The organism is Haloferula sp. A504 (genome assembly GCF_044385805.1).
Taxonomy (GTDB): Bacteria; Verrucomicrobiota; Verrucomicrobiia; order Verrucomicrobiales; family Akkermansiaceae; genus Haloferula.
Window position 1 is genome coordinate 1 of record NZ_JBISBU010000044.1, and the last position, 46859, is coordinate 46859.

Genomic DNA, 46859 nt, shown 5'->3' on the forward strand with positions numbered 1-46859 from the left:
ATTGCGCCATGCCAAAAACTACCCGCCAAGGCCTCATCCAAAAAGCTCCGCGTTTCCCGACAGCCTCTCAAGCTCGCGGTCCGTACGGGGCGGACCCCAAAAAAGCCCGGTCCCGCGTATTGCGAAACCGGGCTTTGGAATGGATTCGACGACCGGTCAGGCGGTCTCCACACCGGTCGGTGCGGTTTCCTCGTCGTCTTCGGCCCCGGGCTCTTCGATGATCGGCTCGGGCTCTTCAACCGTGAACTCGATCTCGCTCTCGCGGTGGCGGTCGAAGCCGGTGCCGGCCGGGATCAGGTGACCCATGATCACGTTCTCCTTGAAGCCGCTGAGGTAGTCGATCTTGCCGAGCGTGGCCGCCTCGGTGAGCACCCGGGTGGTGTCCTGGAAGGACGCCGCCGAGATGAACGAGTCGGTTTCCAGCGAGGCCTTGGTGATGCCGAGCAGCACGGGCTCGGCCTCCGCCGGCTTGCCGCCGTTGGCGATGATCTCGTCGTTCACCTGGTTGAAGGTCGTGCGATCGACCTGATCACCCCAGAGGAACTGGTCGGCGTCGCCCGGGTCGGTGACCTTCACCTTGCGGAGCATCTGGCGGATGATGATCTCGATGTGCTTGTCGTTGATTTCAACGCCCTGCACGCGATAGACCGACTGGACCTCGTTGACGAGGTGCTCCTGGAGTTCCTGCGCGCCGCAGGCCTCGAGCAGGTCTTCCGGCGAGACCGGCCCCTCGGTGATCTGGTCGCCCCGCTTCACGAGGTCGCCCTCGGTCACGATGATGTGGCGACCCATCGGCACCAGGTGGTCGACGTGCTCGCCGCTTTCCGGATCGGTCGCGATGACCTTCTTCTTGCCGCGGACGGTGCCGCCGAAGGAAATCTCGCCGTCGATCTTGGCGATCACACAGGCATCCTTGGGCTTGCGGGCTTCGAAAAGCTCCGCCACCCGCGGCAGACCGCCGGTGATGTCCTTGGTGCGGGCCACCTTGCGCGGCGTCTTCGCCAGCTGCGTGCCGGCGCCGACCTCGGTGTTCTCGGTCACCGACAGGTGCGCACCCACCGGGATCGAATAGCTGGCGCACACGTCGCCCGACTTCGGATCGGAAATGACCACCTGCGGGTGGAGATCCTCCTTGTGCTCGGTGACCACCATGCCTTTCTTGCCGGTTTCCTTGTCGGTCTCCGACTGGACGGTGATGCCCGAGATCATGTCGCGGAATTCCACCTTGCCGGCCTTCTCGGTGATGATCGGCACGTTGTAGGGATCCCAGGTCGCGACCGTGGCGCCCTTCTTGACGTCGTCACCATCCTTGATCTCGATCTCGGATCCGATGACGATGTTGTGGCTTTCGAGCTCGAGACCGTCCTTGTCGCGGATCGACAGCGAGCCGTTCTTGTTGAGCACAACCCACTTGCCGTCGACCGACTCGACCACGCGGAGGTCCTTGTAAACGACCCGGCCGGAGTGACGCGCCTTGATGATGGGCTGTTTGAAGGCCGAGGTCGCGACACCGCCGACGTGGAAGGTCCGCATCGTCAGCTGGGTGCCGGGCTCACCGATCGACTGCGCGGCGATGATGCCGACCGCTTCGCCGATCTTCACCTCGTTGCCGGTGGCCAGGTTGAGGCCGTAGCACTTGGCGCAGCAGCCGCGCTCCGACTCGCAGGTGAGCACCGAGCGGATCTTCAGCTTCTCATAGCCGATCCGCTCGATCGCGGCCGCCTTGACCTCATCGATGAGATCGTCGGTCTTGACGATGACCTCTCCGGAAACCGGATCCTTGACCGTCTCGCAGGAAACGCGGCCGTAGATGCGGGTCGCCAGCGAGGCGGCTTCCTCGTCGCCGTCGTAGATCGGCTGCACCAGGATGCCATTGACCGTTTCGCAGTCGTGCTGCGTCACGATCACGTCCTGCGCCACGTCGACCAGCTTGCGGGTCATGTAACCCGAGTCCGCCGTCTTGAGCGCGGTGTCGGCCAGACCCTTCCGGGCGCCGTGCGTGGAGATGAAGTATTCGAGCACCGAAAGACCTTCGCGGAAGTTCGAGGTGATCGGACGTTCGATGATCTCGCCGGAGGGCTTGGCCATCAGACCCCGCATGCCCGAAAGCTGCTTGATCTGCGACTTGTTGCCCCGGGCGCCGGAGTCAACCATCATGAACAGCGGGCTGATGCCCTTGCCGTCGTTGTGCTCGAGCTTGCGGTAGAGCGCCGAGGCGATGGTGTCGGTGGCCTGCGTCCAGATGTCGACGACCTTCTGGTAGCGCTCGCCGTCGGTGATGACGCCGTTGCGATACTGCTTGGTGACCTTCTCGACCTGGGTGTAGGCATCGGCGATGACCTTCGGCTTCTCTTCCGGGATGACCATGTCGATGATCCCGATCGAAGTGCCGGACCGGCTGGCCTCGCGGAAACCAAGGCCCTTGAGTTCGTCGAGGGTCTCGACGGTTCCGGCCTGACCCGCAACCTGGTAGCAACGCCAGATGACGTCCCCCATCTGCTTCTTGCCGACCGTCATGTTGATGAAACCGAGACCTTCCGGCCAGATCTCGTTGAAACGGACACGGCCGGGCGTGGTCTCGATGATCTTGCTCTCCTTGTCGCCGAACACGGTGTCCTTGCCGTAGTCCGGATTGCGGAGGCGGATCCACTTGTGGTAGCCGAGCTTGCTCTTGCCGTCCTTGCCACGGGATGCGATCCCGTACTCGACCTCCGAGGAGTTCTCGAACAGCGGCAGGTGGTCCCCGCTCTCCTTCTCCTTCTGGGTCCGCAGCGGCGCCCAGGTCAGGTAGTAGGAGCCCAGGATGATGTCCTGCGACGGCGTGGTGATCGGACGACCGGATGCCGGCGAGAAGATGTTGTTCGGCGCAAGCATCAGCTGGCGCGCCTCCATCTGGGCCTCGACCGAGAGCGGCACGTGGACGGCCATCTGGTCCCCGTCGAAGTCCGCGTTGTAGGCGGTGCAGACGAGCGGGTGGACGCGGATCGCCGAACCCTCGATCAGCTTCGGCTCGAAGGCCTGGATCGAGAGGCGGTGCAGCGTGGGCGCGCGGTTGAGCATCACCGGGTGGCCCTTGGTCACCTCGGCGAGGATGTCCCAGACCTCGGTGGTCTTGCGGTCGATCATCTTCTTCGCCGAGCGGACCGTGTGGCAGTAGCCGAGCTCCTTGAGGCGGCGGATGATGAAGGGCTCGAACAGGGTCAGCGCCATCTTCTTGGGAAGACCGCACTGGTTGAGCTTGAGGTCGGGGCCGATGACGATCACCGAGCGGCCCGAGTAATCGACACGCTTGCCGAGCAGGTTCTGGCGGAAGCGGCCTCCCTTGCCCTTGAGCATGTCGGAGAGCGACTTCAGCGGGCGGTTGCCGGCACCGGTCACGGCGCGGCCGTGACGGCCGTTGTCGAAGAGCGCATCGACCGCCTCCTGAAGCATCCGCTTTTCATTTCGGATGATCACCTCCGGCGTCTTGAGCTGGAGCAGGTTCTTGAGGCGGTTGTTGCGGTTGATGACGCGGCGGTACAGGTCGTTGAGGTCGGAGGTCGCGAAACGACCTCCTTCAAGAGGCACCAGCGGGCGCAGGTCCGGCGGGATCACCGGCAGCACCGTCATGATCATCCACTCGGGGCGGGACTTCGATCCGGCAAATCCCTGGGTGATCTTGAGTCGCTTCGAAAGCTTCTTCTTGTTCTGCTTCGAGCGGGTCGCTTCAAGCTCCTCCTCGAGCTGCTTCTGCAACTCGACCAGGTCGACCTGGCCGAGAAGATCCTGCAGCGCCTCGGCACCCATGCCGGCGCGGAAGCTCTCCTCGCCGTAGGTGTCCTCGGCCTCGCGAAGCTCGGATTCGGTGAGGAGCTGGCCGCGTTCAAGCGGCGTGTTGGCCGGCTCGGTGACGATGTAGTCCTCGTAGTAGATCACGCGCTCAAGCTGCCGGGCGCTGATGTCGAGCACCAGGCCGATGCGAGAGGGCATGCACTTGTAGAACCAGATGTGCGAAACCGGCACGGCCAGTTCGATGTGGCCCATGCGCTCGCGACGCACGCGGCTCAGGGTCACCTCCACGCCGCAACGGTCGCAGACGACACCCTTGTGCTTGATGCGCTTGTACTTGCCGCAGGCGCACTCCCAGTCGCGGGTGGGTCCGAAGATCCGCTCGCAGAACAGGCCGCCCTTCTCGGGCTTGAAGGTCCGGTAGTTGATGGTCTCGGGGTTCTTGACCTCGCCCTTGGACCAGGACCGGATGACATCCGGGGACGCCACGGTGATGGACACCTGATCGAAGGTGTCGGGACGCTCGTCGACTCCGAAGAGCTCGCGGAGATTGGTATCAACGCTCATGATGGATAATTCTCGTAAGTTGGGTCGGGGTTGCGGGCGATTAGAGGGTCAGGTCGTCGAGATCGAAGTCGTCGCCATCCTTCGGAACGGCACCGAGTTCGGAACCGAGCTTGCCGGGACGGACGTCGAGTCCGAGGGATTGCATTTCCTTGATGAGGACGTTGAAGGATTCGGGCGTGCCGGCCTCCAGGTTGTTGTCCCCCTTGACGATGGCTTCGTAGATCCGGGTGCGGCCCTGGACGTCGTCCGACTTGACCGTGAGGAGCTCCTGCAGGGTGTAGGCGGCGCCGTAGGCCTCGAGGGCCCAGACCTCCATCTCCCCGAAGCGCTGGCCGCCATACTGCGCCTTGCCACCGAGCGGCTGCTGGGTGACGAGCGAGTAGGGACCGACGGCCCGGGCGTGGATCTTGTCGGCCACCAGGTGACCAAGCTTCAGCATGTAGATGTACCCGACGACGACCGGCTGGTGGAAGGCCTCGCCGGTGCGTCCGTCGTAGAGGGTCGACTTGCCGCCGATCGATCCGTCCTTGTTGTCGCCGATCCAGGTGTAGCCGGCGGTCTCCTCGTCGGTCTTCTTCCGGGCACGCGCCTTCTGGCTGCCGTCGCCGATGACGTTCACGCCGTCGACCTTCTTGGCCTCGGACATGTATTCCCAGATCTTGCTCTCCGGGATGCCGTCGAAGATCGGGGTGGCCACCTTGAAGCCGAGCGCCTTGGCGGCGACCCCGAGGTGCGTCTCAAGCACCTGGCCGACGTTCATCCGGCTCGGCACACCGAGCGGGTTGAGGCAGATGTCGACCGGAGTGCCGTCGTCGAGGAAGGGCATGTCCTCCTCGGGAACGATGGTCGCGACCACGCCCTTGTTGCCGTGGCGACCGGCCATCTTGTCACCCACCGAAAGCTTGCGCTTGGCGGCGACGAAAACCTTCACCTCCTTGATCACGCCCGGGTCGACCTCGTCGCCGGACTCGAGCTGGTCGAGCTTGCGCTCGCGCTCGGTGTCGAGCTCGTTGAAGCGGCCCTCGAAGGAGCCGACGATCTCGAGGATCTTGTTGCGGATCGGCGAGGGGTCGATCTCGATGTGGTCGTGGACGCTGGCCAGCTTGCGCAGCAGCGTCTTGGTGATCTTGCGGTTGGCCGGGATGATGATCTCGCCGGTCTGGGCGTTGACCACGTCGAGCGGGATCTTCTCGCCGAGCAGGATGTCCGAGAGCTTCTCGGTCAGGTCGTCGGTCAGCTTGTCCGACTTCTTCTTGTGCTCGTCGTTGATCTTCTTGAGCTGCTTCTTGAGCTCGGCCGGATCGATCTTCTCCGCCTTCTTGCGGGGCATGCCGCTCTGCGACACGCGGATTTCCTGGACGATGCCGGTGCAGCCCGAGGGCACGCGCAGCGAGGTGTCCTTCACGTCGGCGGCCTTTTCACCGAAGATGGCGCGCAGCAGCCGCTCCTCAGGGGCGAGTTCGGTCTCCGACTTCGGAGTGATCTTCCCGATCAAGATGTCGCCGGGCTTCACCTCGGCACCGATGCGGACGATCCCGTCGTGGTCGAGGTTCTTGAGGGCCTCCTCGCCGACGTTGGGGATGTCGCGGGTGATTTCCTCGGGGCCGAGCTTGGTGTCGCGGGCGGCGACCTCGAACTCGGAGATGTGGATGGAGGTGTAGATGTCCTCCTTTACCACCTTTTCGGAAATGACGATGGCGTCCTCGAAGTTGTAGCCGTTCCACGGCATGAAGGCGACCAGCACGTTGCGGCCGAGGGCGAGCTCGCCCTGCTCGGTGTTGGGGCCGTCGGCGAGCACGTCGCCCTTCTTGATCTTCTGGCCCCTGGCAACGATCGGCTTCTGGTTGATGCAGGTGCCGGCGTTGGAGCGCATGAACTTGCGCAGCGGGTAGGCGAAGATTCCCTTCTTGACGTTGGTCTTCACCGACTCGGGATCGGAAAGGAACTTCTCGTCGGCAACCGGCAGGCTGCCATCCTCGGTGGTGATGACGATCTCCGCGGTGGCGGCGGCGACGATGCCGTCGGCCTCGGCCACGACCACGGCGCGCGAGTCGCGAGCCGTCTTGCCCTCGAGGCCGGTGCCGACCAGCGGCGACTCGGACACGAGAAGCGGCACCCCCTGGCGCTGCATGTTCGAGCCCATCAGCGCGCGGTTGGCGTCGTCGTGCTCGAGGAAGGGAATCAGGCCGGCGGCCACGGAAACCAGCTGCTTCGGCGAGACGTCCATGTAGTCGACCTCGGTCGGGTCGACCTCGATGAACTCGCCGCCGGCTTCACGCGCGGTGACCTTCTCGTTGAGGAACTTGCCGGTCTTGTCGATCGGGTTGTTGGCCTGGGCGATGAGGAACTTCTCCTCCTGGTCGGCGGTGAGATACTCGATCTCGTTGCTGCACTTGCCCTTCTTGACGCGCCGGTAGGGCGTCTCGATGAAGCCGAACTCGTTGATGCGCGCGTAGGTGCACATCGAGTTGATCAGGCCGATGTTCGGACCTTCCGGGGTCTCGATCGGGCAGATCCGGCCGTAGTGGGACGGGTGGACGTCGCGCACCTCGAAGCCCGCGCGGTCGCGGTTCAGACCACCCGGCCCGAGGGCCGAGAGGCGGCGCTTGTGGGTCAGTTCGGCCAGAGGGTTGGTCTGGTCCATGAACTGAGAGAGCTGGGAGCGACCGAAGAAGTCGCGGACGACGGCCGAGAGGGCCTTCGGGTTGATGAGCTTCTGCGGCGTCATGCCCTCGATGTTCACATCGAAGAGGGTCATCCGCTCCTTCACCAGGCGCTCGGTGCGGGCGAGACCCACGCGGCACTGGTTGGCGAGGAGTTCACCCACGGCGCGCACGCGGCGGGAACCGAGGTGGTCGATGTCGTCGATCACGCCCTCGCCCTTCTTGAGGCGGAGGAGATACTTGGTTGCGGCGAGGAAGTCCTCGGAGACCATGATGCGCTCGTCGGAATCGACGCCGATCTCGAGCTTGCTGTTGATCTTGTAGCGGCCGACGCGGGTGAGGTCGTACTTCTTCGGGTCGAAGAACAGGCGCTTGAGGAGCGCGCGGGCATTCGAAGCCGTCGGCGGATCCCCGGGACGCAGCTTGCGGTAAATGTCCTTGAGGGCGCTGTCCTCGTCGTGGGCCGGGTCCTTGCGGAGCGACTTCAGAAGGATTTCGTCCTCGCGACCGTCGATCACCTCGATCTGCTTCTGGCCGAGGGCCAGGAGCTGCTTGATGATGGCGACGGTGAGAGGCTCATAGGCGCGGGCGACGATCACCTCGCCGTCGAGGATGTCCTCGAAGGGGACCAGGTGACCCAGCTCCTGCTCGTCCATCTCGTCCTTCAGCTTCAGCTTCTGGACGTTGTAGAAGTTGGTGGCGATATCGCGGTCGGTCGGGTAGCCGAGGGCGCGGAGGAAGGTGGTCGCCAGGAACTTGCGGCGGCGACGGCGGCGGTCGAGGTAGACGTAGAGCAGGTCGTTGGTGTCGAACTGCACTTCAAGCCACGAGCCGCGGTCGGGAATGATGCGGAAGCTGTGGAGGGTCTTGCCGTTGAGGTGCTGGGAGGTCTCGAAACAGATGCCCGGCGAGCGGTGCAGCTGCGAGACGATCACGCGCTCGGCACCGTTGATGATGAAGGTGCCGCGGCGGGTCATCATCGGCAGCTCGCCCATGTAGACGCGCTCCTTCTTGACGCCGGTCTCGTCCTTGAGCTTGAAGGTCACGTAGAGGGCGGCCGAGAAACTCTCGCCCTGGCGGAGGGCTTCGAGCGAAGTGATCTTCGGCTCCTCGATGTCGTAGGCAACGAAGTCGAGCTCGATGGCTTCGTCGTAGCTCTTGATCGGGAAGACCTCGCGGAAGACGGCCTGAAGACCGGTGTCGGTACGGTCACCTGCGGCGACTTCTTTCTGAAGGAAATCCTCATAGGATCGGCTTTGAACCTCGATGAGGTTCGGAGCATCGATCACTTCCTCGATTTTCCCGAATTGGAGACGTTGGGCCATGATGTGGTGGTGGTGCGGAGTGCGGTTTGAGCCCGGACCGAATCAACGGCCGGGCGGTTAGAATTTCAGGGAGTGGAGCGGGCTTCCGGAATCGGCGGAAACGTTCGTCGGTGCCGAACGCTTCCGCCGGTGCCGGATGGGCCCCGGAGGCGCCCCTCGGGGCATCTCCGGAACCACGAATCCGTGCGGTCTTACTTGAGTTCGACCTTGGCGCCGGCCTCTTCGAGCTTCTTCTTGGCCTCTTCGGCAGCGTCCTTGGCGGCGCCTTCGACGAGGGTGGAAGGAGCTGCTTCGACCAACTTCTTGGCGTCGGCGAGACCCAGACCGGGAACCACTTCGCGCACGGCCTTGATGACGGCAATCTTGTTGCCGCCAGCTTCAGCCAGCACGACGTCGAAGTCGGTCTTCTCTTCAGCGGCTTCGGCAGGACCGGCCGCAGGGCCGGCCGCGACAGCAGCCACCGGAGCAGCGGCGGAAACGCCCCACTCCTCTTCCAGTTTTTTCACGAGTTCGGCAGCTTCCAGAACGGTAAGCTTTCCGAGTTCTTCAGCAATTGCAGCAATATCAGCCATTGTTTTTCTCCTGTTCGGTATCGTCGCGGCGGGAAGCCTCCCACCATTTCATCCCGTGGCCACGGGACGACGAGGAACCATTGTGTGTTCGGGCGCCACCCGGAGAGGCGGCACCGTCCGTTCAGATTGTTCAGTCTTCCGATTTGAATTTCGCCTGGATGACCCGGGCGAGAGACGAAGCGGGTTCGTTGAGGGTGCGCACCAGCTGGGAAGCGGGGGCGTTGATTGTGGAAAGCAGGGTCGCCAGCAGCACCTCGCGGGCCGGAAGCTCGGCAATCGCCTTGACCTGCTCTTCGTCGAGGATGTCCCCGTCGAGGATGCCGAGCTTGATCGCCGGCTTCTTGAACTCCTTCTCGAAGGACTTGAGGACCTTGGCGGCGGCGGCCACGTCGGCCTCGCCGGTGACGAAGGCGGTCTGGCCGACCAGCGATTCGCCGGGATCGGGCAGGCCGGCCTCGGTCAGGGCCTTCTTCATGTAGGTGTTCTTGGCGACGTGGCACTCGGCACCGGTGGCGGCGAGGCGGGTGCGGAGTTCGGAGAACTCCGGCACGGTCATGCCGGTGTATTCCACCACCAGCACGAAGGGCGAGGAGTTCACCCGTTCGAGCAGCTCGTCGATGATGATCTTCTTGTCGGGATTCATGGCGGCAGTGGATTAGATGGTGGCGAAAACGTTGGATTCGATCGGCACGCCCGGGCTCATGGCCGCGGTCACCGTGACGCTGCGGATGAAGTTGCCCTTGGCCGCGGGCGGCTTGGCCTTGATCACGCTGTCGATGAATGCCTGGGCATTCTCAACGAGCGCCTTGTCCTCGAACGACGCGCGGCCGACAGCCCCGGCGATGTTGCCGTTCTTGTCGAGCTTGTAGTCGATCCGGCCGGCCTTGACTTCCTTGACCGCCTTGGCGGTGTCGTCGGTCACGGTGCCGGTCTTGGGGTTCGGCATCAGGCCGCGGGGTCCGAGGACCCGGGCGATCTTGCGGACCTCGGTCATCGCCTCGGGAGTGGCGATGGCGACGTCGAAATCGGTGAAGCCCTCCTGAACCTTCTTGATCAGTTCCTCGAAGCCGACGTGCTCGGCGCCGGCCTGCGTGGCCGCATCGGCGGCGGCGCCTGCGGCGAAGACGGCGACGCGGACGTTCTTGCCGGTGCCGTGGGGCAGGGAAACCGAACCGCGGACCATCTGGTCGCTCTTGCGCGGGTCCACGCCGAGGTGGAAGGAAACGGTGACGGTCGGGTCGAACTTCGGTGCCGGGAATTTCTTCACGGCAGCGACAGCCTCATCCAGACCGTAGGTCTTGCCGCCCTCCACGAGGGCGGCGGCTTTCTGGTATCGTTTGCTGCGTTGTTTGGCCATTTCTGGTTGGGGTTGCAGTGCGAACGGATTCCGGGCGGAACCCTCCTGCGGTTTTCGGGGGATCCGGCGGAGCCGGACCGCGAAAGTCTTACATGCCTTCGATTTCGAGGCCCATCTGGCGCGCCGTGCCGGCAAGAATGCGGGCGGCGGCCTCCGGATCGCTGGTGTTGAGGTCGTCCATCTTGATCTCGACGACTTCCATCAGCTTGGCCTTGGAAATCTTGCCGACCGACTTTTTGTTCGGTTCACCGGAACCCGAAGCGATGCCGGCCGCCTTCTTGAGAAGGTTCGCCGCCGGCGGCTTCTTGGTGATGAAGGTGAAGCTCTTGTCCTTGAAGACGGTGATGATGCACGGCAGCACTTCGCCCTGCTGGGCCTGGGTGGCGGCGTTGAACTCCTTGCAGAAGCCCATGATGTTCACACCGGCCTGACCGAGGGCGGGGCCGACGGGAGGGGACGGATTGGCGCCTCCAGCCGGAATCTGGAGCTTGATGACGTTGGTGATTTCCTTGGCCATGGATGTGTTTGGTAAATGCTGAAATACTGAAACTCTGAAATGCTGAAACCGGGGGTCAGTCGCGTTCGACCTGCCAGTACTCGAGTTCGACCGGTGTCGCGCGACCGAAGATGGTGACGGAGACACGGAGCTTGCCCTTCTCCGGGTCGATCTCCTCGACCACGCCGGTCTGGCTCTGGAAGGGGCCGTCGGCCACCTTGACGGTGTCGCCGACCTCGAAGCTGATGGCCGGGCGGGCGCTTTCCTCGCGCTCGGCGATCTGGGAAAGCATGGCGTCCACCTCGCGCTGGCGCATCGGAATCGGCCGGTCCTTGGTGCCGGCGAAGCCGATCACACCTTCCATCTCCTTGATGAAATACCAGGTCTCCTCGACGAGCTGGTTGTCCTCCGTGAGGAGGTTCATGTTGACGATGATGTAGCCGGGGAAGAATTTCTTCTTCGTCTCGGTCTTCTTGCCGCCCCGGATTTCCGAAACCATTTCCATCGGCACGAGCACCTCGAAGATGCGGTCACCGAGTTCCTCGGCTTCGGCCTGGCGCTTGATGCGATCGCGCACCTTCTGCTCCTGACCGGAGAGAACGTGGACGACGTACCACTGTTTTTCGGGTGGCGGAATGACGGGCATGACAAAGAAGGAAGCTCAGCGGCCGATGCCGCCGAGGCTGGTGAGGAAGAAGACGACCTGAGCGTGCACGATGTCCCACAGCGCGACGAAGCCCGCAAGCAGGACCGTGGCGATCAGCACGACGACGGTGGAATCGACAAGCTCCTTGAACTTGCGGAACCCCTTGATCTTGGGGTCCGACTCCCAGGGCCAGTTGGCCTTGCGGAGCTCACCTTTGACCTCGCCGATGAAGCGGGAGACTTTCGCGAACATGGATACTTGAATACTGGTGGGGAGAGACGGTCGGAGGGAATGGCACGGCAGGAGGGACTCGAACCCGCAACCCTCGGTTTTGGAGACCGATGCTCTACCAATTGAGCTACTGCCGTATTTTTTCCCGGTTGAGGCGATGGCGGGGCACCCCGGGAGAATCCCAGAGTGCCCCGAGAATTGGGCCGCTTGCCGGAGGACCGGCAAGATGACGTCCCGAAGCTGGATCAGTCAAGGATATCGGCAACCCGGCCGGCACCCACGGTGCGGCCACCTTCACGGATGGCGAAGCGCATGGCCTTCTCCATCGCGATCGGGGTGATCAGCTCGACCTCAAGCGTGACGTTGTCACCGGGCATGACCATCTCGACGCCGTCGGGCAGCTTGATGGAACCGGTCACGTCCGTCGTGCGGAAGTAGAACTGGGGGCGATAGTTCGAGAAGAACGGCGTGTGACGGCCGCCCTCGTCCTTCGACAGGACGTAGATCTCGCACTGGAACTTCTTGTGGGGAGTGACGGAACCCGGCTTGGCGATCACCTGGCCACGCTCGACATCGGTCTTCTTGAGACCACGGATGAGCAGGCCGACGTTGTCACCCGCGCGTCCCTCGTCGAGGAGCTTGCGGAACATTTCGATGTCGGTGACGGTCGTCTTCTGGGTGTCGCGGATGCCGATGATCTCGACTTCCTCCATCTTCTTGACGATGCCGCGCTCGACCCGGCCGGTGCAGACGGTGCCGCGGCCCTCGATCGAGAACACGTCCTCGACGGGCATCAGGAAGGGCTGGTCGATCGGGCGCTCGGGCTCGGGGATGTAGGAGTCCACCGCTTCCATCAGCTTGAGGATGTTGGCCTTCTGGTCGGCGTCGCCTTCGAGGGCCTTGAGGGCGGAACCCTTGACGATCGGAATCTCGTCGCCGGGGAATTCGTAGGTGGAGAGGAGGTCGCGGACTTCCATCTCGACGAGCTCGAGGAGTTCCTCGTCGTCGACCTGATCGGTCTTGTTCATGAACACCACAAGCGCCGGGACACCCACCTGACGGGCGAGCAGGATGTGCTCACGGGTCTGGGGCATCGGACCATCCGCCGCGGAAACCACGAGGATCGCTCCGTCCATCTGGGCGGCACCGGTGATCATGTTCTTCACGTAGTCGGCGTGCCCGGGGCAGTCGACGTGGGCGTAGTGGCGGTTCTCGGTCTCATATTCCACGTGGGCGGTGGAAATCGTGATGCCGCGTTCCTTCTCCTCGGGGGCACCATCAATTTCGTCGTAGGCCTTGGCGATCGCGCCGCCGGTCTCTGCGAGGGTACTGGTGATTGCTGCGGTGAGAGTGGTCTTGCCGTGGTCGACGTGACCGATGGTCCCGACGTTGACGTGGGGCTTGTTGCGCTCGAATGCTTCTTTGGCCATGGTGGTGGTTTGCTTTGGACTGCTGATCTTTACTTGTACCGCTGGAGCTTGTGGTGGGAATTGAACCCACGACCTCACCCTTACCAAGGGTGTGCTCTACCCCTGAGCTACACAAGCTTGTCGGCTTTGATGCGAAACCCGGCAGACCCATCATCACCCCGTGTCGCAAGATCTGGCGACAACGGAATTCCGAGTTAGGCCCCCCGGGAAAAGCGGGCGGACTCTTACTGAAGCCGACCACCCTGTCAAAAAAAATATGGGCCTTGTGCACTTTTGCTCGGAATCCCTGATTTTTGGGGCTTTCCGGACTTTCCGGACCTGCGGGAACGCCCTCTCCGGAGCCGTTATCAGGAACCCTCTTCCGCCGCTTCGATCCGGCGCGAAAAACGCTCGATCGAAAGGCACCGCCCGCTGGCCGGATCGAGGTCGCCGATCACCCCGCAGAGGCGGACGGCTCCCTTGGCGACGGGGAAGCGGGTCGGCATGCCGGTCCGGAAACGCCAGACGACGGAATCCACCGCCCGGCCGAGCACCGAATGCTCCGGACCGCACATGCCCGCATCGGTCAGCGCCCCGGTCCCGCCGGGAAGGATCCGCTCGTCGGCGGTCTGCACATGGGTGTGGGTTCCGGCGATCAGGGACGCCGAGCCGTCGAGGGCATGGGCCATGGCGATCTTTTCGCTGGTCGTTTCGGCGTGGAAATCGACGAAAATCATCCGCACGCCCCGCTCCTGGAGCCTGCCGATCTCCGCTTCGACCAGCAGGAAAGGGTTTTCCAGCGGCGGCTGGATGAAGGTCCGGCCCTGGGCATGGATCACCGCGACCTCGCCTTTCGGCGTCTCGAGGACCACGGATCCGGCACCGGGTGTGCCTTCCGGGTAGTTGATCGGCCGCAGCAGACGCGGCTCGGTCGGGAAGTAATCGACGATCTCCTGCTGGTCCCAGACGTGGTCGCCGGTGGTGATCACCGCCGCGCCGGCGCGCAGCAGGTCGATGGCGATCTTCGGCGTGATCCCCCGCCCGCCCGCGGCATTCTCGCCATTGACCACGATGAAATCCAGCGACAGCTCCTTGCGCAGCGCGGGCAGTTGTTCGATAACCGCCCGGCGCCCGGGTTCACCGACCACATCTCCGAGAAAAAGAATTCGCAAGGGTTCCATGCCGCTTCGCTAGGTCATCGGAGCCCCGAGCGCCCCTCCCGCCAAGCAAATTCCCGATGAAGGCCGCACGATCCATCATTCCCCTCGCGCTGGTGGCCGCCATCGCGGGCGGCCTGACGTGGTGGTATGTGCAGAAAACGGACTCTCCGCCGGCATCCGGCCCCGGCATCCCGATCGACCAGCCGCTCGGCGACCACCCCGCCCTGTCGAGCCTCGCCTCCCCGCCCGATTGGAGCGAACTCGATCCCTGGCAATCCACCATTTCCCGCGAGAACTTCGTCGACCAACTCGAATCGGTCTTCACCGTCACCTCGTCGTGGCGCGACTGGTTCCACATCGGGGAAAAGGACGTGCTGATCGAAACCGGCGTCGATGACGAGCGCTACCGTCTGCGCTTCGCGGAGAAATCCCTGACCCAAACTCCCTCCCGAAGCTGGCGCACCGCCTCGGAGTTGGACCCGGCCACCGCCGAACGCCCCCTCGAGGACGTCCACATCGCCATCGACCCCGGCCACATCGGTGGCCGCTGGGCGAAAATCGAGGAACGCTGGTTTCAGGTCGGCGAGGACCCTCCGGTTCAGGAAGGAGACATGACCCTGCTCGTGGCGAAGCTGCTCCGGCCCCGCCTCGAGGCCCTCGGCGCCGACGTCTCCCTCGTCCGGGACCAGCTCGAACCAGTCACCGACTACCGGCCCGAATCGCTGATGGACGCCGCCCGGGAGATCCAGCCGGACTCGCCCCAGCAGCTCGCCGAGCGCCTCTTCTACCGCACGGCGGAAATCCGGGCCCGGGCGGAAAAGGTCAACGACGAACTCAAGCCCGACCTCGTCCTCTGCCTCCACTTCAACGCCGAAGGCTGGGGCAACCCCGAGGATCCGACGCTGGTCGACCGCCACCATTTCCACCTGCTCGTCAACGGCGCCTACACCGACGGGGAAATCGCCCTCGCCGATCAACGCCATCACGCCGTCCGCAAGATCGTCGAGGGCATCCACGACGAGGAAGTCGCGCTCGCCGGCGCCATTGCCAGCCGTTTCGCGAACGACACCCGCCTGCCGCCCTACCTCTACGAGATCAACTCGAAACGCGCGCTCAACATCGACAGCAACCCCTACATCTGGGCCCGCAACCTGCTCGCCAACCGACTCTACCAATGCCCGGTGGTCTTTCTCGAGCCCTACGTGATGAACTCGACCCTCGACTATCCACGCATCCAGGCGGGCGACTACAAGGGAACCCGAAAGGTCGCGGGCAAGGACCAGCCGTCGATCTTCCGCGAGTATGCCGACTCGGTCGCGGCGGGACTCGCCGAGTACTACCGGGCGGCGCGGCCCATCGAGTAGGAGAGACCATGCTCCGATTCAAGCCGGCCGGCCTGGCCGCGGTCGCGGGCGGTGGAAAAGGACTTTGTCGCCCGGCCGCATGGCATACCCTCAACGAGATCCCGCCACAAAACCACTGATCCCCGATCCCTTGGCACCCGGCACTCCATCCCACCTTCTGCTCTGCGGCCACGGTTACGTCGGCCAGGCCACCACCCGCGATTTCCTCGCCGCCGGCTGGCAAGTCACCGCCATCAACCGGGGCAGTGGCTGCGGCGGCTCGCCGCAGGCGGTGGAAGCGGCGGCCCGCCGCTCAAACCTCTCCTCACTCACCGCCGACCTCTCCTCCCGGGAAGACATCCACCGGCTCGCCGCCGCCATTCCCGCGCCCGACTTCATCGTTCACTGCGCGTCCTCCGGCCGCGGCGGGGCCGAGGCCTACCGCCACGTCTATCTCGACGGCTGCCGCCACCTGCTTGAAGCCTTCCCCGGCGTTCCGTTGCTCTTCACCTCCTCCACCTCGGTCTATGGCCAGACCGACGGCCGCGTGGTCACCGAGGAAAGTCCCGCCCAGCCCGACCGCGAGACCGGCCACCTCCTGCGCGAGACCGAGGACCTCGTCCTGTCGCATGACGGAATCGTCTTCCGCCTCGCCGGCATCTACGGCCCGCACCGTAGTGTGATCCTGAAGAAGTTCCTCGCCGGCGAATCGACCCTCGAGGAGGACGGTCGGCGCTTCCTCAACCAGATCCACCGCGACGACGCCGCCAGCGCCATCCTGCACGCGGCGACCACTTCCCTGCCCGGCGGACTCTACAACGTCGCCGACTCCCACCCGCGCAGCCAGCTCGACACCTTCACGGCCTTGGCGGAACTCTTCGATCGCCCGCTGCCCCCGAGCGTCCCCCGCGACCTCAACCGCAAACGCGGCTGGACCCACAAGCAGGTCTCCAACGCCAAACTCCGGGCCGCAGGCTGGGAACCCCGGCACCCGGATTTCCTGAAGGCGGCGGAAAGCGTCGCCGCGAGCCTCGGCTAGCCACGTTTATTCATCCGGACCCGTTTTCTCGGATCGGAGAAACACGCACCCCACGGCGATTCCAACCGCCAGAACAATGCACAGGGGCCGCGGCCATCCACCGTCGTAGCTGACCTTCATCCCAGATTCAGCAGCTTCCTTGGCCCATTCATCGAACTCCCGACGCTCCATGACCTGGGTCCACCACAAAAGGGCCGCGATCGAAACGGAGGCGAGCGCAGTATAAATTCTAACCAAGCGCTCGATCATGCCTTTGGTATCGGGTTCATTGCTTTTTCATCTCCTCCGTGATCCGCTTGAGTGCCTTGTGAAGCGGCGACTCCGCCTTGAGGTTGGTGATCTTCACGTCGACCAAGTAGCCGTCATCGGCCTCGGCGACCTTGTAAACGCACTCGAGGACCGCCTCGAGCAGTTCCTCGGTCTGGTGTTCCTGCTCGACCTCGCCGTAGTCCAATTCGATCCGGTACTTCCGCCCGGAATCGAAGAACGGATTCACCTTGATCCCGGCGACGCTCGCCAGGTTGATGTTGCCCTGTTCATTGAATGAAACCGAGGGCGGCACGTATGGCAGTCCGATGGCATGGAAAGCCGTATCCGGAAGCGCCTTGCCGATGATGAACGGCACCTCCACCACCGCTATCTCGCCCTGCAGCGTGTCGAGCGGCTGGGGCACCAGGGTCAGACCATCTTCCGTGGCATGGGCGGTCACGGCTAGGGCGACAGCGGCAAGCAGATTGGAAACCACACAGATTTTCATCGGTCGACAACCTAGTCGAACGACCAGGAATCGGAAAGACCGAACCAAGCCCCCTCAGTCCCGCCGTGGCTCACCCAAAGAACAGGACCAACACGCTGAAAAGAATCACCGGCAGCCCGCCGACAACCGCGAAAGTCATGAGCATCGCGGCCACCGCTGAAGTCGTGGGCTTGTTAAAGAGCCGGTCACCACAATCCTCGCACTGATCAAACACAGCCCCGAAGCCATACAGGAAGATCCGGACCACCCATCCGTAGAGCAGCATCCGGCTCATCGACATCTTGGGAAAACGCCGATCGACGTGAGAAATCCGCCGACCACCACAGACCCGGCAGCCGTCGATACGGCCATCCAGGGATGACGGTGCGGCCTTCGGTGTCTCGTAGGGGTTCATTCGGCAAGCCTTACCTATTCCCGCGCCGCCAGCCACTCCCGGGCCTCCCGCCGCCAGCGGCTCTGGCGGTGCATCCAGCGATCGGTGTGCGGATGGACCACCTTGCCCTCGGGGATCTCGAAGATTTCGGCGACCGGAGGCTTGAGGAAGGTGAAGTCGGCCATTTCGAGATGTTCTCGAAGAAAGTCGTTGCCGATGCCGGTCACCAGCACCGGGCGGCCCTTGATGCGCGCCAATCGCTTCAATGCCGATTCCCGGTCGTCCTCCGGATAGCCCCACAGCCTCTCCCCATCGAAATGGTCATGCGCGATCAGCCCTTTCCAGAATCCCGCGATCTCATCATCCGCGAGACCGATGTAGCTGGTCGCGATCGCCCCCCGCGAGAACCCGCAGAGCCAGACCTGCTTCGGGTCGCCGCCGAACTCCCGGCAGATCCTCGGGAGGTTCACCTTGCCGTAGTCGATCGTCGCCTGACGGTCACCCCACCACTGCAGCGCATTACGTTTCCCGCCCTTCTCGATGTAGGGCATCGATACCCAGATGAAGCCCTTCCCGCCGGTCAGGCCGTAGCCAAGGTTGGCGTCCTTCACCTCGCCGGTCGATCCGCTCGCCGGATGGCGGTTGCCGGTGTATTCGACCATCACCGGATATGTCCCGCCCGGCTTCCAGTCGATCGGAAGGTAGAGTGCGTGGTAAACCCCGGTTCCCTCGTATTCGGGGGCCTGTTGACGCACCCGACATCCGGCGGCAGGTGTTCCGCCGGTCATTTCGGGCGTCACGAGGTCCGGTTCCCCCGGGATTGCATCGCCTTCGGAAGCCCCGGCCAAGTGGGCGACCAGGAGTGCTGCGATGGCGAGCGTTGTGATTCTCCGGCCCATCCCGACCGCATCCTAGATGCCGGGATGATCTTCGGGCGGACCCGGAGGCATGACGGTCGATTCGTTCTCCCCTCGAGCGGCCGAGCCACAGCAGTCTCCCTTGAGCACCAGCCAAATGCCGGCGGCCACGGCCCCGAGCAAAAGCACACCCCCGAGCGAAACACCCGCAGGATGTTCGCGGGCGATTTTTCCCGCCCGCTCAACCCCTTCCCGGGCATAGTCGCGACTGTTGCGGAGCGCATCGGGAAGCGTGTGCCGGCCCGCATGGGTGACGAGGTGCTTCACGTCGTGTTGCAGGCTCGAAATGTCGTCGCGCACCCGCGAAAGCAGGTCGGCGGCCCGTTTGTCATCGATAATCTTGTCCATGGTCTTTCCCTTTCCCTTCCACTCAACGCCAGCACCGGCGAGGTTTCAAGCGAGGTCCGCGGATCAACGTCTCTTTTCCTCGACCGCACCACCCCCCGGCATTCGCAGCGGAAACACCGGGTTCTCGATCATCTGTTCGCCAAGGATCTGCTCCGCCTTGCGGATCCATTCGGGCTGTTCCTCCGCAAGGTCCTTCGTCTCCCCCCGATCGGCCACCACATCGTAAAGTTGCCACTCCCCGGGCTTCTTCCGACTGAGCCCCAGGCGGATGGCCTTCATGTTTCCCATCATCACCGCACACTGCCCGCCGTAACCGGCGAAGGTCCAGACCATCGGCTTGCGCGCCGGGGGCGTCTTCCCGCCCGTGATCACCGGCCATAGCGATTCGCCGTCGAGGTCATCGGGCGCATCAAGACCCGCCGCCTCACACAGCGTCGGAAACCAATCGGCGAAGTAGCCCGGCGCATCGCTCACCGCACCGGCCTTCACCTCGCCCGGATAGCGGACGATCATCGGCACCCGCAGCCCTCCCTCGTAGACGCTACCCTTGTAGCTCCGCAGGTCGAGCGTGCTGTCGAAAAAAGTGGCATCCACCCCGCCGATGTGGAAATGCGTGCCCTTGGCCCCTTCGTGGGTGGTTCCGTTGTCCGAGGTGAAGACGACGATGGTTTCGTCCGCCACACCCGCCTTCTCCAGCGCCGCCATGACCCGGCCGACGTAGCGGTCGAGGTCGTGGATCATCGCCGCATAGCCTGCCCGCGGACGCGGATGGGGAAGATAGCCACACTGGCCGCGATAGACCTCGTCATCCCAATCTTCCGGGAACCGCTCGACCGCCTCCACCGGCGGGTGCATCGCGACATGCGGCTCGATGAAGGGCAGATAGAGAAAAAACGGCCGGTCCTTGTGATCGGCGATCCACTTCTCCGCCTCCTCGATCATGAGATACGGAGCATACCGCTCGCCCTGGTAGTCCTCGAGCTTCACCTCGCCCTCGGGCTTCTTGAGGTGTCCGGGCACCGGCTTCTTGTTGATCTCCACCCGCTCCCGGTTGCGCCACAGGTAGCGCGGAAAGAAACTATGGGCGACCGCCTGGCAGTTGTAGCCGAAGAACAGGTCGAAGCCCTGGTCGTTCGGATCCCCGGTGCTGCCGACCGGACCCAGGCCCCATTTGCCCATCGCGGCGGTGGCGTAGCCGGCATCGCGGAAGACCTCGGCGATCGTCAGGGCACCCGCCGAAATCGGGTGCTGACCTTCCTTGAATTCGGGAAATGCGACCTTTGCCTGACGATTCCCACGAATTTCGGCACGACCCAGGTGCTTGCCGGTCAGCAGCACGCAGCGCGACGGCGCACAGACCGGAGCTCCGCTGTAGTGCCTCGTGAAGCGGGTCCCCTCGACCGCCAGCCGATCGATGTTCGGCGTCGGGATCTTTTCCTGCCCGTAGCAGCCGAGCTCGCCGTAGCCGAGGTCGTCGGCCAGAATAAAGACCACGTTGGGACGCTCAGCCGCCGGGGCAAATTCGAAAAACGCGGCACAAATCAGCAAAATGGCTGTCCTCATGACGCTGAATCAATAGGCGGCTTGAACCGGACCCGTCCATCATCGATATTTCGAGGGCACCGACGTTCGTGAGGTAACCTTCCGCCATCAACCCGCGTATCCCTGATACAAGCACCTCTCTCCCACCCATGAAACGCACTCCGATCCTGATCGCCGCCGTCCTCGTCCTCGTCGCGGGGGTCATCGCCATCGCCATGACCCAACGTGGCGGTGAAGCCGGAAAGAACGCTTCCGGAAGCACTCCGCCCCCGCGCGACGGCTCGAGTGCCGGGACACAAGGGGGCTTCCAGCCGAACGGCGCCGCCAAGGCCGCACCCCGCACCGAGCGGAAAAGCGATGATCGCGAACTGGTCGAAGAATATGGCGACGCCCGCACCAAGCTCGCCCGCAACGTCTCCGAAAATGTGGTCGGCCTGCTCGACGACGTGATCGGGATGGGCGAGATGGTGGCCAGCGGTTCAGGCCCGGACTGGGGCCGCGGCGACTGGCAGATGCGGCGGATCCTCCGGGGCACCGAGATCGAGCTCACGGACGCGCAGAAGGAGCAGGCCGAGGCCCTCTTGGCCGACCACCGGCAGCGGGAACTCCAGCGGACCAAGGATGCCGTCACGCAACTCCGCGAGGACCCGGTGCCGCTGATGCGGATGCTGCTGGCCGGCGACGCCCGCTCCCGCGAGGAACTCAGCGAGGCCGACTACGCCGCGCTCCAGCAGGCCAATGCCGACGCCCTCGGCGACATCATCAACCCGCTCGACCGCAACAATTTCCGCGGCGGCAGCCCGATGGAGGACGAGGCGTTCCGCTCCGGCTTCCAGGCCATTCTCGATCCGGAACAGGCCACCGCCTTTCAGCAGGCGCAGGCGTCCCGCGAGGAAGAGGGCGGGAACGACGACCCGCCAAGCCGCACCGACATCACCCAGATGCCGGTGATGTCCCTCGAATCCGCCGACGAGGCGATCCGCTCGACCCGCCAGATGACCACCGGCTTCAAGCAGGTCATGGAAGGCATGGGCAACCTCGGCCCGATCCTCGAGCAGCAACGCCGCGCCCGCGAGGGCGAGGAGTAGGCAGGGTCGGGGCTCAGGACCGACCGGCAAGCCATGCCAGTGGACGGGCGGAACGCTCGCCCCCACCTCAGAACTCCCCGCGGAAGACGCAGCTCGAAATCGGCGTCTCGTAGATCTCGATCTCGGCAAGGCCGGGAAGGTCCCCCTCGAGCTTGCGCCAAAACCATGCGGCCAGACGCTCGATCGTCGGGCTTTCGAGGCCCTCGATGTCATTCAAGTACGCGTGGTCGAGCCGATCGAGATGCGGCTTCATCGCATCCGAGATCCGCTTGTGATCGTAAACCCAGCCGATCGACTCATCGACCTCTCCCTCGACCGTGATCTTCAGCCGGAAGGTATGGCCGTGCATCTGCCGGCACTTGTGGTCCTCCGGCAGGGTCGGCAGTGTGTGGGCCGCCTCGAAGGTGAACTCCTTGCTCAGTCTCGCGCGCATCGCGTCGACACGCTGACAGCCACCCCGGCCCATCGCAAGCCCCGCGGTCGCTCGGTGCTTGCCCACCGCCACGCCCACCCATAAAAGCGGGGCCCATGCCGAAGCCGCGAGCCACCCTGCTGATACCCAGCTACAACACGGGGAGCATCCTGCGGCGGACGGTCGAGGACGCCCTCGCCACCGGCCTGCCGGTGCGGGTGGTGATCGATGGGTCGACCGATGGCTCGGAAGCCGGGCTCGAATCCCTCACCGGCGACCTCGTTGTCCATCGCCTGCCCGAAAACCAGGGCAAGGGCGCCGCCGTCCTCCACGGCTTGCGTGAAGCCCTCGCCGAAGGCTTCAGCCACGCGCTCTGCATGGATGCCGACGGCCAGCACCCCACGGCTTCCGTGCCCGGCTACGTCGAGATCATGAATCAACATCCCGAAGCCGCGGTTTTCGGGTGCCCGGTCTTCGATGCATCCGCCCCGGCCCTCCGGGTCGAAGGACGCAAGGTGTCCAACTTCTGGGCCAACCTCGAAACGCTCGGCTGGGGCATCGACGACTCGCTCTTCGGCATGCGGCTCTATCCGATCGCCGCTCTCATCGAAGCCCTCGAACAAACCCACTTCGCCCGTCGCTTCGACTTCGATCCGGAGGTCGCCGTCCGCCTCGCCTGGAAAGGGGTGCCCATCGTCAACCTACCGACACCGGTCCGCTACCTCAGCGAGGACGAGGGCGGCGTGTCGCAGTTCCGCTACCTGCGCGACAACACCTTGCTGACCTGGATGCACATCCGGCTGTTTTTCGGCTTCGTCGCCCGCCTGCCGCATCTCGCGACCCGCGGAGAGAACCCCCTTCTTCATCTCAGCCCACCGCAGCCATGAATGCGATCCACACCCACATCAAGCGCACCTCGGACGGCTTCTACATCAAGTCGAAGCTCAAGTCCGACCCGCTCTACGCGGCGGTGCTGGGCGAACTCGAAGGCTCCGACCTGCCACTGCTTGATCTCGGCTGCGGCCTCGGCCTGCTTGCGTTCTACCTGCGCGAACACGGCGTGCAGGTCCCGATCCACTCCTTCGACTACGACGAGCGCAAGATCCAGGAGGCCACCCGGCTTGCGGCAGAGCGCGGCCTCGAGGGGCTCAGCTTCGCCTTCCACGACGCGCGGGAGGGGCTGCCGGAACACTCCGGCAACGTCACCATCCTCGACATTCTCCAGTTCTTCACCCCCGAGGAACTCCACACGCTGCTCACCCAGGCGGCGGAAAGCGTGGCTCCGGGCGGCAAGCTGGTCATCCGCTCGTGCATCCGCAACGACTCATGGCGCTTCAAGGCCACCGTCGCCGGGGACCTGCTCGCGAAGGCGACCTTCTGGATGAAGGCGGCACCCACCCATTACCCGACAGCGGAGGACTTCCACCGCTCGCTCGACCCCCACGGCGAGGTGACCATCTCACCCCTGTGGGGCGGCACTCCCTTCAACAACCACCTGATCGTCCTCGAGAAGCCCTGAGGCTTTCAGCCGCTCGAGAACCTTCGCCAGAAGCTCCACGGACACCGGCGTGCCCTGGTGCATCAGGAGCACGTCGCCGTCCTCCAAATCATCGGTGAGCCGCGAGGTCATCTTTTCGACATCGGTCTCCACCGTGTCGAAAGCCCGCCGCGTCCATGCCACGACCTCCAGGCCGAGTTCGGACGTGACCGGATGGGTGAAGAAATTGCGGTGTCCCACCGGTGCCCGGAACCACCGCGGCGCCGAACCCGCCACCTCCTCGATCGCCCTCTGGCAGTCACTGATCTCGCGACGGGTCCTCATTGGGCCCGCGCACCACATGCTCGCCTGCGGATGGGTCATCGTGTGGTTCCCCAACTCGTGCCCGCGGGCCACGATCTCCCGCGCCAACTCCGGGAACTCTCGTACTTTCTCGCCAATCACGAAGAACACCGCCTTCGCTCCGAAGCGGTCGAGTTGCTCGAGAAATTCGCGTGTGTCCTCGGCATCGGGTCCATCGTCGATCGTCAGCAGCACCCCCCTGCCCCGCACCCGGGTGGCCATCGGCCCGAAAAGCCGCGACTCCGGCCGGAACGTCCCCGATGCCCAGAGTCCGGCGACACCGGCACCGTAGAGCAATCCCCAGTACCAGCCGTGCCGCCACCAGATCCACGCCATGACGAGGTGGACCCCCACCGCCAGGGCCGTCCGGAGCACGAGTCCGGCGGTGCCCGCGACCGCCATGGCGGACTTCCACGCCCATCCCAGCAGCCCCACGACCTGGAGGCCCAGAAAACCCAGCCAGACCCAGCCCGCCGAACGCGTGAGCCAGCCATCGGAATCGATCGCCCACGCCGACCATACCCCCAACACCAGCGCCCAGCACCAGAAGGCACCGCGGGGCGAACGCCGCCCGAACCCGAAGGACAGCACCTGGAGGCCGACGAAAAGCGCCGGCAACAGCCCGAGGCCCGCCAGCCAGGGACCACCGATCCGCCACAAGCCATCGAAAAGCATCGCGGCGAGCACGGCCGGCACGAGAATGGCCAGCACGACCCACTCGACCCGGTGCAGCGCGGCAACCTCCGCGACCCGCACGGCGTCGCCTGCCGGCTCCTTCAGCCGGCCGCCGCAGACGCGGAACCATGGCGTCACCGCCCGGTTGTCACGCTCCTTCACCGTCTCGCGACTCATTGCGTGCCCCCTTTCTCCCGGCGAAAGACCGGCTCGAAGACCGACCACTGCGGCCAATGGGGCCGGACGACTTTGAGAATCGCTTCCGCCCAGACCTTCACCGCCGGATCCTCGCCGGGGCCTCGTTTCCTGGGGGGCAGTTCCAGCGGGGAAAAGACCTGCACCCGGTAGCGCCGCCAGCCGTCGCGCAGAATGAACAGCGGGAAAACCTCGGCCTTCGAGATCCGCGCCAGGACCAGCGGCCCCCGCGGCAGTTTCATCATCAACCCGTCCCCGACATCGACCTCCATCGCCGAGACCTCGAAGATCACCCGGTCGCCCTGCACCGCGACGACCTTGCCCTCGCCGAGCAGGCGCGCCAACTCCACCCCGAGCATCCCGTCGTCCATGTTGTAGAGCGACCGGAACTGCGGATTTTGCCGCTCCTTCTCCCTCAACTCGGCCTCGCGGATCCGCTGCAACTCGGGGTCGCGCTCGGGAGCTCGGACGGCATAAACCGTGCGACCGAATCTCGAGGAGAACAACGGCGCCGCCATGTCGTAGTTGCCCATGTGGGCGGTGAGGATCAGGCATCCTTTCCCGGAGCTTGAGAGCTTCTCGAAGGAGTCGAGGCCCTCGATCACCCAGTCCACGTCGCCGGTCTTCGTTTCACAACGTAGCGCGTCGACGTAGGTCGCCGCGAAATTCCAGAACACCCGATAGGCACCGAAGGAGACCCGCAGCCGCGACCATCCGGGAAAGAGCGCCCGGAGGTTGCCAAAAACGGCGCGGCGCTGCTCGCCGGCGATGACGAAGATGATCGCCGTCCACATCGCCAGCAGCACCGGCTCGACAAACCACGGAGCGCTCTCCAGCCCGCGCATCAGAAAGCGCGTCGGGACGTCGCCATAGACCCCGAAGCGCTGCTTCCAGCCCGCCTTCTGCTGCTCCTCCAGGGCCACCGGGCAAAGCGTGTTTCAATTGATCAGCTCCAGCACCCTGGCATCCAGGGTCGCGAAGGCATCGTCACCCATCACGCGCCCGTCCTCCGGATCCCAGCCGTCCGGCGGCTCCGGAAGGTCGATCCAACTACGGCATCCGCCGTATTTTTTCTCATAGGGAAACACCCACGGCACCGGCAACCGCCTCACCAGCACGAGGGCGACATGAATGCTGCCGGAGGCCATCCCCTTGCCCTCCCAATCGAATCGCTGGCGCACGGTTTCCTCGGTCCAGATGTGATAGGGCTCGAGAGCCGCCACCTTGTCCCAGTCGGTCAACGTCTTCGCCCAGATCGCCTGGCAGTGATGGGTGATCGTCACGTCCTCGCCCGGCTCCCACTCGGGCTGGGGATCGATCCTCCCCTCGCGCACGAACTGGTCCTGGTTGTGGAAGCGGGTCGGAAACAGGAAAAAGGACTCGGCCCCGAAGGAGAACCCCTCGCGGCCCTCGTGGATGCCCCCCTTCCTCAAAATGATCGCCTGCCGTCCGCTCGCCAGCGCGTCGCACACCACCTGCCACTCCTTGAATCCCTTCATCGCGGAGGAAGCCTAGGGCGATCGCGCCGCCGCATCAATCCCTCCGAGTCCGACCTTTCCGCGCTTGGCACCCGGGCCGGCAATCCCTAGACACACGGCCCCGTGACCGACGTCACCACCCAGTTCGTGAACTTCAAGGAGGACGGCCCCTTCAGGCTCCGTTCCGGAGGAGAACTGCCCGAGGTCACCATCGCCTACGAAACCTGGGGCAAGCTCAACGCCGATGCCTCCAACGCGGTGCTCGTCCTCCACGCCCTGTCCGGAAGCCATCACGCCGCCGGCCACAACCCGGAGATTCCGGGTGTCGGAGATCTGTGGCAGCCGGAGCTTCACGAGGGTTGGTGGGGCAACACCATCGGCCCCGGCAGGGCGCTCGACACGGACAAGCAGTTCGTCATCTGCGCCAACTACCTCGGCGGCTGCTACGGCTCGACCGGACCCGGCTCGACCGACCCACGCACCGGCAAGCCCTACGGCGGATCCTTCCCTCACGTCACCGCCGCGGACCAGGTCGACTTCCTCGTCCGCCTGCTCGACCACCTCGGGATCGATGCCCTCCACGCGGTCGTCGGCCCCTCGGTCGGGGGGCTGGTCGCGCTCAGTCTCGCGACCATGCACCCGGAGCGCGTCCGTCACGTCATCTCGATCGCCTCCGGCTTCAAGACCACCGTCCTCAACCGCCTGATCCTCTTCGAGCAGATCCTCGCGATCGAGAACGACCCGTTCTTCAACGGCGGCGACTACTACGACAACGGACGCCCGGCCTACGGTCTGGCGCTGGCGCGGATGATCTCGCACAAGACCTTCGTCCACATCGACGCCTTCGAGCGCCGCGCCCGCCGCGAGGTGGTGCCGGAAAAGGAAATGCTCGCCTGGTACGACGTGCGCGACCAGTTCCAGAGCTACATGCTGGCCCAGGGAAAGAAGTTCGTGAAGCGCTTCGACCCCAACACCTACCTGCGGATCATCGACATGTGGTCGCACTTCGATGCGGCCGCGGAAGGCGGGGCGGCAAGCCCGGGCGACCTGCTCGAACGCTGCCGCGCCGTCGACCAGAAATGGCTCGTGTTCTCGATCGACTCGGATTTCTGCTTTTATCCGGAAGAGCAGGCCGAACTGGTGGGCCACCTGCACGAAGCCGGGGTCGACGCCACCCACATCACGGTCCACTCGGACAAGGGCCACGATTCCTTCCTCCTCGAACCGCACCTCTACGCCCCCCACATCCAGTGGGTCCTGAGCCGATGATCCAAAAGGAGCGCCGATGATGAAACCGGCATTCCGGCCGGTCCGTCCATGCTTCCTCGACACCGCCCCCGGGATTGAGTTAGTCTGCCGGAATGCGATCTGCATTCCTCCTTCTGGGCCTGGCACTTGTCGCTCCACTCGAGGCCGCCAAGCACCGCGGATTGTGGTTCTGGCGGGAGTCCGGAAGCGGCAGCCCGTGGGGGAGTGATGCCATCGTCGGCAACCACACGCTCGAGAACCAGACCATCGCCTTTTTCAGCGCCCGGTCGATCCGGCGGATCTACGGCAGCTACAGCAACCGGCCCGTTTCCGAGCCTGCGACCATCGCCGCCTGGAACGCCAAGCTCCAGGCCGCCGGCATCCAGTCGCAATTCCTCATGTCGGAGAATTCCTGGATCTTTCCGGCGAATCACTCCTCCTTCCTCGGCAAGGTCCAGCAGCGGGTCATCGACTTCAACAACGCCCCGGGACGCACCGAGGCGGAGAAGTTCGACGCCCTGCACCTCGACATCGAACCCCAGGCGCTGGGCGAGTGGGGCTCGCTGACCGACGCCCAACAGCGGGACTACCTGCTGCTTCTCAAGGACACCTACACGGTCGTCCGCCAGTTGTTCGTCGACAACGGCATGCCGGATTTCCCCATCCATGCCGACCTGCCGGTGTGGTTCGACAGCCATCCCGGCGGCTCCATCGGCTGGACCGACGCCGCCGAGCGCGACCAGTGGTTCGACGACATCTCGGACTCGCTGACCGGCATCTCGCTGATGCCTTTCGACCGGGACACCTTTTCCAACATCGACAGCGGGGTGGGCTGGGAGCTGGCCAACGTGCCCAATGTTCGGGTCGGCCTCGAAGCCGACATCCCGGGCACCTGGCCCGACGTCCCGGCGTTTCACGACATGATGGAACAGCTCGAGAGTGCCTACGGCCCGAGCCACGCGGTCGACATCCAGGACTACCAACTCTGGCGCGATGCCCTGGCCGCGCAGCCGATCATCGCCGTGGCGGCGGCTCTCGAAACCGTCTCCCCCGTGGGCGGAAACATCAACTTCCCCGGACAGACCGGCTGGAACTACGTGATCCACCACAGCACCAACCTCTGCGACTGGCGCGAGATCGCTCGGGAACGGGCGGTGGAGAACGGCCCCATGACTTGCCCGGTCGAGTACGCCGGCCCACGGGGGTTCTGGAAGGTTTCGCGCTTTGAGGACCTGCCGGAACCGCCCTAGATTGCGGGCCGATGGACAGTCCCCTCGCAATCATCCTCCTCACCCTGTTGGCGGGTGCCACCATCCCGCTCGGCGGATTGCTGGCCTCGGTGGAGCGGATTCAACCGCGCTGGCTCGAGGAGGACTTCCGCCATTTCATCATCGCCTTCGGCGGCGGTGCCCTGCTCGCCGCCATCGCCCTGGTGCTGGTCCCCGAGGGCTCCGCAGCCCTCCCCGTGTGGCAGATCGTCCTGTGGTTTGCTCTTGGAAGCCTTGCCTTCATGGGTCTCGACATCCTGCTCGCCCGCCACAACAGCCCGGCCTCCCAACTCACCGCGATGCTCTCCGACTTCGTCCCCGAAGCCCTGGCTCTCGGAGCTGCCGCGGCCGGCGGAGGTCAGGCAGGCCTGGTCCTCGCCCTCCTGATCGCGCTTCAGAATCTTCCCGAAGGTTTCAACGCCTTCCGCGAGATCCGCAGCGCCGGTGCTCCGACCTCCAAGTTGCTCACCACCTTCTCGCTGCTGGCCCTGCTCGGCCCCGCTTGCGGCCTTGCCGGCTATCATTTCCTCGCCGGTCACGACGAGGTGATCGGAGCGATCATGCTCTTCGCCGCGGGCGGGATTCTCTACCTGATCTTCCAGGACATCGCCCCCCAGGCAAAAGTCGAGCGCCACTGGACACCCCCGCTCGGAGCGGTCGCCGGCTTCCTGCTCGGACTGATCGGTCAACTGTTGCTCGGCTGATCCGGCAGGTGCCACACGGCGGAAGCCTCGCCCATCCGCCACGGCGGACCGCTCGTCACGCGTCCGCAGCGCAACCAGCCATCCTGCCACTCGACCCACCAGGCCGGATGAGGATTCAGATGGGCTCCGGTGTTGATGACCTCGCACCTGTCCTCCCGCCGCACTCCCGGCCAATGGAAATGCCCGGCGACAATGATCTCCGCCTCGGGGAAATAGCGCCGGGCAAAACCCGCGGTCGCTTTGAAATGACTAAACCACACGCTGAGAATCTCCCATGCCCGACGCGGCGGATTCACCGCATCCAGGACCCGTCGCAGCAACGAGCGTCCCTTGGGGTAGGATGCCGCCTTCAGGGCTCTGGCAATCGCCCGCGCCAACTGCAGGCGCTCCCCCGCATCCTCGGAGGCTTGATGATGCTCCTCCCACAGCCGCCGCACCTCCGCCTCGCGCTCAAAGGCCTCGCGACTCCATGGCGACCCGGCCCACAAGACCGCGTCGCCGTGGGTCACGACGATGCGACCGTCCGCCAATTCAATCCAACCCTTGCCCGGCCAGCCGGGATCATGGTTGCCGGAAAGGAAAACCGTTTCGACCCCCTCCTCCCCGCAAAGCGCCCTGAGATCGGCGAGCAGACGCTCCGCCCGGGGTCGTTGGCCGGTCGCCAACTCCTGCCAGGTGTCGCCATTGAAGACCACCGTGCCGGCCCCGGCGATCAGCGGGCGCAGCCCCTCGACCTCCTCAACCCGCGACGCGGCATGTCCGAGATGCAGGTCGGAAAGGATGCGAACCGGCTCCTTCATTGCCGTTGTCGCACCGCCTCGTAGAGGCAGACTCCGGCCGAAACCGAGACGTTGAGACACTCCACGCGCCCGGCCATCGGCAGCCGCGCGAGGAAGTCACAATTCTCCTCGGTCAGTCTCCTCATGCCCTTTTCCTCGGCCCCGAGCACCAGAGCCAGCGGCCCCTTCAGGTCGAGTTCGTAGAGCGACTTGTCCGCCCGGTCCGAGGTGCCGACAAACCAAACACCGGCCTGCTTCAGCCGCTCCATCGTCCGGGAAAGATTCGTCACCTGCACGAAGGGCACGTGATCCGCCGCGCCGACCGAGATCCGCCGCACCGTCTCGGTGATCCCCACCTGCTTGTCCTTCGGAGCCACCACCGCATGCACCCCTGCCCCGTCAGCCGTGCGCAGGATGGCCCCGAGATTATGCGGGTCCTGCACGCAGTCCAGGATCAGGAGGAAAGGAACCTCCACGCCGTCGAGAATCGCCATCAGGTCGTCCTCGCTCCGCGAAGCCACCGCGATCTCCGCCTTCACATGGCGGTTCTCCCGCGCCTCGCGCCCCTGTCGCTTGCCCTTCACCCCTGCAGCATGGAAATCCCGATGCCCCGCCGGCAAGCGCGAAGGTGGAACGGACCGCGAGCTTCAGCTCGCAGCGGGTTTGCGGCGCATGCGAGCCGAAGCTCGCGGTCCATCCCGCCACCAACCTGTAACCCTACCCCGCAAGAGTGTTACCCATGTTCTGAGCCAAAAGTGTTACTTATGTTCTGACCGCGCCGCCCCCATTGGCACTTGGAACTTTCCACTTGGAACTTCAGCCTGCGTTCGATGCCCGACCCTGCCTTCGCTCCGTTCACCGCCCAGCACGGCGTCGCGGTGGCGGTCGGCTTCGGCCTCATCGCCCTGTGCCTCGTCCTCGGCCGGCGCGGCGGTCGCACCGAACTCGTTGTCCGGGCCATCCTCGCCTTCCTCTGCCTTTCCGCCTCCGCCTTCGGCGCCTGGGCGTGGTCCCGCGTCGGCCGCGAGATCAGCGTCGACAACTATCTCCCGCTCCACCTCTGCGACCTCGCCGCCTTCCTCGGCGGCTTCGCCCTGATCACCCGCAAGCCCATCCTCTGCCTGCTGACCTACTTCTGGGGACTGGCCGGCACCCTCCAGGGCATCGCCACGCCCGCGATCGACATCGGCTGGCCCCACCCGGCCTTCCTGGCCTTCTTCACGGCTCACTTCGCCGTCATCGCCGCCGCCCTCTATCTCCCGGTCGTGATGGGCTGGCGTGCCGAGCGCCCGTGGTGGAAAAGCCCGCTCAAGGCCTTCGCCTGGCTGAATGCCTACGTCGTCGTCGCCATCGCCGCCAACGCGCTGCTCGACAGCAACTTCGGTTTCCTCGCCGGCAAGCCGCTGAACCCCAGCCTGCTCGACCACCTCGGCCCGCACCCGTTCTACATCCTGTGGCTCGAAGCCCTCGCCCTCGCCTTTTTCGCGCTTTTGACCCTTCCGGTCATGAAGCGCCGCAAGTCCATCGAACGTACACGAGAATGAACTCGATCAGGCCCTGGCGGCTACTCACGACATCCTTCGCCAGTCTGCTTGTATGGTCTCAGTGGGCATGCAAAGACCGAGCAACCGACAACGCTCATCAGTCCAACCCAACAGAGCAGCGGCTGAGCGTTGCTGAAAAGGAGGCTTACCAAAAGATGTTCGGCTCGATCGTGGTCCCTCATTTTCCGCGTCTTGATGCACCCGAGGCTCCCTCGCCATCTCTCTACGTCATCAGCGACAAGCAAGGAAAGCTCGCCGCCATTCGACGTCTTTCCGACGAAAGCCGGAGTTGGGAGTTTGAGGAACTCGATCGGACGAGTCTCAAGCTCCTCACCGAGGCGGACAAGAGCCTCTCAGTGATTATCGCAGCCGACAAAGGCCTCCCGAGAGACCGGTTTTTCGCGTTGTTGGATGAGGTTTTCGAAAGCAGCGGGCAAGACACTGTTTGGATTCAAGTATGGGGCGTTCACCCCTACGCTCTTCAGATTCCGATCCAGAGAGAACATGCACCCGCCGATGGCCCCCTGATGGACTGCAACAACCTTCAGGACATCGTCGACTACTTGGCGAACTTACCGACCGCAAGAGAGGATTAAGGCTCGTGCCTTCTTCACGCTGCTCAACCTGCCGGTGCGGCGCCAGAAGACCTCGGATCCGATGACCTGAAGATATCGGATTTACCGCCAAGAACGCCAAGCTCGACCGTTGGAGTCTTCAGATCCCCCAACTTTGCGGCCTTGGCGTCTTGGCGGTTCTATCTGCTGTCATCTGTAATCGTAAGTCGACTCTCAGAAACCGTATCAAAGCCACGCGGACACGCTCATCCACACGCCGAGGCCCACCAGCAGCCAGCCGCTGAGCGGCAGCAGCCAGCGGTCGGCGGACTTGAGATGCTCGATGCCCTTCCCCGCGGCCCGGCGCGCGAAGGCGAGCAGCACGACGAAGACGACCACCGGTGCAGCCGAGCCGAAGCCGAACACGCCGGGCAGCAGCCAGATCGATTCATTCCTCACCGCGAGCGGCAGCAGGCTGCCGAAAAACAGCGCGGCGGAGACCGGGCAGAAGGCGAGCGCGAAAAGAAATCCGAGCCCTGCGGCACCGGCCGGTCCGGCCTGGGCGAGGCGGCGGGTCAAGGGCCCGTCGCGCATGCCGATGCCCGGCAACCCGGGGATCAGCCCAAGCAGGATCATGCCGGTGAGGATCAGAAGGGGTCCCATCAACTGGCCGAGGTGACGCTGCAGGAAACCCGAAACCGCCGGGGCGGAGAGCAGGCCGCCGGTGATGATCGCGCCGACCAAAGTGTAGGCCACCATGCGCCCGAGCGAATACAACAGCCCGGCGGCCAGCGTGCGCAGCGGCGACCGGCTGTCGCGCGCCATGTAGCTGATGGCCGCGACATTGGTCGCCAGCGGGCACGGGCTCACCGCCGTGAGAAGCCCGAGCCACAGGGCCCCGCCCGAGACCAGCAGCATGGATTCCTCGGCGGTCACGGCGTCTCGAGCATGGCCGCCACGCGGGTGGCGATGAACTCACGGTATTCCGGCTCGTCGCCGATGAGGTCCCAGACCTCATCGAGCTTCTTCCAGTCGGTCTCCGCGCCGTCCTTCCAACGACTCAGGACGATGGTGGAACTCACCAGCCCGTAGCGCTCCGCCAGCTCGCGATGCTCCGGCTGCTCGTAGTTGACGTTTTCCCAATGCAGGCGGCCGTCGGCGAGCTCGGCGGCGAAGCGGTTGCCGATTTCCTCGCGGGCCAGGTCGCTGATGCGGATGCAGGTGCGGCAGCGCTTGTCGCCGTGCAGGGCGAGAACCGTGAGCCCATCGGGACGGCTGGTGCCGACAACGGCGGGTTCGTCCCTGCCGAATTCCTCCCATGCCCAGCGCCCGATCCCGGCGGCGACGATCGCGAAGAGGACGATCCGGATGACGAGCCTGCCCTTCATGACGCCTCCTTTCCGATCAAGTTCTGCAGATCCGCCACCGACGGCACCTTGCCGGAAACCTTCACCTCGCCATCGATAACGAGCGCCGGGGTGATCATCACGCCGTAGTCAGCGAACTTGAGGAAGTCGGTCACCTTCTCGATCTCGTAGTCGATGCCGCAGGCGTCGGCGGCGGTTCGGGTGGCTTCGGCGAGTTGATTGCACTTGGTGCAGCCGGCTCCGAGGATGGTCAGTTTCTTCATGTCTGTTAGGTTGGTGGTTTCAGGAAGGAAGCAGCTGGCCGAGCAGCAGTCCGGCGAGGGTGCTGAAGATGACGACGAGCGCGACGTAGGTGAGCGTCTTGCGGGTGCCGATGACGGTGCGGATGACGAGCATGTTCGGCAGGCTGAGCGCGGGACCGGCGAGCAGCAGGGCCAGTGCCGGGCCATTGCCCATGCCGGAACCCTGAAGGCCCTCGACGATCGGGATCTCGGTGAGGGTGGCGAAATACATGAGCGCCCCGGCAAAGGAGGCGGCGAAGGTCGCCAGCGGCCCGTTGCCGCCGAGCGCGGACTCGATCCACTCCGAGGGGATCCAACCTTCGTGACCGGGCCGGCCCAGCAGCAGACCGGCGACAAACACCCCGCCGAGCAGCAGGGGCATGACCTGCTTGGTGAAGCTCCACGTCTGCCGCCACCATTCGCCGGCCTCGCCCGGGGCCCCGGCGGTGAGCCAGACCAGCCCGCCCAGCCCGATCGAGAAGGACAGCAGCGGCTGCTCCGGCCGGACCGCCCAGCCCGCGGCGACCGCCAGCCCGACCAGCACGAGTCGTCCGCGGCGGACCCCGAACCACCCGGCGAGCATCAGCGCCAGCCCGGCTGCCGAGACCGCCACGATCCACCATTTCCAACGGAACACCGTCGCGAAGAAGGCCTGCTCGGAATCGCCCCAGTTGGCGAAGACCAGAATCGAAACCATTGCCGCGAAAAACAGCGCGTTCTGCCACAGCGGTCGGCTCGGCTCGGCGTCGGGCAGCTGCATCGATGCCTGGTCCCGCTCGCGCTCGCTGCGGCGGAAGATCCACGCCATCAGCAGACCGATCACGATCGCGAAGACGACCGCCCCGATGCCGCGGGCCAGCCCCATTTCCACGCCCAGCACCTTGGCGCTCATCACGATCGCCAGCGCGCTGATCGCCGGACCGGAGTAAAGAAAGGCGGTCGCCGGTCCGAGTCCGGCGCCCATCCGGTGGATGCCGGCGAAAAGCGGTAGTACGGTGCACGAGCAGACCGCCAGGATGGTGCCCGCGACCGACGCCACGCCGTAGGCGGCGACGCGGTTCGCCCCGGCACCGAGGTATTTCATCACCGAACCCTGGCTGACGAACGCGGCGATGGCCCCGGCGATGAAAAAGGCCGGCAGCAGGCACAGCACCACGTGCTCCCGCGCATACCAGCGGGTCAGTTCCAGGGCCTCGCCGAGTCCGGCATGGAAACGCGGCGACTCCAGCGGCATCCACCAGATCGCCAAAAACGCTCCCGCCAGGACCGCAGCCCGGCACCATTCGCTGCGGCGTTCGGAGAGGGTTGTCATCGGGAGTTTTCAGCCATGAGCGTATCGCTCTTCATCGCAGTCACTGCTTGCCGCCCGCGCCGGGCCGCAGCAGGGCGAAGTCCGCCACCCGCGCGCCGGTGTTGCGGGCGGTGGTCAGGCCGAGTTCATCGCCGTCGATCCGGTCGTCGGCGCTCACCAGGGTGCCGCCCATGAAGGCGGGCGGGCGACCGCCGACGGGCACCATGCCGAAGCACATCATCGCGGTGTGGATCTCGTCGATGACCCGCTCCTGGCCGCCGTTGCGGAAGCCACCGGTGGCGATCGCCCCGACCGGTTTGCCATCGAGCAGCATCCGCGGCTCGCGCAGCGGCGCACAGCGTTCGATGAAGGCCTTGCACAGCGAACTGAAGCCACGGAAGTAGGAAGGCGAGCCGACGATCAAACCGGCCACCGCGGGGTCCTGCAGCTTCGGCAGGATCGCGACGAAGTCGTCCTCGGGCGGCTTGGGCGACCATCCGGCGATCGACAATCCACCGAGATCGATGAGCTCGGTCTCGATGCGGGGGTCAACGCCCTTGGCGGCGTCCAAGGCCTCCTGCACGGCGGCCGCCGTGGTCATTCCCTGGCGCGGGCTGCATGAGATTCCGATGATCTTCAGGGACTTGCCAGGGGTGGGCGCTGCGAATGCCGCAGGAGCGGCAACCACCGTCGCGGATCCGGCGGCGGCGAGGAAATGACGGCGATTGAATGACTTTTTCATCACGGTGTCCGGGTTGGAATGGCGACCGGGCGGACTTGCTCGATCCAGATCAGGAATCCTGTGTTAATCGAAGATTGGCGTAATGGCGAAATAATGTGTGTGGCGGTGTCTGGCGTGAGACTTGGTTCCGGAAATCAGGTGGCGCAGGCCTCGCAGAGGGTGACGCGTTCCTCGCCGGCATCGACCTTGTTGATGCAGTCGGCAAAGCTCAGAACGCAGGGGAATGCGAGATGGTAGAAGATCTGCTGGCCCCGGCGCTCGTCTTCGATCACTCCCGCATGGCGGAGGACCGAAAGGTGACGCGAGGTGGTGGAGTTCGAGCAACCAGCCACCGCGGCAAGTTCACAGGCGCAGACCGGCCCCTCCTTCAGGGCGTGAACGATCGCCATGCGACCGGCATGGCCGAGGGCCTTGAAGACTTCGGCCTGGCGCGAGAGGGATCGCCGGGACGGGAGGGAGCTTTGCTTCATGGCTCGGACTGGATGGAGTGGAGTGTCGGGGTGGAGTGTCGGTGCCGGGCAGACGAGATAATTATTCGTCTTTTAGCGAAATAAGCAAATCATTTTTTCGCCGACCGAAATCGCTCAAGCCGAGCAGCTTACTCGATTGTCCCTGACCGCCCGAAAGCCTCCGTCGGCAATTCATATTTGACAAAAACGCCAAGCTTGGTCATTTCGCCAAGTAATGAGTGTGCTGAACACCGACCGCCGCGTCGCCGTCATCAAGGCCCTTGCCCATCCGGCGCGGCTCCGGATCGCCGAGGCCCTCGCCTCGGGCGAACGCTGCGTGACCGAACTGCAGGCGCTGGTCGGCGGCGACCTTTCCACCGTCTCCAAGCACCTCACCCTGATGCGCGAGGCCGGCTGGGTCGCCTGCGAGAAGCACGGCCAGCACGTCCACTACCGCCTCGCCTGCGACTGCCTCGCCACATTCCTCCACTGCATCGATTCCCTCGCGGGCGACGATTCCAACTGCTGCTGAACCATGACCGTTTCCGAATTCCTCCACCTCCTCCGGGATCATCCCGATCACCGCATCGTCTTCCGCCTCTCGGACGGGTCCGAGGTGCCGCCGCACTTCCACGTCACCGAAGTCGGCCATGCGGCCAAGTCCTTCATCGACTGCGGCGGCAAGCGTCACACCACCGAGTCGTGCCTCCTGCAGCTCTGGATCGCCGACGACACCGATCACCGCCTGCTCGCGTCGAAGTTGCTCTCGATCTTCGACCGCGCCGACGGCCTGCTGCCATCGACCGCGCTTCCGGTGGAAATCGAACACGAGGCCCCGGTGCTGACGCAGCTTCCGATCACCCGCTGCGACGTGACCGACGCAGAACTGCACTTCCACACCGAGTTCAAACACACCGACTGCCTCGCCAAGGACATCTGCCTGCCAGACTTCTCACTGCCCGCCCTCCCCGGCCAGCAAGCCTGCAATCCCGCCAGCGGCTGCTGTTGAACCCAATCCGCAATCCCAAATCCGAAATCTGAGATGATCTTGGTTCTCTGCACTGGAAACTCCTGCCGCTCGCACATGGCCGAGGGCATCCTGCAAAAGGCGCTCGGACCCGGTTTCGAGGTCGCCTCGGCCGGCTCCAACCCCGCCGGCTACGTCCACCCGCTCGCCATCAAGGCGCTCGGCGAAATCGGCATCGACATCTCCAGCCACAGCTCCAAGCACCTCGACACCTTCCTCGACCGGGATGTGGAGACCGTGATCACGGTCTGTGGCAATGCCGACCAGGCCTGCCCGACCTTTCCCGGACAGGCCAACCGTCACCACTATCCCTTTGACGATCCGGCCCACGCCGAGGGCGACGAAGAGCAACAAATGGCCGTCTTCCGCCGCGTGCGCGATGAAATCCTGGCGGTCTTCACCGCCTACGCCGACGGCCGACTCGACCAGCGCTGACTCCCATGTCGGAACACGTCGCCTCCCGCATGTCCTTTCTCGACCGTTACCTGACGGTCTGGATCTTCGCCGCCATGGCCATCGGCATTCTCGTCGGCCGTTTCCTCATCAGCGACCCCGAGGCCTTCTTCGCGCCCTTCACGGTCGGCACCACCAACATCCCGCTGGCGATCGGCCTGATCGTCATGATGTATCCGCCGCTGGCCAAGGTGCGCTACGGCGAGTTGCCGCGCGTTTTTGCCAACCCGCGCATCCTCGGCCTGTCGCTGGTCCAGAACTGGATCATCGGTCCGGTGCTGATGTGGGTGCTGGCGATCCTCCTCCTGCGCGACCAACCGGACTACATGGTCGGGCTCATCCTCGTCGGTCTTGCCCGCTGCATCGCCATGGTGCTGGTGTGGAACGATCTCGCGAAAGGTTCATCCGAATACGCGGCCGGGCTGGTGGCCCTCAACAGCATCGCCCAGATCCTCTTCTACGGCGCCTACGCGTGGCTGTTCATCACCGTGCTGCCGCCCCTGGTCGGGCTCGAAGGAGTGGTAGTCGAGATCGCCATGAGCGACATCTTCACCTCGGTGATGATCTACCTCGGCATCCCGTTCTTCGCCGGCATGCTCAGCCGCTTCTGGCTGACCCGCTGGAAGGGCGTTGAATGGTATGAAGAGAAATTCATTCCCCGCATCTCGCCGCTGACCCTGATCGCCCTGCTGTTCACCATCGTGGTGATGTTCACCTACAAGGGCGACGCCATCGTCGAGCTTCCCCTCGACGTCCTGCGCATCGCCATCCCGCTGGTGATCTACTTCGCGGTCATGTTCCTGGTGAGCTTCGCCATGGCCGCCAAAATGGGTGCCGACTACCCGCGCACCGCCAGCGTCGCCTTCACCTCGGCGGGCAACAACTTCGAGTTGGCCATCGCCGTGGCCATCGCGGTCTTCGGCATCGACTCCGGCATCGCCTTCGCCGCCGTCGTCGGCCCCCTGATCGAGGTCCCGGCCCTAATCGCGCTGGTCCACGTGTCCTTCGCGTTGAAACGACGTTTCCATGGCGGGGCCTGAAAGTCCTCAAACCCCCTCCTCCACTAACGCCAGCACCCGCTCGAAGGGCAGGTGCTCGAGCAGGGCAAAGGCGTCGTGGCGCGTCAGCCGCGCGCGACCGGCGGCCGGGCTGCGGATGCCGCACAGGAAGCGCGCAAGCTGCCGCGGTGAGCTGAGCGCGGCGTGCTTCTCGTCCCGCAGCGATTGGATCATCGTCAGATCGTCGTCGCTCGGATCGGGAAACTCGCGGCGAGGGAGGGGTTCGGGCACCCGCCCCCGGCAACGATCACAGTGTCCGCACTCGCCGATCTCCTCGCCGAAGTGCGTGGTGACGAAATTCGTCAGGCAGCCATCGCCCTGCGCCAGCGCCACCACCTGGCCGAGCCGGTCCAGATCGGCCTGCTCGCGCTGACGGAACCTCTCGTCGAGACGGCGGGCGATCTCCTTCAAATCCACGGCTTCATCCAGAAGCCTATACCCCTGACGAACACCCCCCTTCTTGAGGGCGACATCGCCCGCCTCCTCGAGGTGAACCAGCGCCGCGATGATCCGCTCGCGGGTCTCGCCGGTTTCCATCGCCACCCGGTCGACTTCAAAGGTCAGCCAGCTGCGACCCTCCTTCGCCGCCGCGAAGATTTTCCTGAGGAAGGACTTGCGACGGGAATCGTAACCAGCGAGGACCCGTTCGAAATCGCGGATCAGGCGCACCGAGTAACTGGCGTAGAAGGGCCGCGTCGCCTCGATCACCCCCTCCAACTCGAGGTAGGTCAGAAGAGTCGTCACCACCAGCGGGCGGATGTCGTTGACGGTCGAAAGTTCGTACACCGAGACATCGAACTCCCGCCCGAGCCGCAGCACGTGATCGACCAGGTTCCGCACCGCCCGCGGCGTCGGCGTGTCGCCGTAGATGAAATTCTCCAGCGTCACCAGGTCATCACCGCAGGCCAGCATCTCGCAGACCGACTCCTTGCCGTCGCGTCCGGCCCGGCCGGTTTCCTGCGAGTAGTTCTCCAGCGACTTCGGCAGGTTGTAGTGGAAGACCGCCCGGATGTCCGCCTTGTCGATGCCCATGCCGAAGGCGATCGTCGCGACAATGATCCGGATTTCCCCGGCCATGAAACGTTCCTGAGCCCCGGCCCGGAACTCGGCCGGCATTCCCGCGTGGTAGGCCTGGGCCGCCAGTCCCTTCCGCTTGAGAAAGGTCGCCACCGACTCCGCCGTGTGCTGGAGCGTCACGTAGACGACCACCGGACCCTCAATGCCGCCGATCCTTTCCAGCAACAACTCGTTGCGTTCGGCAGCCGCCACCGGCGAGACGCGGAGGTCGAGGTTGCTGCGATGGAAGGAAAGCTGGATGTGATCGTTTTCGGCGATCCCGAACTCGCGACAGACATCGGCCGCCACCGACGGCGTCGCGGTCGCGGTGAGGCACAGCACCCGCGGCACCTTCAGGTCGCGGCAGAGCTTCGCCAACTTCAGGTAGTCGGGCCGGAAGTTGTGCCCCCATTCCGAGATGCAGTGGGCCTCGTCGATCGCCACCATGCCGATCTGCATCCGTGCGAGGCGCTGGCGGAATCCTTCGTTCGCCAGCCGCTCCGGGGCGACGTAGAGCAGCTTCACGGAGCCCTCCCGCAGGCCGTCCATCACCGCCGCGTATTCCTCCTGGCTCAGCGACGAGTCCAGCCGCGCCGCGCCGATCCCCCGGGCCCGCAACGCATCGACCTGATCCTTCATCAGCGCGATCAGGGGGGAAACCACCAGGGTGACGCCGTCGATCATCAGGGCCGGGAGCTGGTAGCAGAGCGACTTGCCACCCCCGGTCGGGAAGACGGCGAGCATCGAGCGACCGGCGAGCAGGCCATCGACCACCTCCCTCTGGCCCTCGCGGAAACCCGCATGCCCGAATTTTTCCTTCAGCAGCCCCTCAGGCATGGGCAGAGGCTGGACGAGTCGGCGAAGGGCGGCAAGGACACTACCAGAAGAACACCACCGGAGGCACGACCACCTTCACCGATCCCGGCCCGTTGTCCTCGCTCTGTTCGATGGCCGTCACCACCTCGTCCTCGAACTCGATCAGGATCTTCCCCCGCTCCTCCTGCGTCACATGGGAAAGCTGCCGGAAGGTCCGCCCGGTGATCGGATCGCGGATGTAGGTGTAATGAGGCACTTCCTCGTAATCGATGAACTCCCACGACCCGCTGCGGCCCTTCTCGGTTTGACGCACCTTGGTCTTGGTCGGGTTCCCGAGGGCTTGAGCCACCTCGTCGATGGTCATCCCGATCGCCGCGCGGTTCTCCTCGATCAGCTTGGCCACCTCGAGCTGCCGCTCGTAGAGTTTTTTCAGGTTTTCGACAAAGTTCGGATCCTTCGAGGCGAACGCCCAGGGGGCGACCCAGCCCTTCACCGGATTGCCCCCGGTCCGCGCGGTCACCCGGTAGGCCCGCTCCGTCATGGCTTCCAGCACGACCTTCTGGTCCTTGGTGACCATGCCGAGACGCCTCTTGCCTTCCTTGTCCGAGAAAATCGGCGCTTCCTTGATGATCCGGAGCTCGATCGGCTTCTCAAGATGCTGGTCGAGATAGACCACATCGGGATCCGAATCGAGCAACGAGCGTCGCGAGTCGGCGAGCGCCAACAGCGGCAGGGCGAACAGGATGAGCAGCGGCTTGGTCATGGGGATGATGGGCGGCGTCCCGCCCGGTTTAGAGACGTGCCGCGCGCCCGCGGCATTCACTCCTTTTCCTTCGTGCCGAAGGCGGCCTCGAACTCGTGCAGGAGGTCGTGGAGCTTGTCGACATTGGCCGGGTCGGTCGACTGCTTGCACTTCATGGCCGTGACGATCACCGAATGGCAAAGTTTCAGCTTCTCGACGTAGGACGGGTCGTCGGACTTGAGACGCTGCGCCAGGAAGTAGTTGAGGACGGTTTCCTGAAGCGACTGGGCGTGCGATTCCTTGTTGTTGATCCAGCGGGTCAACTGGTGGGCGTTCGCCGCCGGATCCTTGGAAAGCTCGACGATCTGCTTGGAGGCCTTCTCGATGGTCACCCAATCGGTGTGCATCGCCTCGATCACGTTGTTGTCATTATAAATGCCGCAGGGCACCTGGCAATGGGCCGCGACCGGGCTGAGCTGGGCGAAGATGGCGAGGGCCGAGGAAATGAAGAGTGCTTTTCTCATGATGGGTCCACCCTAACCGGGATCGGCGGGGCTGCAAGTGTTGAGCTGCGGGTCTTGGCGAATCCCGATCGGGCGTGCATGGTCACCGCATGTCCGCAGGCCCCCTTTCCCAGAAGCTCTTCGCGACCGCCAAATCCATGATCCCCGGCGGGGTGAATTCTCCCGTCCGCGCCTTCCGCAATGTCGGCGGCGAGCCGTTCTTCGTCCGCCGTGCCAAGGGCAGCCGGATCGATGACATCGACGGCAAGACCTACATCGACTACATCGGCTCGTGGGGACCGAACATCCTCGGCCACGCGCCGACGGTGGTCACCAACACCATTCACGAGGTCGCCAAGGACGGCATTTCCTTCGGCATCCCGAATCCCTTCGAGGTCGAGATGGCCCGCACCGTCACCGACTGGGTGCCGTCTGTGGAGAAGGTCCGCATGTGCAACTCGGGCACCGAGGCGACGATGTCGGCGATCCGCCTCGCCCGCGGCTTCACCAAGCGGGACCTGATCGTGAAGTTCGACGGCTGCTATCATGGCCACAGCGACTCGCTGTTGGTGGCGGCCGGATCCGGCGCACTGACCCATGGCGAGCCCGATTCCGCCGGAGTACCCGCCGATTTTGCCAGGAACACGATCGTCCTCCCCTACAACAAGCCCGAGGCCCTTGAGGCGATCTTCGCCGAAAAGGGTGAACAGATCGCCGCCATCATCGTCGAGTCCTACCCCGCCAATGCCGGATTTGTCCTGCCGAAACCGGGCTACCTCGACCTGCTCGCCAGCGTCACCAGAAAACATGGAGCGCTGCTGATCTTCGACGAGGTGATGACCGGCTTCCGCCTCGGCAAGGCCGGGGTGCAGGGCCTGGAGGGCATCACGCCCGACCTCTCGTGCTTCGGCAAGGTCATCGGCGGCGGTCTGCCGGTCGGCGCCTTCGGCGGACGTGCGGAGGTCATGGACATGCTCGCCCCGGATGGTCCGGTCTATCAGGCCGGCACCCTTTCCGGCAACCCGCTGGCCATGGCCGCCGGCCTCGCCCAGCTCAAGGCCCTGGCAGGACCGCCGATCTCCGAATCGGCATCCTCGCCCAACGGCTACGATCGCCTCGAACAACTCGGGTCCCATTTCGAGAGCGGCCTGCGCACCCTGCTCTCCGAAATGGGTGTACCGCATCGCCTCAACCGCGTCGGCTCGATGTTCTGCCTGTTTTTCACCGACCGCGAGATCATCAACGTCGACGACGTGATGAAGCAGGACATGGAGTTCTTCCGGAAGTTCTTCTGGGGCTGCCTCGACAAGGGCATCTACCTCGCACCCAGCCCCTACGAGACCGGCTTCCTCTCGCTGGCCCACACCGAGGCGGACCTCGACGACACGCTGACGGTCTTCGGCGAGGTACTTGGCACCATCTAAGCCGCTTGCGCGATCCCCGGGCCGTCCGACGGTCGCGCATGAACCCGACTTTCGAAAACGCCTACCACGGCTCGCTGGTGGCCGATGCACTGGCGATGCCGGCCCACTGGTACTACGACCGGGAGGCGCTGCGCCGCGACTACGGAGAACTCCCGGCCTACGCGGCACCGCGGAACCCGCACCCGGACTCCATCCTCTGGCGCTCGCGCTACGAACCGCTGAACGACCAGGCCGACATCCTCCACGACCAAGCCCAATATTGGGGCCGGCGCGGCGTCCACTACCACCAGTTCCTCCAGGCCGGCGAGAACACGGTGAACTTCAAGCTCGCCGCCGAACTGGTCCGCTGGTGGCGCCAGCGAGGCGGCTACAACCCCGATGCCTGGCTCGAGCGCTACATCGAGGTCATGCGCACACCCGGTTGGCATGGCGACACCTACGTCGAGGAATACCATCGCGGGTTCTTCGAGCGACTCGCCCAGGGCAAGCCGCCCCGCAAGTGCTCGATCCGCGACGAACACATCGGCGGGCTCGCGCTGGTCCCCGCTCTCAATCTTGTGCTTTCCGGCGAGGATCTCGAGACCCGCCGCCGCACCATCAAGGAGCACGTCGGCCTGACCCATGCCCACGCCAACGTCCTGCGCGCGGCAGACACCCTCGTACGCCTGCTCGACCGCGTTGCCGGTGGCACGCCCCTGCGCGACGCGATCCGCGACGAAGCCGGCGACTGGCTTTCCACCACCAAGGCGGCCAAGTGGGCGACCCAGCCCGATGACCACGTGGTCGGCCAGCGCTTCAGCCCGGCCTGCTACATCGACCAGTCCATGCCGGCCTCGCTCTTCCTCGCCTGGAAATACCACGATGATTTCGAGGGCGGCATCCGGGCCAATGCCCTCGTCGGCGGCGACAACTGCCACCGCGGCGCCGTCGTCGGCTCACTGCTCGCCGCCGCCAACGGCATCCCCGGACCGTGGCTCGACGGACTCGTCGCGTTGCGGCCCGCCCCGGTGGAGTTATGAATCGGCCCGAACCCACGCGCGAGGCCGCTCTCCGGCGACTTACGGCCTTCGTCCCCGATGCGGGAAAATACGCCGGCCGCCGCAACTTCGACTTCGGTCCCGACGATCGGTCGAACGTGTCCACCCTTTCGCCCTACCTGCGCACGCGTCTCGTCACCGAGAAAGAGGTCTGCCTTGCCGTCCTCGAGCGTTTCGCCCGCAGCACCGTCGACAAGTTTCTCCAGGAGGTCGCGTGGCGGACCTATTGGAAGGGCTGGCTCGAGATGCGACCTGAAGTCTGGAGCCGCTACCGCTTGGATCTCGAGCAGCGGGAGCATTCGCCGGAACACGAACGCGCGATCCGGGGAGAGACCGGCATCGAGTGCTTCGACTTCTGGGTCCGGGAGCTCATCGAAACCGGCTATCTCCACAACCACGCCCGCATGTGGTTCGCCGGCATCTGGATCTTCACCCTGCGCCTGCCGTGGCAAATGGGCGCGGACTTCTTCCTGCGGCACCTGCTCGACGGCGATCCGGCGTCCAACACCCTGTCGTGGCGCTGGGTCGCCGGACTTCACACCACGGGAAAACACTACCTCGCCCGCGCCTCGAACATCAAAAGATTCACCGGGGGACGATTTGATCCCGCGGGCCAGCTCGACGAATCCGCTCCCGCGCTGCCGCCCGACGGCGAGTTCGAGCGCCGGGACCTCGATTTTCCGGAGAACCCGCGACCCGGGGCTCGCCTCGGCCAGCTTCTCATCCCGGACGATCTCACTCCGATCGGCATGCCGCAGGTCGAAAGCACCGCCGGTTGGTTTCCCGAGGATTCCCGTGTCCTCGGTGATCCTTCGGAAAAGGTCGTCGATTTCCATCGCGGCGCCCTCGACGACGCCCTTTCCCGCACCGGAGGCCCGCGCCTCAGGGGCAGGCTCTCCGAGTCCGTGCGCGACTGGGCCACGCGCGAGAAGCTGGACGCCATCATCATGACCCGCCCCACCGTCGGACCATGGCGTGACCTCTTCGCCGGATTCGACCCGGGCGTCCCCGTCCACCATTTCGTCTCCGATTGGGACCGCCAGCTGTGGCCTCACGCCACGGCCGGATTCTTCAGGCTCAAGAAGCGGTTGCCGAAGTTCTTTGACGCACTCGTGTCCGGGCAGCGCTCCTTGTTCTGATGCGTTTCCTGATCTTCGCCATTCTCACCCTCCCCTCCCTGGCCGGAACCGGGGAGAGAATCGTCACGGCCGCCCGCAGCCAGATCGGCGTGACCACCCGCTACGACCCGGCCTACGCCGCGATGAAATATCCCGGCGGCGACGTGGAAATGGACCGCGGCGTCTGTACCGATGTGGTGATCCGCGCGCTGCGCGAGGCGCTGGATGCCGACCTCCAGAGGCTCGTCCACGAGGACATGCGGGCGAACTTTTCGAAGTATCCGAAGAACTGGGGCCTCAGCCGCACCGACCGCAACATCGACCATCGCCGCGTGCCGAACCTGAAAACCTTCTTCAAGCGGCGGGGAATGACCCTGCCGGTCAGCAAGAAGGCCGGGGACTACCGCCCCGGCGACCTCGTCACCTGCACCGTGCCGCCCCACCTGCCCCACATCATGATCGTCAGCAACCAGAAGGCCGGCGACGGCACCCCGTTGGTCATCCACAACATCGGCCGCGGCACCCGCGAGGAGAACCGGCTTTTCGAGTTCAAGCTCACCGGGCATTATCGCTGGAAGGATTGAATTCATGTTCATCGGCACCCACACGCTGCTCCCCGTCGTCACCGCCCTCTGCATCGACGGCGCGCGCCTGGCATCCGGCCGCGGCGAAGGGTTTCCCGCCTGGTCGATCGCGACCATCGGCTTCTTTGGAGCCCTGCCCGACCTCTGCACGCCCCACCTTTCGCTGGAAGCGCGTTACAGCAGTTGGTCGCACACGCTGGCATTCACCATCGCGCTGCTGCCGATGGCGGCACTCGTCTCCACCCTCTTTCCCAAGGGCAACCGCCTGCGGGTCGCGCTGGCCTGCTGGCTGGGCGGCGTGCTCCACCTCGCCTGCGACGCCCTCAGCGGCGGCATCGCATGGCTGCAGCCGTGGAGTGACTCGATCCTCGGGACCTACTACATCCACCCGAACTACTGGCCGGTCTCGGATGCGGTGTTCGTCCTCATGACCTGGTTCCTGCTGATGCTCCGTCGCCACCTGCGCCAGCGGGCCGTGGAATTCCGTACTACTCCGGCCTGAAGAACTCACAGAATCGGCCCCGTACGGACCGCGAGCTTGAGAGGCTGTCGGGAAACGCGGAGCTTTTTGGATGAGGCCTTGGCGGGTAGTTTTTGGCATGGCGCAATACAT

At 64.7% G+C, this 46859-nt stretch carries 49 protein-coding genes and 2 tRNA genes; 19 read left to right on the forward strand and 32 right to left on the reverse strand.

Features of this window, described 5'->3' with window-relative positions:
- Positions 1 to 156: 156 nt before the first annotated feature.
- The 12 genes from rpoC to ACG2LG_RS17405 form a co-directional block, all read right to left on the reverse strand.
- A complete protein-coding gene (rpoC, locus tag ACG2LG_RS17350; RefSeq protein WP_396261098.1) occupies positions 157 to 4335 on the reverse strand; it encodes a DNA-directed RNA polymerase subunit beta' in 4179 nt (1392 codons plus the stop codon).
- A 40-nt stretch (positions 4336 to 4375) separates the two neighbouring features.
- Complete coding sequence (gene rpoB / locus ACG2LG_RS17355) at positions 4376 to 8323, reverse strand: DNA-directed RNA polymerase subunit beta (RefSeq protein ID WP_396261100.1); 3948 nt, start codon at positions 8321 to 8323, stop codon at positions 4376 to 4378.
- 191 nt (positions 8324 to 8514) lie between these two features.
- On the reverse strand, positions 8515 to 8895 hold the full coding sequence (gene rplL / locus ACG2LG_RS17360) for a 50S ribosomal protein L7/L12 (protein WP_396261102.1): 381 nt from the start codon (positions 8893 to 8895) through the stop codon (positions 8515 to 8517).
- A 130-nt stretch (positions 8896 to 9025) separates the two neighbouring features.
- Entirely contained in the window at positions 9026 to 9538 is a 513-nt protein-coding gene (gene rplJ, locus ACG2LG_RS17365; protein WP_396261103.1) for a 50S ribosomal protein L10, read from the reverse strand.
- 12 nt (positions 9539 to 9550) lie between these two features.
- Positions 9551 to 10252, reverse strand: a complete 702-nt coding sequence (gene rplA, locus ACG2LG_RS17370; protein ID WP_396261105.1) for a 50S ribosomal protein L1 — start codon at positions 10250 to 10252, stop codon at positions 9551 to 9553.
- Between the two features lie 88 nt (positions 10253 to 10340).
- Positions 10341 to 10769: a 50S ribosomal protein L11 gene (gene rplK / locus ACG2LG_RS17375; RefSeq protein WP_396261107.1), complete on the reverse strand. Its 429-nt coding sequence runs from the start codon at positions 10767 to 10769 to the stop codon at positions 10341 to 10343.
- Positions 10770 to 10824: 55 nt separating this feature from the next.
- Positions 10825 to 11394, reverse strand: a complete 570-nt coding sequence (gene nusG, locus ACG2LG_RS17380; RefSeq protein ID WP_396261109.1) for a transcription termination/antitermination protein NusG — start codon at positions 11392 to 11394, stop codon at positions 10825 to 10827.
- 15 nt (positions 11395 to 11409) lie between these two features.
- A complete protein-coding gene (locus tag ACG2LG_RS17385) occupies positions 11410 to 11646 on the reverse strand; it encodes a preprotein translocase subunit SecE (RefSeq protein ID WP_396261111.1) in 237 nt (78 codons plus the stop codon).
- Positions 11647 to 11686: 40 nt separating this feature from the next.
- A tRNA-Trp gene (locus ACG2LG_RS17390) sits at positions 11687 to 11762 on the reverse strand.
- A gap of 108 nt (positions 11763 to 11870) precedes the next feature.
- The gene (gene tuf, locus ACG2LG_RS17395) at positions 11871 to 13055 is read right to left on the reverse strand and encodes an elongation factor Tu (RefSeq protein WP_396261112.1); all 1185 of its coding nucleotides are present in this window, start codon (positions 13053 to 13055) and stop codon (positions 11871 to 11873) included.
- Between the two features lie 42 nt (positions 13056 to 13097).
- Positions 13098 to 13172 (reverse strand) — tRNA-Thr (locus ACG2LG_RS17400).
- 230 nt (positions 13173 to 13402) lie between these two features.
- Positions 13403 to 14215: a TIGR00282 family metallophosphoesterase gene (locus tag ACG2LG_RS17405; protein WP_396261114.1), complete on the reverse strand. Its 813-nt coding sequence runs from the start codon at positions 14213 to 14215 to the stop codon at positions 13403 to 13405.
- 56 nt (positions 14216 to 14271) lie between these two features.
- Between ACG2LG_RS17405 and ACG2LG_RS17410 the strand changes: the two genes are divergently transcribed.
- A complete protein-coding gene (locus ACG2LG_RS17410; RefSeq protein WP_396261116.1) occupies positions 14272 to 15558 on the forward strand; it encodes a hypothetical protein in 1287 nt (428 codons plus the stop codon).
- A 79-nt stretch (positions 15559 to 15637) separates the two neighbouring features.
- The gene (locus ACG2LG_RS17415; protein ID WP_396261118.1) at positions 15638 to 16576 is read left to right on the forward strand and encodes an NAD-dependent epimerase/dehydratase family protein; all 939 of its coding nucleotides are present in this window, start codon (positions 15638 to 15640) and stop codon (positions 16574 to 16576) included.
- 265 nt (positions 16577 to 16841) lie between these two features.
- Here the strand turns inward: ACG2LG_RS17415 and ACG2LG_RS17420 are convergent, their stop codons facing one another.
- From ACG2LG_RS17420 to ACG2LG_RS17440, 5 genes are all read right to left on the reverse strand, one after another.
- On the reverse strand, positions 16842 to 17333 hold the full coding sequence (locus ACG2LG_RS17420; RefSeq protein ID WP_396261120.1) for a hypothetical protein: 492 nt from the start codon (positions 17331 to 17333) through the stop codon (positions 16842 to 16844).
- Between the two features lie 70 nt (positions 17334 to 17403).
- A complete protein-coding gene (locus ACG2LG_RS17425) occupies positions 17404 to 17727 on the reverse strand; it encodes a hypothetical protein (protein ID WP_396261122.1) in 324 nt (107 codons plus the stop codon).
- Between the two features lie 14 nt (positions 17728 to 17741).
- A complete protein-coding gene (locus ACG2LG_RS17430) occupies positions 17742 to 18605 on the reverse strand; it encodes a hypothetical protein (RefSeq protein ID WP_396261124.1) in 864 nt (287 codons plus the stop codon).
- Positions 18606 to 18617: 12 nt separating this feature from the next.
- Positions 18618 to 18971 carry a hypothetical protein gene (locus ACG2LG_RS17435; RefSeq protein ID WP_396261126.1) on the reverse strand — a complete coding sequence of 118 codons (354 nt, stop codon included), beginning with the start codon at positions 18969 to 18971 and terminating at the stop codon, positions 18618 to 18620.
- Between the two features lie 63 nt (positions 18972 to 19034).
- The gene (locus ACG2LG_RS17440) at positions 19035 to 20534 is read right to left on the reverse strand and encodes an arylsulfatase (protein ID WP_396261128.1); all 1500 of its coding nucleotides are present in this window, start codon (positions 20532 to 20534) and stop codon (positions 19035 to 19037) included.
- A gap of 128 nt (positions 20535 to 20662) precedes the next feature.
- Between ACG2LG_RS17440 and ACG2LG_RS17445 the strand changes: the two genes are divergently transcribed.
- The gene (locus ACG2LG_RS17445; protein WP_396261130.1) at positions 20663 to 21601 is read left to right on the forward strand and encodes a hypothetical protein; all 939 of its coding nucleotides are present in this window, start codon (positions 20663 to 20665) and stop codon (positions 21599 to 21601) included.
- A 67-nt stretch (positions 21602 to 21668) separates the two neighbouring features.
- Here the strand turns inward: ACG2LG_RS17445 and queD are convergent, their stop codons facing one another.
- On the reverse strand, positions 21669 to 22034 hold the full coding sequence (gene queD / locus ACG2LG_RS17450; RefSeq protein ID WP_396261132.1) for a 6-carboxytetrahydropterin synthase QueD: 366 nt from the start codon (positions 22032 to 22034) through the stop codon (positions 21669 to 21671).
- 95 nt (positions 22035 to 22129) lie between these two features.
- Here queD and ACG2LG_RS17455 point away from each other — a divergent pair, with 95 nt between their 5' ends.
- Complete coding sequence (locus ACG2LG_RS17455; protein WP_396261134.1) at positions 22130 to 22900, forward strand: glycosyltransferase family 2 protein; 771 nt, start codon at positions 22130 to 22132, stop codon at positions 22898 to 22900.
- Positions 22897 to 23532, forward strand: coding sequence for a methyltransferase domain-containing protein (locus tag ACG2LG_RS17460; protein ID WP_396261136.1), 636 nt, complete (start codon positions 22897 to 22899; stop codon positions 23530 to 23532). Before ACG2LG_RS17455 ends, ACG2LG_RS17460 begins: the two co-directional genes overlap by 4 nt.
- Here ACG2LG_RS17460 and ACG2LG_RS17465 read toward each other — a convergent pair.
- The 3 genes from ACG2LG_RS17465 to ACG2LG_RS17475 are packed head-to-tail and all read right to left on the reverse strand — an operon-like array spanning position 23473 to position 26222.
- Entirely contained in the window at positions 23473 to 24705 is a 1233-nt protein-coding gene (locus ACG2LG_RS17465) for a polysaccharide deacetylase family protein (protein WP_396261137.1), read from the reverse strand. The genes ACG2LG_RS17460 and ACG2LG_RS17465 overlap by 60 nt on opposite strands.
- Positions 24702 to 25646 (reverse strand): lysophospholipid acyltransferase family protein, encoded by a 945-nt coding sequence (locus ACG2LG_RS17470; RefSeq protein WP_396261139.1) that lies wholly within the window; start codon positions 25644 to 25646, stop codon positions 24702 to 24704. Before ACG2LG_RS17470 ends, ACG2LG_RS17465 begins: the two co-directional genes overlap by 4 nt.
- A 15-nt stretch (positions 25647 to 25661) precedes the next feature.
- Positions 25662 to 26222: a DUF1802 family protein gene (locus tag ACG2LG_RS17475; RefSeq protein ID WP_396261141.1), complete on the reverse strand. Its 561-nt coding sequence runs from the start codon at positions 26220 to 26222 to the stop codon at positions 25662 to 25664.
- Between the two features lie 102 nt (positions 26223 to 26324).
- On the opposite strand from ACG2LG_RS17475, the gene ACG2LG_RS17480 reads away from it, so the two are divergent.
- The 3 genes from ACG2LG_RS17480 (at position 26325) to ACG2LG_RS17490 (ending at position 29421) form a co-directional block, all read left to right on the forward strand.
- The gene (locus ACG2LG_RS17480; RefSeq protein WP_396261143.1) at positions 26325 to 27470 is read left to right on the forward strand and encodes a homoserine O-acetyltransferase; all 1146 of its coding nucleotides are present in this window, start codon (positions 26325 to 26327) and stop codon (positions 27468 to 27470) included.
- A gap of 92 nt (positions 27471 to 27562) precedes the next feature.
- Positions 27563 to 28699: a hypothetical protein gene (locus ACG2LG_RS17485; protein WP_396261145.1), complete on the forward strand. Its 1137-nt coding sequence runs from the start codon at positions 27563 to 27565 to the stop codon at positions 28697 to 28699.
- An 11-nt stretch (positions 28700 to 28710) separates the two neighbouring features.
- On the forward strand, positions 28711 to 29421 hold the full coding sequence (locus ACG2LG_RS17490; protein ID WP_396261147.1) for a ZIP family metal transporter: 711 nt from the start codon (positions 28711 to 28713) through the stop codon (positions 29419 to 29421).
- On the opposite strand, the gene ACG2LG_RS17495 is transcribed toward ACG2LG_RS17490, so the two are convergent.
- Positions 29403 to 30221, reverse strand: coding sequence for a metallophosphoesterase (locus ACG2LG_RS17495; RefSeq protein WP_396261148.1), 819 nt, complete (start codon positions 30219 to 30221; stop codon positions 29403 to 29405). The genes ACG2LG_RS17490 and ACG2LG_RS17495 overlap by 19 nt on opposite strands.
- A complete protein-coding gene (gene rlmB / locus ACG2LG_RS17500) occupies positions 30218 to 30784 on the reverse strand; it encodes a 23S rRNA (guanosine(2251)-2'-O)-methyltransferase RlmB (RefSeq protein WP_396261150.1) in 567 nt (188 codons plus the stop codon). Before rlmB ends, ACG2LG_RS17495 begins: the two co-directional genes overlap by 4 nt.
- 246 nt (positions 30785 to 31030) lie before the next feature.
- On the opposite strand from rlmB, the gene ACG2LG_RS17505 reads away from it, so the two are divergent.
- Positions 31031 to 31744 (forward strand): TIGR02206 family membrane protein, encoded by a 714-nt coding sequence (locus ACG2LG_RS17505; RefSeq protein ID WP_396261151.1) that lies wholly within the window; start codon positions 31031 to 31033, stop codon positions 31742 to 31744.
- Complete coding sequence (locus ACG2LG_RS17510; protein WP_396261153.1) at positions 31741 to 32340, forward strand: hypothetical protein; 600 nt, start codon at positions 31741 to 31743, stop codon at positions 32338 to 32340. The genes ACG2LG_RS17505 and ACG2LG_RS17510 overlap by 4 nt, the downstream gene beginning before the upstream one ends.
- A 204-nt stretch (positions 32341 to 32544) precedes the next feature.
- Here the strand turns inward: ACG2LG_RS17510 and ACG2LG_RS17515 are convergent, their stop codons facing one another.
- The 6 genes from ACG2LG_RS17515 to ACG2LG_RS17540 all read right to left on the reverse strand — a co-directional run bounded on the left by ACG2LG_RS17515 (position 32545) and on the right by ACG2LG_RS17540 (position 36449).
- Positions 32545 to 33234, reverse strand: coding sequence for an aromatic aminobenezylarsenical efflux permease ArsG family transporter (locus tag ACG2LG_RS17515; RefSeq protein ID WP_396261155.1), 690 nt, complete (start codon positions 33232 to 33234; stop codon positions 32545 to 32547).
- On the reverse strand, positions 33231 to 33686 hold the full coding sequence (locus ACG2LG_RS17520; RefSeq protein WP_396261157.1) for a nitrophenyl compound nitroreductase subunit ArsF family protein: 456 nt from the start codon (positions 33684 to 33686) through the stop codon (positions 33231 to 33233). Before ACG2LG_RS17520 ends, ACG2LG_RS17515 begins: the two co-directional genes overlap by 4 nt.
- A complete protein-coding gene (locus tag ACG2LG_RS17525) occupies positions 33683 to 33928 on the reverse strand; it encodes a thioredoxin family protein (protein ID WP_396261158.1) in 246 nt (81 codons plus the stop codon). The genes ACG2LG_RS17520 and ACG2LG_RS17525 overlap by 4 nt, the downstream gene beginning before the upstream one ends.
- A 19-nt stretch (positions 33929 to 33947) precedes the next feature.
- Complete coding sequence (locus ACG2LG_RS17530; RefSeq protein WP_396261160.1) at positions 33948 to 35258, reverse strand: permease; 1311 nt, start codon at positions 35256 to 35258, stop codon at positions 33948 to 33950.
- Between the two features lie 40 nt (positions 35259 to 35298).
- Positions 35299 to 35979: a flavodoxin family protein gene (locus tag ACG2LG_RS17535; protein ID WP_396261162.1), complete on the reverse strand. Its 681-nt coding sequence runs from the start codon at positions 35977 to 35979 to the stop codon at positions 35299 to 35301.
- Positions 35980 to 36113: 134 nt separating this feature from the next.
- Positions 36114 to 36449: an ArsR/SmtB family transcription factor gene (locus ACG2LG_RS17540; RefSeq protein WP_396261164.1), complete on the reverse strand. Its 336-nt coding sequence runs from the start codon at positions 36447 to 36449 to the stop codon at positions 36114 to 36116.
- A 214-nt stretch (positions 36450 to 36663) separates the two neighbouring features.
- On the opposite strand from ACG2LG_RS17540, the gene ACG2LG_RS17545 reads away from it, so the two are divergent.
- Genes ACG2LG_RS17545 through arsB form a run of 4 tightly spaced genes read left to right on the forward strand, consistent with a single transcriptional unit; the run spans position 36664 to position 38948 of the window.
- Positions 36664 to 36960, forward strand: coding sequence for an ArsR/SmtB family transcription factor (locus ACG2LG_RS17545; RefSeq protein ID WP_396261166.1), 297 nt, complete (start codon positions 36664 to 36666; stop codon positions 36958 to 36960).
- A 3-nt stretch (positions 36961 to 36963) separates the two neighbouring features.
- Positions 36964 to 37437: a DUF6428 family protein gene (locus ACG2LG_RS17550; RefSeq protein ID WP_396261168.1), complete on the forward strand. Its 474-nt coding sequence runs from the start codon at positions 36964 to 36966 to the stop codon at positions 37435 to 37437.
- A 33-nt stretch (positions 37438 to 37470) separates the two neighbouring features.
- A complete protein-coding gene (locus tag ACG2LG_RS17555) occupies positions 37471 to 37890 on the forward strand; it encodes an arsenate reductase ArsC (RefSeq protein ID WP_396261170.1) in 420 nt (139 codons plus the stop codon).
- A 5-nt stretch (positions 37891 to 37895) separates the two neighbouring features.
- The gene (arsB, locus tag ACG2LG_RS17560; RefSeq protein ID WP_396261171.1) at positions 37896 to 38948 is read left to right on the forward strand and encodes an ACR3 family arsenite efflux transporter; all 1053 of its coding nucleotides are present in this window, start codon (positions 37896 to 37898) and stop codon (positions 38946 to 38948) included.
- A 6-nt stretch (positions 38949 to 38954) separates the two neighbouring features.
- Here arsB and ACG2LG_RS17565 read toward each other — a convergent pair whose 3' ends face one another.
- The 3 genes from ACG2LG_RS17565 to ACG2LG_RS17575 are packed head-to-tail and all read right to left on the reverse strand — an operon-like array spanning position 38955 to position 42104.
- Complete coding sequence (locus ACG2LG_RS17565; RefSeq protein WP_396261173.1) at positions 38955 to 40859, reverse strand: ATP-dependent DNA helicase RecQ; 1905 nt, start codon at positions 40857 to 40859, stop codon at positions 38955 to 38957.
- A 40-nt stretch (positions 40860 to 40899) separates the two neighbouring features.
- Positions 40900 to 41601, reverse strand: a complete 702-nt coding sequence (locus ACG2LG_RS17570; RefSeq protein ID WP_396261175.1) for a hypothetical protein — start codon at positions 41599 to 41601, stop codon at positions 40900 to 40902.
- A gap of 56 nt (positions 41602 to 41657) precedes the next feature.
- Positions 41658 to 42104, reverse strand: a complete 447-nt coding sequence (locus tag ACG2LG_RS17575; protein ID WP_396261176.1) for a superoxide dismutase [Ni] — start codon at positions 42102 to 42104, stop codon at positions 41658 to 41660.
- 89 nt (positions 42105 to 42193) lie between these two features.
- Between ACG2LG_RS17575 and hemL the strand changes: the two genes are divergently transcribed.
- Genes hemL through ACG2LG_RS17600 form a run of 5 tightly spaced genes read left to right on the forward strand, consistent with a single transcriptional unit; the run spans position 42194 to position 46748 of the window.
- Complete coding sequence (gene hemL, locus ACG2LG_RS17580; RefSeq protein WP_396261177.1) at positions 42194 to 43507, forward strand: glutamate-1-semialdehyde 2,1-aminomutase; 1314 nt, start codon at positions 42194 to 42196, stop codon at positions 43505 to 43507.
- Positions 43508 to 43545: 38 nt separating this feature from the next.
- Complete coding sequence (locus tag ACG2LG_RS17585) at positions 43546 to 44526, forward strand: ADP-ribosylglycohydrolase family protein (protein ID WP_396261179.1); 981 nt, start codon at positions 43546 to 43548, stop codon at positions 44524 to 44526.
- Positions 44523 to 45683: an FAD-binding domain-containing protein gene (locus ACG2LG_RS17590; RefSeq protein ID WP_396261180.1), complete on the forward strand. Its 1161-nt coding sequence runs from the start codon at positions 44523 to 44525 to the stop codon at positions 45681 to 45683. The genes ACG2LG_RS17585 and ACG2LG_RS17590 overlap by 4 nt, the downstream gene beginning before the upstream one ends.
- Positions 45683 to 46246, forward strand: coding sequence for a DUF1287 domain-containing protein (locus tag ACG2LG_RS17595; protein ID WP_396261182.1), 564 nt, complete (start codon positions 45683 to 45685; stop codon positions 46244 to 46246). Before ACG2LG_RS17590 ends, ACG2LG_RS17595 begins: the two co-directional genes overlap by 1 nt.
- Positions 46247 to 46250: 4 nt before the next feature.
- The gene (locus tag ACG2LG_RS17600) at positions 46251 to 46748 is read left to right on the forward strand and encodes a metal-dependent hydrolase (protein WP_396261184.1); all 498 of its coding nucleotides are present in this window, start codon (positions 46251 to 46253) and stop codon (positions 46746 to 46748) included.
- The last annotated feature ends 111 nt before the right edge of the window (positions 46749 to 46859 follow it).

Coding starts and splice junctions, on each gene's coding strand:
- rpoC (WP_396261098.1), bottom strand. CDS start 4,335: ATGAGCGTTGATACCAATCTCCGCGAGCTCTTCGGAGTCGACGAGCGT.
- rpoB (WP_396261100.1), bottom strand. CDS start 8,323: ATGGCCCAACGTCTCCAATTCGGGAAAATCGAGGAAGTGATCGATGCT.
- rplL (WP_396261102.1), bottom strand. CDS start 8,895: ATGGCTGATATTGCTGCAATTGCTGAAGAACTCGGAAAGCTTACCGTT.
- rplJ (WP_396261103.1), bottom strand. CDS start 9,538: ATGAATCCCGACAAGAAGATCATCATCGACGAGCTGCTCGAACGGGTG.
- rplA (WP_396261105.1), bottom strand. CDS start 10,252: ATGGCCAAACAACGCAGCAAACGATACCAGAAAGCCGCCGCCCTCGTG.
- rplK (WP_396261107.1), bottom strand. CDS start 10,769: ATGGCCAAGGAAATCACCAACGTCATCAAGCTCCAGATTCCGGCTGGA.
- nusG (WP_396261109.1), bottom strand. CDS start 11,394: ATGCCCGTCATTCCGCCACCCGAAAAACAGTGGTACGTCGTCCACGTT.
- ACG2LG_RS17385 (WP_396261111.1), bottom strand. CDS start 11,646: ATGTTCGCGAAAGTCTCCCGCTTCATCGGCGAGGTCAAAGGTGAGCTC.
- tuf (WP_396261112.1), bottom strand. CDS start 13,055: ATGGCCAAAGAAGCATTCGAGCGCAACAAGCCCCACGTCAACGTCGGG.
- ACG2LG_RS17405 (WP_396261114.1), bottom strand. CDS start 14,215: ATGGAACCCTTGCGAATTCTTTTTCTCGGAGATGTGGTCGGTGAACCC.
- ACG2LG_RS17410 (WP_396261116.1), top strand. CDS start 14,272: ATGAAGGCCGCACGATCCATCATTCCCCTCGCGCTGGTGGCCGCCATC.
- ACG2LG_RS17415 (WP_396261118.1), top strand. CDS start 15,638: ATGGCATACCCTCAACGAGATCCCGCCACAAAACCACTGATCCCCGAT.
- ACG2LG_RS17420 (WP_396261120.1), bottom strand. CDS start 17,333: ATGAAAATCTGTGTGGTTTCCAATCTGCTTGCCGCTGTCGCCCTAGCC.
- ACG2LG_RS17425 (WP_396261122.1), bottom strand. CDS start 17,727: ATGAACCCCTACGAGACACCGAAGGCCGCACCGTCATCCCTGGATGGC.
- ACG2LG_RS17430 (WP_396261124.1), bottom strand. CDS start 18,605: ATGGGCCGGAGAATCACAACGCTCGCCATCGCAGCACTCCTGGTCGCC.
- ACG2LG_RS17435 (WP_396261126.1), bottom strand. CDS start 18,971: ATGGACAAGATTATCGATGACAAACGGGCCGCCGACCTGCTTTCGCGG.
- ACG2LG_RS17440 (WP_396261128.1), bottom strand. CDS start 20,534: ATGAGGACAGCCATTTTGCTGATTTGTGCCGCGTTTTTCGAATTTGCC.
- ACG2LG_RS17445 (WP_396261130.1), top strand. CDS start 20,663: ATGAAACGCACTCCGATCCTGATCGCCGCCGTCCTCGTCCTCGTCGCG.
- queD (WP_396261132.1), bottom strand. CDS start 22,034: ATGCGCGCGAGACTGAGCAAGGAGTTCACCTTCGAGGCGGCCCACACA.
- ACG2LG_RS17455 (WP_396261134.1), top strand. CDS start 22,130: ATGCCGAAGCCGCGAGCCACCCTGCTGATACCCAGCTACAACACGGGG.
- ACG2LG_RS17460 (WP_396261136.1), top strand. CDS start 22,897: ATGAATGCGATCCACACCCACATCAAGCGCACCTCGGACGGCTTCTAC.
- ACG2LG_RS17465 (WP_396261137.1), bottom strand. CDS start 24,705: ATGAGTCGCGAGACGGTGAAGGAGCGTGACAACCGGGCGGTGACGCCA.
- ACG2LG_RS17475 (WP_396261141.1), bottom strand. CDS start 26,222: ATGAAGGGATTCAAGGAGTGGCAGGTGGTGTGCGACGCGCTGGCGAGC.
- ACG2LG_RS17485 (WP_396261145.1), top strand. CDS start 27,563: ATGCGATCTGCATTCCTCCTTCTGGGCCTGGCACTTGTCGCTCCACTC.
- ACG2LG_RS17490 (WP_396261147.1), top strand. CDS start 28,711: ATGGACAGTCCCCTCGCAATCATCCTCCTCACCCTGTTGGCGGGTGCC.
- ACG2LG_RS17495 (WP_396261148.1), bottom strand. CDS start 30,221: ATGAAGGAGCCGGTTCGCATCCTTTCCGACCTGCATCTCGGACATGCC.
- ACG2LG_RS17505 (WP_396261151.1), top strand. CDS start 31,031: ATGCCCGACCCTGCCTTCGCTCCGTTCACCGCCCAGCACGGCGTCGCG.
- ACG2LG_RS17510 (WP_396261153.1), top strand. CDS start 31,741: ATGAACTCGATCAGGCCCTGGCGGCTACTCACGACATCCTTCGCCAGT.
- ACG2LG_RS17520 (WP_396261157.1), bottom strand. CDS start 33,686: ATGAAGGGCAGGCTCGTCATCCGGATCGTCCTCTTCGCGATCGTCGCC.
- ACG2LG_RS17525 (WP_396261158.1), bottom strand. CDS start 33,928: ATGAAGAAACTGACCATCCTCGGAGCCGGCTGCACCAAGTGCAATCAA.
- ACG2LG_RS17530 (WP_396261160.1), bottom strand. CDS start 35,258: ATGACAACCCTCTCCGAACGCCGCAGCGAATGGTGCCGGGCTGCGGTC.
- ACG2LG_RS17535 (WP_396261162.1), bottom strand. CDS start 35,979: ATGAAAAAGTCATTCAATCGCCGTCATTTCCTCGCCGCCGCCGGATCC.
- ACG2LG_RS17540 (WP_396261164.1), bottom strand. CDS start 36,449: ATGAAGCAAAGCTCCCTCCCGTCCCGGCGATCCCTCTCGCGCCAGGCC.
- ACG2LG_RS17545 (WP_396261166.1), top strand. CDS start 36,664: ATGAGTGTGCTGAACACCGACCGCCGCGTCGCCGTCATCAAGGCCCTT.
- ACG2LG_RS17550 (WP_396261168.1), top strand. CDS start 36,964: ATGACCGTTTCCGAATTCCTCCACCTCCTCCGGGATCATCCCGATCAC.
- ACG2LG_RS17555 (WP_396261170.1), top strand. CDS start 37,471: ATGATCTTGGTTCTCTGCACTGGAAACTCCTGCCGCTCGCACATGGCC.
- arsB (WP_396261171.1), top strand. CDS start 37,896: ATGTCGGAACACGTCGCCTCCCGCATGTCCTTTCTCGACCGTTACCTG.
- ACG2LG_RS17565 (WP_396261173.1), bottom strand. CDS start 40,859: ATGCCTGAGGGGCTGCTGAAGGAAAAATTCGGGCATGCGGGTTTCCGC.
- ACG2LG_RS17570 (WP_396261175.1), bottom strand. CDS start 41,601: ATGACCAAGCCGCTGCTCATCCTGTTCGCCCTGCCGCTGTTGGCGCTC.
- ACG2LG_RS17575 (WP_396261176.1), bottom strand. CDS start 42,104: ATGAGAAAAGCACTCTTCATTTCCTCGGCCCTCGCCATCTTCGCCCAG.
- hemL (WP_396261177.1), top strand. CDS start 42,194: ATGTCCGCAGGCCCCCTTTCCCAGAAGCTCTTCGCGACCGCCAAATCC.
- ACG2LG_RS17585 (WP_396261179.1), top strand. CDS start 43,546: ATGAACCCGACTTTCGAAAACGCCTACCACGGCTCGCTGGTGGCCGAT.
- ACG2LG_RS17590 (WP_396261180.1), top strand. CDS start 44,523: ATGAATCGGCCCGAACCCACGCGCGAGGCCGCTCTCCGGCGACTTACG.
- ACG2LG_RS17595 (WP_396261182.1), top strand. CDS start 45,683: ATGCGTTTCCTGATCTTCGCCATTCTCACCCTCCCCTCCCTGGCCGGA.
- ACG2LG_RS17600 (WP_396261184.1), top strand. CDS start 46,251: ATGTTCATCGGCACCCACACGCTGCTCCCCGTCGTCACCGCCCTCTGC.